54 protein-coding genes and 1 riboswitch (1 of these 55 running past the window's edge) are annotated in these 57,671 nt (G+C 46.8%); all 54 genes read right to left on the minus strand.

The annotated features are described in order from the left end of the window. The coding region (locus tag G519_RS0116315; RefSeq protein ID WP_029195628.1) for an S-layer homology domain-containing protein at positions 1-1,681 on the minus strand (1,681 nt) is incomplete at its 3' end. A gap of 246 nt (positions 1,682-1,927) precedes the next feature. After that, positions 1,928-5,830, minus strand: coding sequence for an S-layer homology domain-containing protein (locus G519_RS0116320; RefSeq protein WP_029195629.1), 3,903 nt, complete (start codon positions 5,828-5,830; stop codon positions 1,928-1,930). A gap of 252 nt (positions 5,831-6,082) precedes the next feature. After that, positions 6,083-7,192 (minus strand): glycosyltransferase family 4 protein, encoded by a 1,110-nt coding sequence (locus tag G519_RS0116325; RefSeq protein WP_029195630.1) that lies wholly within the window; start codon positions 7,190-7,192, stop codon positions 6,083-6,085. A 132-nt stretch (positions 7,193-7,324) separates the two neighbouring features. Further along, positions 7,325-8,113, minus strand: coding sequence for a WecB/TagA/CpsF family glycosyltransferase (locus G519_RS0116330; RefSeq protein WP_051253439.1), 789 nt, complete (start codon positions 8,111-8,113; stop codon positions 7,325-7,327). Between the two features lie 54 nt (positions 8,114-8,167). Further along, positions 8,168-9,301 carry a polysaccharide pyruvyl transferase CsaB gene (gene csaB / locus G519_RS0116335; protein WP_029195632.1) on the minus strand — a complete coding sequence of 378 codons (1,134 nt, stop codon included), beginning with the start codon at positions 9,299-9,301 and terminating at the stop codon, positions 8,168-8,170. Further along, the gene (locus G519_RS0116340) at positions 9,277-11,328 is read right to left on the minus strand and encodes a DUF5693 family protein (RefSeq protein WP_029195633.1); all 2,052 of its coding nucleotides are present in this window, start codon (positions 11,326-11,328) and stop codon (positions 9,277-9,279) included. Before G519_RS0116340 ends, csaB begins: the two co-directional genes overlap by 25 nt. 184 nt (positions 11,329-11,512) lie before the next feature. After that, entirely contained in the window at positions 11,513-13,216 is a 1,704-nt protein-coding gene (locus G519_RS0116345; protein WP_029195634.1) for a phospho-sugar mutase, read from the minus strand. Between the two features lie 24 nt (positions 13,217-13,240). After that, entirely contained in the window at positions 13,241-13,669 is a 429-nt protein-coding gene (gene fabZ / locus G519_RS0116350; protein ID WP_029195635.1) for a 3-hydroxyacyl-ACP dehydratase FabZ, read from the minus strand. 165 nt (positions 13,670-13,834) lie between these two features. Beyond that, complete coding sequence (locus tag G519_RS0116355) at positions 13,835-14,356, minus strand: CDP-alcohol phosphatidyltransferase family protein (protein WP_029195636.1); 522 nt, start codon at positions 14,354-14,356, stop codon at positions 13,835-13,837. A 102-nt stretch (positions 14,357-14,458) separates the two neighbouring features. Continuing rightward, positions 14,459-14,677, minus strand: coding sequence for a DNA-directed RNA polymerase subunit beta (locus tag G519_RS43270; protein ID WP_036633168.1), 219 nt, complete (start codon positions 14,675-14,677; stop codon positions 14,459-14,461). Positions 14,678-14,703: 26 nt separating this feature from the next. Then, complete coding sequence (locus G519_RS0116365) at positions 14,704-15,579, minus strand: flagellar hook-basal body protein (RefSeq protein ID WP_029195637.1); 876 nt, start codon at positions 15,577-15,579, stop codon at positions 14,704-14,706. A gap of 24 nt (positions 15,580-15,603) precedes the next feature. After that, a complete protein-coding gene (locus tag G519_RS0116370; protein ID WP_029195638.1) occupies positions 15,604-16,497 on the minus strand; it encodes a flagellar hook-basal body protein in 894 nt (297 codons plus the stop codon). A gap of 28 nt (positions 16,498-16,525) precedes the next feature. Further along, positions 16,526-17,524, minus strand: a complete 999-nt coding sequence (gene mreB, locus G519_RS0116375; protein ID WP_029195639.1) for a rod shape-determining protein — start codon at positions 17,522-17,524, stop codon at positions 16,526-16,528. Between the two features lie 165 nt (positions 17,525-17,689). Beyond that, positions 17,690-17,980 carry a sporulation transcriptional regulator SpoIIID gene (spoIIID, locus tag G519_RS0116380; RefSeq protein WP_029195640.1) on the minus strand — a complete coding sequence of 97 codons (291 nt, stop codon included), beginning with the start codon at positions 17,978-17,980 and terminating at the stop codon, positions 17,690-17,692. Between the two features lie 268 nt (positions 17,981-18,248). After that, positions 18,249-18,983 carry a M23 family metallopeptidase gene (locus tag G519_RS0116385; RefSeq protein ID WP_029195641.1) on the minus strand — a complete coding sequence of 245 codons (735 nt, stop codon included), beginning with the start codon at positions 18,981-18,983 and terminating at the stop codon, positions 18,249-18,251. 82 nt (positions 18,984-19,065) lie between these two features. Next, on the minus strand, positions 19,066-20,118 hold the full coding sequence (gene spoIID, locus G519_RS0116390; protein ID WP_029195642.1) for a stage II sporulation protein D: 1,053 nt from the start codon (positions 20,116-20,118) through the stop codon (positions 19,066-19,068). A gap of 549 nt (positions 20,119-20,667) precedes the next feature. After that, positions 20,668-21,987, minus strand: a complete 1,320-nt coding sequence (gene murA / locus G519_RS0116395; protein WP_029195643.1) for a UDP-N-acetylglucosamine 1-carboxyvinyltransferase — start codon at positions 21,985-21,987, stop codon at positions 20,668-20,670. A gap of 198 nt (positions 21,988-22,185) precedes the next feature. Next, positions 22,186-22,446 (minus strand): DUF1146 family protein, encoded by a 261-nt coding sequence (locus tag G519_RS0116400; protein ID WP_244280137.1) that lies wholly within the window; start codon positions 22,444-22,446, stop codon positions 22,186-22,188. A 19-nt stretch (positions 22,447-22,465) separates the two neighbouring features. Next, positions 22,466-24,994, minus strand: a complete 2,529-nt coding sequence (locus G519_RS0116405; protein WP_029195645.1) for a S8 family peptidase — start codon at positions 24,992-24,994, stop codon at positions 22,466-22,468. Between the two features lie 729 nt (positions 24,995-25,723). Next, positions 25,724-27,235, minus strand: a complete 1,512-nt coding sequence (locus G519_RS0116410) for an NADH-quinone oxidoreductase subunit N (protein WP_029195646.1) — start codon at positions 27,233-27,235, stop codon at positions 25,724-25,726. Between the two features lie 4 nt (positions 27,236-27,239). Further along, on the minus strand, positions 27,240-28,862 hold the full coding sequence (locus G519_RS0116415) for a complex I subunit 4 family protein (protein ID WP_029195647.1): 1,623 nt from the start codon (positions 28,860-28,862) through the stop codon (positions 27,240-27,242). Beyond that, the gene (gene nuoL, locus G519_RS0116420; RefSeq protein ID WP_029195648.1) at positions 28,852-30,771 is read right to left on the minus strand and encodes an NADH-quinone oxidoreductase subunit L; all 1,920 of its coding nucleotides are present in this window, start codon (positions 30,769-30,771) and stop codon (positions 28,852-28,854) included. The genes G519_RS0116415 and nuoL overlap by 11 nt, the downstream gene beginning before the upstream one ends. A 15-nt stretch (positions 30,772-30,786) precedes the next feature. After that, positions 30,787-31,098, minus strand: coding sequence for an NADH-quinone oxidoreductase subunit NuoK (gene nuoK / locus G519_RS0116425; RefSeq protein WP_029195649.1), 312 nt, complete (start codon positions 31,096-31,098; stop codon positions 30,787-30,789). 2 nt (positions 31,099-31,100) lie between these two features. Next, positions 31,101-31,631 (minus strand): NADH-quinone oxidoreductase subunit J, encoded by a 531-nt coding sequence (locus G519_RS0116430; protein WP_029195650.1) that lies wholly within the window; start codon positions 31,629-31,631, stop codon positions 31,101-31,103. Continuing rightward, entirely contained in the window at positions 31,624-32,076 is a 453-nt protein-coding gene (nuoI, locus tag G519_RS0116435) for an NADH-quinone oxidoreductase subunit NuoI (protein ID WP_029195651.1), read from the minus strand. Before nuoI ends, G519_RS0116430 begins: the two co-directional genes overlap by 8 nt. Before the next feature lie 126 nt (positions 32,077-32,202). Continuing rightward, positions 32,203-33,207: an NADH-quinone oxidoreductase subunit NuoH gene (gene nuoH / locus G519_RS0116440; protein ID WP_029195652.1), complete on the minus strand. Its 1,005-nt coding sequence runs from the start codon at positions 33,205-33,207 to the stop codon at positions 32,203-32,205. Beyond that, positions 33,207-34,307: an NADH-quinone oxidoreductase subunit D gene (locus tag G519_RS0116445; protein WP_029195653.1), complete on the minus strand. Its 1,101-nt coding sequence runs from the start codon at positions 34,305-34,307 to the stop codon at positions 33,207-33,209. The genes nuoH and G519_RS0116445 overlap by 1 nt, the downstream gene beginning before the upstream one ends. A 3-nt stretch (positions 34,308-34,310) precedes the next feature. Beyond that, positions 34,311-35,354: an NADH-quinone oxidoreductase subunit C gene (locus G519_RS0116450; protein ID WP_029195654.1), complete on the minus strand. Its 1,044-nt coding sequence runs from the start codon at positions 35,352-35,354 to the stop codon at positions 34,311-34,313. Beyond that, a complete protein-coding gene (locus G519_RS0116455) occupies positions 35,351-35,869 on the minus strand; it encodes a NuoB/complex I 20 kDa subunit family protein (protein ID WP_029195655.1) in 519 nt (172 codons plus the stop codon). The genes G519_RS0116450 and G519_RS0116455 overlap by 4 nt, the downstream gene beginning before the upstream one ends. Next, complete coding sequence (locus G519_RS0116460) at positions 35,854-36,219, minus strand: NADH-quinone oxidoreductase subunit A (RefSeq protein WP_029195656.1); 366 nt, start codon at positions 36,217-36,219, stop codon at positions 35,854-35,856. Before G519_RS0116460 ends, G519_RS0116455 begins: the two co-directional genes overlap by 16 nt. Before the next feature lie 548 nt (positions 36,220-36,767). After that, positions 36,768-37,172, minus strand: a complete 405-nt coding sequence (locus tag G519_RS0116465) for a F0F1 ATP synthase subunit epsilon (protein ID WP_029195657.1) — start codon at positions 37,170-37,172, stop codon at positions 36,768-36,770. A 115-nt stretch (positions 37,173-37,287) separates the two neighbouring features. Beyond that, on the minus strand, positions 37,288-38,685 hold the full coding sequence (gene atpD / locus G519_RS0116470; protein ID WP_029195658.1) for a F0F1 ATP synthase subunit beta: 1,398 nt from the start codon (positions 38,683-38,685) through the stop codon (positions 37,288-37,290). 48 nt (positions 38,686-38,733) lie between these two features. Further along, positions 38,734-39,591, minus strand: coding sequence for an ATP synthase F1 subunit gamma (gene atpG, locus G519_RS0116475; protein ID WP_029195659.1), 858 nt, complete (start codon positions 39,589-39,591; stop codon positions 38,734-38,736). Positions 39,592-39,717: 126 nt separating this feature from the next. Beyond that, complete coding sequence (atpA, locus tag G519_RS0116480) at positions 39,718-41,232, minus strand: F0F1 ATP synthase subunit alpha (protein WP_029195660.1); 1,515 nt, start codon at positions 41,230-41,232, stop codon at positions 39,718-39,720. Positions 41,233-41,264: 32 nt separating this feature from the next. Beyond that, positions 41,265-41,798, minus strand: a complete 534-nt coding sequence (locus G519_RS0116485; RefSeq protein WP_029195661.1) for a F0F1 ATP synthase subunit delta — start codon at positions 41,796-41,798, stop codon at positions 41,265-41,267. Next, the gene (atpF, locus tag G519_RS0116490; RefSeq protein ID WP_029195662.1) at positions 41,795-42,280 is read right to left on the minus strand and encodes a F0F1 ATP synthase subunit B; all 486 of its coding nucleotides are present in this window, start codon (positions 42,278-42,280) and stop codon (positions 41,795-41,797) included. The genes G519_RS0116485 and atpF overlap by 4 nt, the downstream gene beginning before the upstream one ends. 78 nt (positions 42,281-42,358) lie before the next feature. Continuing rightward, entirely contained in the window at positions 42,359-42,583 is a 225-nt protein-coding gene (gene atpE, locus G519_RS0116495; RefSeq protein ID WP_028556930.1) for a F0F1 ATP synthase subunit C, read from the minus strand. Positions 42,584-42,661: 78 nt separating this feature from the next. After that, positions 42,662-43,369, minus strand: coding sequence for a F0F1 ATP synthase subunit A (gene atpB, locus G519_RS0116500; RefSeq protein WP_307720119.1), 708 nt, complete (start codon positions 43,367-43,369; stop codon positions 42,662-42,664). A gap of 24 nt (positions 43,370-43,393) precedes the next feature. Continuing rightward, positions 43,394-43,774 (minus strand): ATP synthase subunit I, encoded by a 381-nt coding sequence (locus G519_RS0116505; protein ID WP_029195664.1) that lies wholly within the window; start codon positions 43,772-43,774, stop codon positions 43,394-43,396. Further along, entirely contained in the window at positions 43,774-43,995 is a 222-nt protein-coding gene (locus tag G519_RS0116510) for an AtpZ/AtpI family protein (protein WP_029195665.1), read from the minus strand. The genes G519_RS0116505 and G519_RS0116510 overlap by 1 nt, the downstream gene beginning before the upstream one ends. A gap of 222 nt (positions 43,996-44,217) precedes the next feature. Next, positions 44,218-45,354, minus strand: a complete 1,137-nt coding sequence (gene wecB / locus G519_RS0116515; RefSeq protein ID WP_029195666.1) for a non-hydrolyzing UDP-N-acetylglucosamine 2-epimerase — start codon at positions 45,352-45,354, stop codon at positions 44,218-44,220. Positions 45,355-45,379: 25 nt separating this feature from the next. Then, positions 45,380-46,009 (minus strand): uracil phosphoribosyltransferase, encoded by a 630-nt coding sequence (gene upp, locus G519_RS0116520; RefSeq protein ID WP_029195667.1) that lies wholly within the window; start codon positions 46,007-46,009, stop codon positions 45,380-45,382. 289 nt (positions 46,010-46,298) lie between these two features. Further along, positions 46,299-48,122 carry an ABC transporter substrate-binding protein gene (locus tag G519_RS0116525; RefSeq protein ID WP_029195668.1) on the minus strand — a complete coding sequence of 608 codons (1,824 nt, stop codon included), beginning with the start codon at positions 48,120-48,122 and terminating at the stop codon, positions 46,299-46,301. Between the two features lie 139 nt (positions 48,123-48,261). Then, positions 48,262-49,512, minus strand: a complete 1,251-nt coding sequence (locus G519_RS0116530; RefSeq protein ID WP_029195669.1) for a serine hydroxymethyltransferase — start codon at positions 49,510-49,512, stop codon at positions 48,262-48,264. Positions 49,513-49,571: 59 nt separating this feature from the next. Further along, the gene (locus G519_RS0116535; RefSeq protein ID WP_029195670.1) at positions 49,572-50,177 is read right to left on the minus strand and encodes a TIGR01440 family protein; all 606 of its coding nucleotides are present in this window, start codon (positions 50,175-50,177) and stop codon (positions 49,572-49,574) included. Between the two features lie 40 nt (positions 50,178-50,217). After that, positions 50,218-50,676 (minus strand): ribose 5-phosphate isomerase B, encoded by a 459-nt coding sequence (gene rpiB, locus G519_RS0116540; protein WP_029195671.1) that lies wholly within the window; start codon positions 50,674-50,676, stop codon positions 50,218-50,220. Between the two features lie 103 nt (positions 50,677-50,779). Further along, a riboswitch (ZMP/ZTP riboswitch) is annotated at positions 50,780-50,860 on the minus strand. A gap of 76 nt (positions 50,861-50,936) precedes the next feature. Further along, complete coding sequence (locus tag G519_RS0116545) at positions 50,937-51,530, minus strand: low molecular weight protein arginine phosphatase (RefSeq protein ID WP_029195672.1); 594 nt, start codon at positions 51,528-51,530, stop codon at positions 50,937-50,939. Between the two features lie 120 nt (positions 51,531-51,650). After that, a complete protein-coding gene (locus G519_RS0116550; protein ID WP_029195673.1) occupies positions 51,651-52,211 on the minus strand; it encodes a manganese efflux pump MntP in 561 nt (186 codons plus the stop codon). Between the two features lie 64 nt (positions 52,212-52,275). Beyond that, on the minus strand, positions 52,276-53,349 hold the full coding sequence (locus G519_RS0116555) for an L-threonylcarbamoyladenylate synthase (RefSeq protein ID WP_029195674.1): 1,074 nt from the start codon (positions 53,347-53,349) through the stop codon (positions 52,276-52,278). A gap of 57 nt (positions 53,350-53,406) precedes the next feature. Then, positions 53,407-54,129, minus strand: coding sequence for a stage II sporulation protein R (gene spoIIR / locus G519_RS0116560; protein WP_029195675.1), 723 nt, complete (start codon positions 54,127-54,129; stop codon positions 53,407-53,409). A 316-nt stretch (positions 54,130-54,445) separates the two neighbouring features. Further along, positions 54,446-55,330, minus strand: coding sequence for a peptide chain release factor N(5)-glutamine methyltransferase (prmC, locus tag G519_RS0116570; protein WP_036633176.1), 885 nt, complete (start codon positions 55,328-55,330; stop codon positions 54,446-54,448). Beyond that, on the minus strand, positions 55,330-56,406 hold the full coding sequence (gene prfA, locus G519_RS0116575) for a peptide chain release factor 1 (protein WP_029195677.1): 1,077 nt from the start codon (positions 56,404-56,406) through the stop codon (positions 55,330-55,332). Before prfA ends, prmC begins: the two co-directional genes overlap by 1 nt. A 34-nt stretch (positions 56,407-56,440) precedes the next feature. Next, a complete protein-coding gene (ychF, locus tag G519_RS0116580) occupies positions 56,441-57,541 on the minus strand; it encodes a redox-regulated ATPase YchF (RefSeq protein ID WP_029195678.1) in 1,101 nt (366 codons plus the stop codon). Positions 57,542-57,619: 78 nt separating this feature from the next. Beyond that, positions 57,620-57,671, minus strand: partial view of a PilZ domain-containing protein gene (locus tag G519_RS0116585; protein WP_051253440.1) — the 3' end only. 683 nt of this gene lie beyond the right edge of the window; 52 of the gene's 735 nt are visible here — the last part of the coding sequence; its start codon lies off the right edge, out of view; it ends in the stop codon at positions 57,620-57,622.

Genomic DNA, 57,671 nt, shown 5'->3' on the forward strand with positions numbered 1-57,671 from the left:
TTACGACTTCATCTGCTGTCAATTGTTTGCCGTCTGCATCATAAGCGTTAACCGGGATATACTGATCTTTCGTTTCACCAGCGGCTAGTGTTCCTCCGAAAGAACCGAACTCCAATTTCGCTGGAACTGCGGATGCTTTCAAAGAGATTTTTGCCGTTGCAGATGCGCCACCTTCATAGTAAGTTACTGTGTATTCAGCGGACTTCTCTACTTTTTTGTTAGCATCTACTGTTATTGTGAGTTTTTTGTTAGTAAGATCAAAATCTTTTTTCAAGATGCTCATGTCATTAGGTGTAATAACCGGAGCAGGCAGTGTGCTAGGAAGATCGGTTGTGATTACATCACCGTACTGGTCATATCTTGTAATTTCAAACTCAACTGAATCTCCATCTTTAGATAAAGCTGTTTTACCTGCAGCATACTTAGGCGCGCCTAGCTCTACCTTCGATACCACTTGGGTGTAGCCTACTTTAAATGTTTTTTGTACATAAACTGAAGATTGGTTCAAGCTCACTGTGATTGGCAAAACGCCGATTTCAGTTGGGTATTTTGTGTTGTCGGATGTATCTACTTCGATTTCTAGCAAACCAGTATCCGCATTACGCTTAGGTGTCACTGCATCGCCTGCTACATTTGCCGAATATTCAGTTCCGTTTAGAGTAGCAACTTCACCATATTGGTTCTCTGCTTTTACTTTAACCGTAATTTTCTTACCAGCTTCGCTTTTTGCTACTTTATCGCCAGCGTTAACGAAGCTAAGCTTTGTTACTTTTTCATTTTCAGCTGTAAATGTTGCTGTTGTTTTATCAACACCAGCTGCATCTAAACCAGAAATTGTTGCTGTGTAGCTGCCTTCGCTTACTTTAACATCAGTTAAAGTCAGTACAGCGGATTTTTTATCATCTGAGAATTTAACAGTAGTTGCAATATTAGCTGTTCCTTTTGTTAAAGCAACTGTAGCCTTAGTTGTATCTACTGGTTTGTTAAAGCTTACTGTTACTTGTTGTACGCCAGTTGCTTTCGCGCCAGTGACAGATACTTTACCAGCTGGTACGTACTGTTGTTTTGCTTCGTATGCGCCGCTCACTAGAAGATCGCGAGTTGCGTTAGCCATACCGCCGAATGTACCGTCTGTGCCGTTAGAAAGAAGTTTCAATTCAAGTGCAAGTGCTACATAACCTTGTGCCCAATCAGAAACGGTTGTGTCTGTACCCGTTTTACCTTTTGCTGCTGCGTCTTGACCAAGAACACGAACCAAGAAAGTAGCCAGTTGTTCTTTTGTTACTTTACCAGCCGGGTTGTACTGACCTTCCGCATAGCCATCAGTAACGCCTGCAGTTTTCAAAGCTTCAATGTATGGAAGTGCATAACCATTCGCCGCGTCGGTCACACTAACATCAGAGAAAGTGGAAGTTTGCAAGTCTTTGTTGACATCAAGGCCCATGATCAATGCTGCTACTTTGGCGAATTGTGCGCGGTTCATTTCGTCTTTAAGACCGAAAGTTGTGTCAGTCACGCCGTCAAAAATACCAGCAGAGATCATCGCATCGAACTTTGCTTTTGTTGCTGCATCCAGGTCTTTCAAGTCTGTAAAGTCAGCAGACGTTTTAGCGAATGCTAGGGATGAGAACATGGAAAGAGCCATAGCGGATGTAAGAACTACGGATAATGTTTTCTTCATAAAGGGTTGTTTCCTCCTAATATTATGAAAGTTTTTTTGTTATAAAAACTTATAACCAACGGGACGACTAATAAATCATGACATGACTCTATGTAGCTTCGCTTCTATCACCTTGGCTACATGAATTAGTATACGTGACTGTATGCATAATTTCATTGATAAGTATTTTCCAGTAAGATCGATAGCCACAGTAAAAACAAAAGACTGCATCCGATAAATCGGACACAGTCTTTATTTCCTTATTAATTATTTAGGTATTTTCTTTTGCTGTTTAAGCACTCGAATCACAATTGCTGCAGCTTGAGCTCTAGTCAGATTACCTTTCGGATCGAAGCTAAATGTAGGTTTCTTTTGCCCTTCTACAAGAGCGTTTTCGATACCGTCGATAAAACCTGCTTTCATGACTGCCTCTACAGAAGGTTGTGCATAAATGCTGATATTACCAGCATCTGTAAAATTTTTTTTCAACGTAAGCAAACTTTTTGCAGGGTCTGAATTAACTTTCATATTGGCTGCTCGCTCGATCATGACAGAAGCGTCTTCGCGGCTAATAGAGTTACCTGGAGCGAACAGTCCAGCCGAGTTACCTCTGACGATACCCGCTCTAGCTCCTGCCTCAATATGCATAAAGTCATACAAACTGCTGCTGTTGGATAAGCCCAATCCTCTTCTAACATCTGCAAAGGTTCCTTGGAAGTTAGGGTCTGTTGGATCATTGGTATGATGCGTTGTATCTTCATTAATTAAAGGAATTTCAAAGATTTTTACTAGTAGGGTAACGAATTCACCACGAGTGATTGCATCATTCGGTAAAAATTGCCCAGCAGACTTATTATTCATAATGCCTTTGGAATAAAGGATATCGAGATAATCCCGCGCCCAATCATGTAGGGTAACATCGTTAAAGCTGTTATCCATGTACATGACTTGGAAATACCCAAAGGTATCTACAGGCACTTCAATAGTATGAGCCTTAGGATCTACAACTCCGCCGATGTTTTTCCAACCAACAAACTGGTTACCAGTTCCACTAGGATCAAGGAAAGTTCCGAATTGATAAACCGATAAGTATTTCCATGAGTCATTACGAATTTCTGCATCATATTTCATCGTTAGTGTCCCACGTTGAGTAGGAACAACCAAACTTTTAATATTACGTGTATAGAATGCCGTTTCTCCTGGTCCTAGCAAGGTTGGAGATGGTAGGTTACCACTTCCTTGTAATGCAGCTTTCAGAGAGTCTGGTGTACTCGCCGCGCTCATGTCTATCGTACCTGCATCTACCCAGAATCGTTTACTTGCTGGTCTGAAACGTCCAGTAGGCTCAATCAGGAATCTAGTTCCTGCAGGAGTTTCAGATGCCTTTTCTACACGACCATCATCTTGGTTCGCGATGCCGAATACGATTTTACGATCGACTGTGATGAATTGTTCCGTCTGTGTTCGGTCATTCCTCATCAGTTTCGTATCTTTAGGAAAGTTTAATAGGAAGTCTCCATTAAAAATACTCATTTTCGAAGCAAGCGTCGTTTTATACTGTGCACCCTCTATTGGGGTATTAACGTTGAAAAGAACAAGAGATCCAGTCGATTTAGCCTTTCCACGATTGACCGTAAACGTAATTGCGTTCTTTCCAGCCTTAAGATTCGCAACTTCATAACGGAAAATTCCAGGAGCGGTTTGTGTAGCTTCACTTTTACCGAATAAAACACTATCTGCACCATCTGCTTGAAGAACTATTGTCTCAGAGTTGGTATTCACATTAGCTTGGTCTACTTTATCGACATTCTTCACAAAGTTTGTGGGTTGAAGCAATACGTAAGAAACCGGTTGCTTAGTAATAGTAATCATTTTAGTTGTTGTACGACCGGATGTATTGGTAGCAACCAACTCGAAAATGTAATCACCGTACGCATCCATATTAAGCACACTGCTTAAATTAAAAGTCGTTGTTGATCGTTTATTATCTAGTGGATCAATTGTTGCGCTGATTGGATTCAAAGTAAGCGGGCCTATTGGAACCGCCGAACCTACAGGAGGCTTTCTCAAGTAAAGAATAGCTTGTGTGTTTAAAGTCGCATTCAGTACTGTACCTGTAAGTTGTATCTTATTAGATGTTGTCTGATAAACACCCGGCAAAGTACCAACCGTATATGGTGTTACAGCAACATCTGGAATTAAGCTTTCAACTAGAGGCGCATAATCACTGAGCACGAATACTTCATAGTTCGTTTGTGTTACGAGCACTTTCGGTTGCGCAGGGTCAGGTTTAATAAATAAAGAGAAGCGAATTGCTTTTTTACCATCCGTGTCAAAAAGTGTGCTGTAAGCAGTTCCCGAAGTTGCATTAACCGCATTAAGTGTATCGAGAGAGATTGTGAAATTCCCGGTATTCGGGTCAATCACAGATGTGTTTGGTGTTACCGTTGTATTTGAAAGTGGAACGTTATTATCATTAATCGATAATTCTACTAAGTTATAGTTTGCTTTTGGCAAGTTAATGATTTTACCTGTGATACAAGGTGCAGTTACAGCTCCACAAGTAAATTGGGCTTTGTTCGTAACCACTTTACCATTGTACAAGTTAGTCACAATTACATATGGTGCACTTGATATATTCAAGTTATAAACCTTTTTGCCCGCAGGGTTTGAGGTTAATGGAGTACCACTTGCCGGTGTAACCGTTAAAGTTGTCGGTCCATCTGGGATATCGTGTAAGGAAATAGTTGCTTTGTTAAGTGTCGAGGTTCCCCCTACTGGTGTAGTAGCATAAGAACCATTCCCTGCAAAACCAGGAATGAGAACATCCACTGAAGTAGTCAAAGCATTCGTATAAATATCAATTGCCGCAGGGAAATCATTAATTTGATTAGACCCTTGCTCTGTTAAGACAATTGGAGAGCCTGATAAATCTTGCGCAACATGGTCTAAATAAGGCAAGGATGGATCTGTAAAGTTAAACGTATATTTAGTAGGCTGAGTAGGAGCCCCAAGTGAACTCGAAAGTGTGACATCAATTTCTTGCGCAGTTGTAGTAGCACTCAAAGGTAAGCTAGCGCTAATATGATGCGTCTCGTACTTCGTTCCTACTGTTGACGACGTAGCTCCAGTAGTAAGCGCTGGCGCCCCCCCTCCCCATAGTGTTCCAGTCACATTGCTGATTGCTTTGGTCGCGAAGGTATACCGGAAGCCTGCTCCACTACCTACTACTTTTATGTCTGCATATACATAGTCTGTAACACCAGGGGTGATGTTTCCGATACTATTTTTAATGTCAGTGGTGAAGATTACATCCTTAGAAGTACTGCTGGATAATGTCGGTACAGTAACGAGAGGATAAACAGGCGGTGTGCCGCTGGATTCTTTCATTGCAATGGTACCGTTGTAACCAAAACCTAAGCCGTTGTCGTACTTGAACGTTCTAGTGGTAGTGTAATAGTTCGTCGGATTCTTGGCGATAAACTGAATTTTATTATCCCCAGGATTCAAAACCATATCTGAGACCCGATTTGTGTTCGTCAAGAACGTAAAAACACCGTTAGCGAAGTTGGATGCTTCAAATGTAGTCCCATTCACAATAGCATCAACTTTCAATGCATTATTTGCAGAACCCGTGATCGTCGCATTCGTATAAGGACCTTGGGATGGCAGCATCGCGCCGTCAGCAAAGGCATCATCATTAAACTTTAAACCCGTAATATTCGAAACAGGTGTAAAGTAAGCCCAACCCGGTATGGAATCCACATTGGATGTACTGTTGAACTTAACAGTAAACCGATTAAGCCCTTCGGTTAATTGGACATTTTCAAAAGTAATTTGGTTCGTACTATTTGCTACTCTTGTTGGACGATTTGTTTTATTTGTAGAGGATAGTCCCGTATTAACATTATAAATCTCATAGTAAATATCCGATATTTGTTCTTCAGCAATACCACCGATATCTACGCTAACTGTAATCGGGTTTGCTGTAAAACGTTGAATGGATGCGTCAACTAATGGGTCTACAGCCGTAGGAATCGTATGTACATATAGATTAGTGATATTCAAAACAGGCGCAGCTGAAGCTGTCATTGGTGGCAGCAGAGCGAGCAGCATAGTGATCATGAGGCTTATGCTAATCCACTTATTTCTTTTTTGCTTGGTTTTCAAAACTAGTTCCTCCTTATGTAATCTAAATGTTGTTAGTTTCGCCATGGTATAAGTATTATCTTCAATTTACTTACTAGATTTCGACAATCCCTCCCATATTCTTCTATCATTCCACATGATTAGACGCTGCAAAGAGCCAAAAGTTCTTGTACTCTACTTATCGGTCATAACGAAGGAAATGTTTAGAGAAAGAAAAAAATTCATAAAATGCAAAAAAAATCCAACCCGAAGGTTGGATTCCGATTTTGTAGCTTATTTGCCCATACGATCACTCTGAACTTGCTTGCCTACAAGCCTCTGCAGGAAGTTCAGGACCGGTTTCCGGCTCTTACTGATGATACCAATAGCTTCAGCTCCAACTAGCATAACTAGGAAGAGAGCCACGATGATCATGATAAGTCCCCAAGTGGAATCTTGGGAGATAAAGACTGAGCACACCACCGCGCTGCCGCCGAAGATGGAGGCAATTCCGTAGATGATCAGTACGCTTGTACGATGACTGAACCCAAGCTGCAGCAAGCAATGGTGCAAATGGCTTTTATCCGGTGCAGAGATCGGTAATTTATTGACGTAGCGGCGCATGATCGCAAAGAAGGTATCGGATAATGGCACGCCTAGAATCATAATAGGGATTAATAGCGAAACAACGGCCGCTTGCTTAAAGCCGAGAATCGATAGTGTTGCTAAGGCAAAGCCTAGGAACAAGGCGCCGGAGTCGCCCATGAAGATTTTGGCCGGATGGAAGTTATAGAACATGAAGCCTATGATACTGCCTAGTAAAATAACGCAAAGTAAAATAACGGTAACATTGCCCATCATCAAGGCAAGAATTAGTATTGTAGTGGTAGCAATACCCGATACACCAGCTGACAAGCCATCTAGGCCGTCAATTAAGTTAATCGCGTTGGAAACACCGACGATCCATAATATCGTAATCGGAATACTTAACCAACCAATTGGCAGGTTGGTCGTTCCGAAAGGAATGTTAACGAGGTCGATCTTAAGACCAAAGGAAACAACGATGCAAGCGGCAATCAGTTGCCCGAGCAGCTTCCATTTGGGAGATAGCTGAAAACGATCATCCAAGGCACCCGTGACGACAATCACAAAGCCTCCGATTAGCAACCCAAATGCAGCATTGGAGTTAACGGCATCAAGTGCTGGAGAGACGACAAAATAAGCTCCGACGAATGCAAGGAATATCGCTAATCCTCCGAGACGCGGCATTATTCGGGTATGTACCTTACGATGGTTAGGGGCATCAACGGCTCCAACCCAGAAGGCAAATTTTTTGACTAGGGGTGTCAGCAGCAGCGCCATTAAGCAAGCAGCGATAAACCCAATCGCATATAATCCATACATGTCTTCTTCACAGCTCCTCTTGTCTTGGGTGGCAAGTAATCCGCCGAAATGAATTATACTCCCATTTGCCCACAAATACCACTGCTAAATTCATCTGAAATGACCGTTTTCAGCCAATTTTCATAAATATTTTCATGGTTTGGTGACTTTCTCTTTGTCCCGCATCACTTTCAATGCGAATTTTGGGAGTAGAAGCATTCGTTTGTAGCGCCAAGGCTCCTGCATTAGGCGGTAGAACCACTCAAGACGTAGTTTTTGAAATAATACGGGTGCTCTTTTTAGCTTGCCCGAAAGAACATCAAAACTTCCCCCAACACCCATCATAACAGGGACACCAATCTGTTGTTTGTATTTCCCAATCCACGGCTCTTGATTAGCAGCGGATCTTCCTACGAGAAGAATATCCGGAGCTGCATCTAAGATATCTTGAATCACTTCAGCATCCTGCTCGTCTTTAAAATATCCATCACGTACGCCAACAAGCTTTATCCCCGGATAAGTAGTACGAAGCTTCTCAGCTGCAGCTTGAATAACCTCATTGGAAGCACCAAGTAAATAAACTTTCCAACCTTTTGACTCTCCGACTTTCATCAGCTCATGGATCAAATCATAGCCTGGAACCCGTTCTACAACAGGCTCGCCTACGTATTTAGCCGCCCAGACGACACCGGTTCCATCAGGAACGATGAGTTCAGCGCGCTGCATCATGCTCAGATAAGCAGGATCCTCTTGCGCGGCCATGACCATAATGGGATTGGCGGTAATGACCTGATGGGGTTGTCTTTGTTCAATAACGTTCGTAAGGTAAGCTACGGTTTGGTCCATGCTCATTTTGGAGACGGGCACTCCGTAGATGCGAACTTTGGGTACAGCATTCGCAGATGCGACCTTAGATTGGATCGTTGTTGATGTTGAACTCATAGATATCTCTTCCTTTAATTGACGTTGGAAATCGGATTTCGGTTGATTTTTTTATTATTTTTTGTTAGTTCTTTGTTTATAAAAAGAAATGATGCGCTGCGCAGGAAGCTGAGCCTGCGCTTTGAGCTCTTCGATGGCGGCGCGGCAGGACGCCGTCCAAGCCTCTCGGCCGGCCAGCAGGCGCTGCGCCTCGGCCGCGAAAGCATCCGCATCGAAGCGAGCTGTCGATGCGGCGGCTTTCATGCCAAGCCTATGGAGGAACTGGTCGATCTTCGGATCGTACGAGATACCTACCATAGGCACGAACTGCGAGGCTGCATAAATCAAAGAATGCAGCCTCATCCCGATCAGCAGGTCGCATTCCGCGACCTGCGCGAGCATATCCTGCGGATGGGTGATGCCTCGCACCATCTCCACCCGGGACCCGTGATCGCCGAGCCGATCGATCACGAACTGCGACGCCACCTCGTCCGAAGGGAGGTGGAAGGGCAAGAACCGCAGCCGCACGTTCGCATCGGCTGCGAGCAGCACTTGCAGGGACCGCGAGAGAGCTTCCAGCTCTGAGCGGTCCTCATTCCAGAAGCGGACGGACACGCCAACCGTCCTCACGAACGGCGCGTTGTCTGCCGCGCCGCCAACAGCCCCGGTCCCGCGCAGCGGTAAGCCCATGACCGGGTCAGGCACTACCGTGATGCGCTCCCGCGGGAGCCGCATCTTCCCTAGTAAGTCCGCGGACTCCGTATCGCGGACCGACACGTACGCGCAGCGCTGGAATACGCTGCTGATCCAGCCATAAAACATAGGGCGACTAACCGGCCCGATGCCCTGCGAGTAAATAAAAGTGGGCTTGCCCAGCCACTGCGCTATTTTCAAGACAGCCAAGTAATACGGGATCGTCTTTGAGCTTGTAGCATCCTGCAATAAACTGCCACCGCCGCTTATCAAACCATCGGTTTCACGTAATGCACGAATCAGCGAACCAGGCTTCATGCGATGATAAGCTTTCACTCCGTACATCGCTGACGTTTTCTCAGGATTAGCAGAAAGGACGATAGGCTCTATCTGTATGCCTTGCTCTCGACTTTGCTCCTGCAAAGCAATCAAAATCGATTGCAGCACAGCCTCATCGCCGCTGTTATCGAAGCCATAGTAGCCAGATAGCGCTATTTTGACAACTGTGGCACCCATCGTTTCCAACTCCTTGTGATTATTTCCCAAGCTGCAATCAGAACGAGGCCAATCAATGTACCAAACATAAGACCGTAGGTTATACGGATCAAAGAGATATGAAGCGGTGTATGCAAGTGAGCGAATGTATCTACAATAGAAAGCTGCCCAATAACACCTATGAAGATCAAATAGACGGCATGTCTATAACGAACTGACAAATATGCGCCTAGCAGGAACAACGGATGTGCGAACAAAAATTCTTTGGTTCGAGGGCGCACGCCCAATGTATTTTCCAAGAAGGAGCGGAATAATTTTTCAAGAGTAGAGGCCTGTCCTTCATTTCCTGTACGTGACAAGTAATAATAAACGGCGGCTAGAGCTACACCAGCGACTACAATCCATAGCACACTAATGTAGGAAGAAAGGATACTGCGAATATTCGCAAGCTTATCTCTGTACGTGTTATTTTCGCTAAAGAATAGTAAATACACACCTGCGATTGCAATTGGAAGCAAATGCAGTACGCCAACGCCGCGGAACTGCTGCAGCACGAGTGAATACGTAATGTGATTGAGAAGTGCTACTTCGTAAACGACACCAATCAGCGAAATCGCAGATGCTTTGATTAGTGTCCATAACGCGTAAGCAAGACCTGACTTCCATTTCGCAGCAGCTCCTGAACGAACGGAACGAATGGCCAGCATGATCGCTATGCTCGGTGCGCTAATGGCTGCACTTAAGGCAAGACCTTGCTCGTAAAGATTAGCGGAAAGTGTATGCAGAGCAATAAGTCCAAGTATACCTAAGACGAAGAGGAGCAGCATGGCTTCCGGTACGAAGAAGGACACCATCAGCACGATTAAACTAGCACCGCCAATCAGCATGAAGATGCGGGCGATCTTCTGCCAGCCTGTCGTTTTTACGTCAAATGGCTCAGCTGGTCCAAGCGTAAACCCGCCTTGTTGTATGCGAGGAATAGCGCCGTCTTTTCCTTGCAAACTTTCGTAGTAAGCTGCTAACGGATCGACGATTTTGCCTTTATCCAAGCTTTTGACTGGCCTTGCATTCAAGAACACCATGCGGATATTGCGGTCTTTCACTGCAAGGACAAAACGATCCGCTACGCCTTGAATGCGATCCTGCAGTTCCGATTTTTTGAGCGGCTCTGTTAACTTTTCTCCGTCTTTCTCTGTGAACGAATGCAATCGAACGACGTTATAATTCGTTTGCTTAGATAGCGTACTAAACCCTTTTTGCGGCTCTTTTAATAGCTCAATAGCAGCTAGGCCAATGCCGTTTTTATTAAGAAGATCTGCCATTCTATTGAGATTAATTTCAGTATTTTCCTCCGTGTAGCCCGGAACTTCATTGCCATCGACAATGATGCGCTTCACGCCGAAATCATGCAGTTGTTTCAGCAGGCGATCCATTTCATTGGTTACAAATGGTCTGCGATTCGATAGGCGAACCACGATTTGGAACCCTTGATTTTTCAGCATTTGTAAGGTCATCGGGTCTGGGTCCATCCCCTTGATCGATGCATCGTCCATGCTCATTTGGATGATGAGTCCGTTTCTATTTTTGAAACTCCACGGCTTCGTAGCAACCTTCAGATCCGCGAACGTTTTCTGAATCAAAGGCTCCAGCTTCTGCTGTGTGGCACTGTCTGCGTAAAGCACGTAGGTAAAATTCTCGTTAGGATCACCCAAGGTCTGGGTAAGTGCAGCAGCGTCTCGTGAGTTATATACCTCGATGCGGCGGCTCTCTTTAAGCTCCGCTAGTGTACTCTCATACACAGCCATTGAGCCAATGCCCGCTGCTTTCATATTCTTCAACTGCTCAGCGACAAAAGCTTGCGGATTCGTCTGAATATCCGAAATATCCAGTAAATCGCGATAATCGAAAACAAACTCGACTTGGTTGGCCGAAGTTTCCGTTTGGTGACGCGTGTAGGCTAGTGGCAGGGAGACTACCATTCCAATAATGACGAGCCACCATAGGATTTTTTTGAGAGGTTTATTCCATGTTTGATACCGTTGTGCCAAGTTGTCCACTCCTTAGATCTTTCCGATAGAAAGCTAACTTCGTAAAGCATGTACTTACATTCGAAAACCCCTTCAGTTCCTGCCCCGGGTAATAGGCCAAATGAATGCGGATTTAATTTCCATCTATTCATTAGACGACCTATCCCTGACTTAGGTTCTGAAGAGGTTCAGTTTTCCTATTTCATTATCCGTCTACACGGTTAAGCACATATTGAATAATGCCATCCAGTTGCTGTGCGGCTGCTGGACCTGTAGATCCTTGTACCGCAAAATAAAACTTAATTTTCGGTTCCGTTCCTGAAGGACGCAAGCAGAACCATGAACCATCATCCAGCTTAAATTTCAGCACATTTTCACGAGGAAGGCCATTTATGCCCTCTGCGTAATCTTCCACTTGGCTTACACGAGTGCCACTGATCTCCGTTGGCGGATTCGTTCTCCAAGCTTCCATGATGCGCCCGATTTGTTCCACGCCGTCTTTCCCTTTCAGCGTCCTTGATTCCAGTTTTTCCAAAAAGTAACCAAAGGATTCGTACAGCTCTTGAAGTACTTCATATAAAGTCTTGCCTTGCTTCTTATAATAAGCTGCCGCTTCAGCAATCAGCATCGCTGCGATAACAGCATCCTTATCCCGGGCATAGTCCCCGGCCAAGTAGCCATAACTTTCTTCGTATCCGAATAAGAACGTATACTCACCATTTTGCTCGAACTGGGACATTTTCTCCCCAATATATTTAAAGCCAGTTAGCGTATTTAATGTAGGAATCCCATAATGATTCGCGATAACTGCGCCCATTTCACTTGTAACGATCGTTTTGACGACGACGCCGTTCGCAGGCAGTGTTCCACGCTCTTTCAAGCTTGATAATAAATAATTTACTATGATAGCACCAGACTGATTACCTGACAAAACGACATACTCGCCGTTCGGATCCTTCACAACAGCACCCATGCGATCAGCATCAGGGTCGGTTCCGATGATGATATCGGCGTCCCACTCTTTCGCTTGTGCAATAGCGAGTGTGAAAGCTTCCCGTTCCTCTGGATTCGGAGACTTAACCGTCGAGAATTGGGCATCCGGAAGTTCTTGCTCGGCTACAACACGTACTTGTCCGAAGCCAACTGCTTTCAGCACTTCGCGTACAGGCACATTGCCCGCTCCATGCAAAGGAGTGAAAATGATGCGGAAATCGCCTTCGATCTGCTTAATCACATCCGGGTTCTGGCTGATCGCCGTTACGGCTTGGATGTAAGCTTGGTCGACCTCTTCCCCTATCCAGGAAAGCAGCCCTTGCGCTTCCGCTTCTTGTTGCGTAACTTTCTTGACCTTGTCGAAGGAATCGATGCTCTGTACTTGTGCAATGACCTGCTCCGCAAACTCAGGAACGAGTTGTCCCCCGTCTGCTCCATATACTTTATACCCATTATATTCAGGTGGGTTGTGACTAGCTGTAACGACAACCCCTGCGGACGCACCTAAGTATCTCACGGCAAAGGATAGCTGAGGTGTCGCGTGCAGTGTTTGAAAGAGATAAGCCTTAATGCCATTCCCTGCGAACACGAGAGCAGATTCTAAAGCGAACTCCGGCGACATATGACGTGAATCATAAGCTAGAACAATGGAAGGACTTGTAACGCCTGTCCCATTCACATATTGTGCCAAGCCTTGGCTTGCGCGTCCAACGGTATACACGTTGATTCGATTCGTTCCAGCGCCAATCACGCCGCGAAGTCCTCCTGTGCCAAATTCAAGGTCTTTATAAAAGCGATCCTCAATTTCTCTCTCATCTTCCCGAATAGCACGCAGTTCTTTCTTCGTTTCGGCATCCACTGCTGGATCCTCTAACCATAATTGATACTCTGTTTGTACACGCGTCATAGTAGTCAGGTTCATCTCCTTTTTATCTATGGGTTATTTATTAGCAAGGGCGAACATAAGCTCGCCTTCGACTACCACTTTGTCGCCTACCTTAGCCACAGCTTGGCCTTTGACAATGGTTCCTTTTACACGTGTAATCGTCATTTCTAAAGTTAGTGTATCACCAGGTACGACCTGTTGTCGCCAGCGAATACCATCTGCACCCGCAAATAAACCAATTTTACCTTTATATTCAGGCATCGACAGAACAGCCACAGCACCTACTTGTGCCAAAGCTTCAACAATCAGCACACCGGGCATAACCGGATAGCCAGGAAAGTGTCCTGCGAAGAACGGTTCATTAATCGTAACATTCTTTATACCTACAGCTCTAACCCCTTCTTCGACCTCCAAAATACGGTCAACAAGCAGGAAGGGAGGGCGATGAGGAATGATCTCTTGAATCTGGTTAATATCTAGCATAACGGTTTAAAAACTCCTTTCAAAATACTTGTATAAAATACAAGGTAATGACTTACAATAGGGGTGTCCCTTCATTAACTGCAGAAGTGAAGGTTCATATAGGGAGAGCTTATGTACAGGGCTGTGTAACAGACTTATGCATAGGCTCTTTTTTCGTAGCATACATTAATTTTTCATTTTAGCTCTTCGATTTAATACAAGGAACTGAAGAATATAAATGAAGGAAGTTAAGAATGAGACCCCGATTACAAACCATAAATAGGTCATTGCAAAGGTTAAATGAAAAACGATGAAGAGAATAGCAAAATAATAGAGAACCGTCGTTAACTTTCCCATCACATTGGCGGGAACCGTTAATTTGCCCCTGAAATGAAAGAAGGCAGATCCCACAATCATACCTAAATCACGAATGAACATCGCCGCAGCTGCCTGCCAAGGAATCAAGCCCGATATGAGCAGGGATAGAACCACGGCAATCATCATGCTTTTATCAGCGAGTGGGTCCAGCATGACACCAACAGGTGTAATAAGTCCGCGAGTTCTTGCGATATAGCCATCGAGGATATCCGTAAGTCCGGCTGCCAGTAAAATAATAAAGGCAACTTGGATATGACCACTAAAAAAAATCACGAGGTACACAGGGATTAGAACAAACCTGCTGATAGTGAGCATGTTCGGTATATTCAAAGTACCCCTCCTGCGCGTTAGTATCCGATATCTGGGACATTTAGCCTTCATTCATTATACCGCTGCTTAGACAAAAATAAAACTCCCACGAGGGAGTTAGAGTTAATTCGCAAATACCAGATCGTATAAATGCCGCCAAGTACTCATATGAAAAATTTCCCCAGCAGGCTGATGACCAAGCTTGGAGTAACCTACCCATAGGCCAATAAAAACGGCCAGCACGCATAGCACAGGAATACGAATGATTTTGAAAATAAGCCATATAATATGGAGCCATTTCGGCCTTGGTTTCTTCTTCGGTGGAGCAGGCTTGTCTGACATCGAGCCCTATCCCTCCCTTTCTAAGATCAGGCGCGCAAATTATTCGCGATATTCATCATCTGATCCGAAGATGTAATAGCTCGGGAATTGAGTTGAAGCGCTCTTTGCACGATAACCAGATCTGTCATTTCATCCGAAAGCGTAACGTTAGATTGCTCCAGAAAACCCTGCATGAGACTAACACGGTTAGCCGGGTTATCAACCAAAGGGTTCACATCTTGTAAGATATTTGCCTTCTCAGCAGCCGTTATGCCATTAGGAATAGCATAAAGGTTGTCTCCAACGTCTTGGAGCAGTTGTGGACGTACAACGCGAACTAGCTTGATCCGGCCCAAATTGATTGGCGCAGCACTAGGATCCTGTTCGCTGTAGCCATTAATCGTCCCATTTTTTTCAACGACTGGACGAATGCCCGCGGGTATGAGGATCGGGCTAACATCAGCGCCTGTACCATCCACACCCGTAACAAAGTGACCGTCTTTCGTTGTCAGCACGCTTCCGCCATTAGCATTAGGACTTAAACTGAATGCCCCGTTGCGAGTCCAAGCCGTTTGCCTTTGACCGTTAGCATCCAGTTCGCCTGTCTGTACTTCAAATAGTCCGTCTCCCTGAATCGCAAAGTCCGTCACATTCCCCGTAGACTGAATGGGTCCTTGGGACAAATTTGTCTGGATTTGCACAAGCTTCGAGCCCCACCCTTGGTTAAAACCAAGCGGCGAGAACCGGCCTAACTGACGGAATCCTTCTGGCTGCGACTTGACGTTAGTCAGAACGTCCTCGAAGGAGGCTTCCTTCTTCTTAAACCCGTTCGTATTCACATTCGCGATATTATTGGAGAGAATATCCAGCTTTTGCTGTAAGCTATGCATGGATACCGATGAGTTAATCATGGAATTGTTCATGGTCCTGCCCCTTCGCCAGCTAGATTAGACGCGCCCAACTTCATTCGCGGCTTTTTCCATACTTTTATCATAAGATTGGATCACTTTTTGGTTTGCTTCATAAGCGCGAAGCGCTGACATCATATCGACCATCGATTGCGCGGAATCAACATTAGAGCGTTCTATGAAGCCTTGACGAACTTGTACTTGGTCACCTGCAGCAACCTGCGTTACAGTTGCTTCATCGCCAGGATTAATGCGCAGCAGCCCGTTACCTTCACGCAGCAATAGATTCGGATTCTCAGCTCGCGAGAGCATCAATCCTACGGGTTGGCCCGTCGGCCCCAGAAGCGGAAGACCATTCGCATCAATGAACTCACCCTTGTCTGTCACCTTGAAGGAGTGAATCGGCTGACCCGCTCCATCAATCAGCAGCAGGGGTTGTCCATCTCTGCCTAGCACAAGGTTCCCGTTGGCATTAACTAGCTGGCCTGCCGTATCAACGGTGAACTTCCCGTTCAAGGAATAACGCTGCTCACCATTCGCGTTCAACACCGTAAACAGTGCCTGCGGCTGAAACGTGCGTTGTCCGTTCGCGTCCACGAACTTACCTGAAGCATCAAAGGACATACCAGGCACTTGTATTTTGGAAACAAGGGCAAAATCGAAAGGGTTTTGCGTTTCTTGCAAATCACCCTGTGCATGGAGGGAGATGCTCTCCTCGGAAAATACACCTAGACTCATCTTCCCAATGGGAGCTGTCGAGGCACCTTGTCCACCGCGAATCGTCGATATCAGCATCTCCGGGAACGATCGAGACAAAGCATTGCCTTGTTTAAAACCCGGGGAATTAATGTTGGCAATATTATTCGTAATGGTATCGTGTCTGCGCTGTTCGGAGATCATGCCTGCCGCCGCGGTATACAGTCCTCTTAACATCTCTTCACCTCTTGGGTAGTATGTCTAATTAAAATTTACGTTTGGTAACCTTATCTAAGTTATCGAGCATAATGCCTGTTCCTTTAACGACACAGGACATCGGATCTTCGGCAATTAATACAGGTACTTTCAGCTCGTCCGCCAGCAGTTGATCAAGCCCGTGAAGCAATGCTCCGCCGCCTGTCAGAATAACACCACGGTCAATAATGTCTGCCGATAGCTCTGGAGGTGTTCGCTCCAATACACTTTTGGCCGCCGTCACGATGGAGGAAACCGGATCCCACAGCGCTTCTTGTACTTCACTGGAGTGAATCGTGATCGTCAGTGGCAAACCGGATACCATATCTCTACCGCGAATATCCATCTCTTGATCTCTACCGTGTGGATATACCGTTCCGATTTTCAGCTTGATATCTTCGCTCGTCCGTTCACCAATCAGCAGCTTGTACTTATTTTTGATATATTTCGTGATCGCAATATCGAACTTGTCGCCTGCAATCTTAATGGAGGAGGAGGTGACGATGTCACCCATGGATAACACGGCCACATCCGTCGTCCCTCCGCCGATATCTACAACCATATTGCCGCTAGGCTGGAAGATGTCCATACCGGCACCAATTGCTGCTGCCTTCGGTTCTTCTTCCATGAATACCTCTCGGGCACCGCTGCGCTCAGCCGCTTCGCGGATCGCCTTCTGCTCAACCGAGGTGATGTTGGTAGGGGCGCAGATCAGTATTCTCGGATGAGAATACCAATTCTTGCCCCCTACTTTCGCGATAAAATGCTTCAACATCATTTCCGTAATATCAAAGTCCGCAATAACGCCATCTTTCAATGGACGAATCGCGATAATGTTGCCGGGAGTTCTTCCCACCATGCGGAAAGCTTCTTCTCCTACAGCCAGCACGCGTTTCGTATCGCTTTCAATCGCTACAACGGAAGGCTCATCGAGCACAACACCGCGTCCTTTTACATGAATAAGCACATTCGCCGTGCCGAGATCTATTCCAATATCCTTGCTTAACATTTCTAATTAATCCTCCCTAAACCTACCGTCCATCCCGTGAAGAATCGGCGCTCTTGTATATAATTCTAATTATAAGCTAAATTCGTTATAAATGCATTAATTCCTCTTTTGCGTGAAATTTCGACAAGTCCAGTTATAGGAAACCTATCGGGATGAAGGGTACTTTTAGGACTTGACCGTGACCAGGTTTTCGGAATGCTTCGGATTTCGAGTTTTTCGGTACTTAATTTTCGTCGCTTCTCCTCCTCTTAGGTGCCTGATGGACTTGTGATACTCCAGAATGTGCTTCACCTGGTTGGCCAGGTCCGGGTTGATTTCCGGTAGTCTTTCCGTCAAATCCTTGTGCACCGTGCTTTTGGAAACGCCGAATTCCTTAGCAATGGTGCGAACCGTATTCTTGGTCTCGACGATACAGGTACCAATCTTAATGGTTCGCTCTTTGATGTAATCGTGCACTCCCCTCGCCTCCCTACTCGAGATAGTTTGGTAAAGTATATGAGGGGCATGACTAGATATTCTACGTAGCCAAGCCTGACAAGCCCATTTCCCATATTTATTTTCAAAATAATCAGGAATAATCGATTCTGGCGTCCTTCGGACAAGCGTTTTTGGCAAAATGGATGCGAAGCAAAGTAAAAACGAATCCATATCTTCATGCAAAAAAGCAGCAGGATATACCCGCTGCCTTAATTTATGTAGGCTGTCGCCTATGCGTCGAACCGAATTACTGCTTAGCGTTTAAAAGCGTTTCTGGATTAACCGCTGCATTATCACTAACTTGGCGGACTTCAAAGTGCAGATGCACGCCGTCCTCTTTCTCGAACTCGTTGCGTCCTGCTTTCGCGATGATATCGCCTTTTTTCACTTCAGCGCCTTTGACTACTTTCACATCGGACAAACTTTGGTAAATGCTGGTCAAACCGTTGCTGTGTGTAATTTCAACGAGACTGCCAACAACCGGATTCTGCTCAACCGCAGTCACCTTGCCGCTCAGAGCAGCTAATACATCAAATGCTGCACCATCTTTGGCTTTCAAGTCAATTGCAGTATGCGGCGTCAATTGATCGTTATATTGAATCATTGCCGCCTGCTTTACTTCATTCGTTGCATTCGTGTCATAGAAGGGGATGGAGACTTCGACTAGTGTTCTGTCTTTAACAGGCCACTGTATCGTTTCGGTTTGTGCGTTGACCGCGACGGCCCCGTCCGGTGCTTTGGAAGTGTCTGTCGCTTTGTCGCTGCTAACCTTAATGCCCAGATCTTCTTGGCTGACTGTCTTCTTCCCGGCGTCCTGGTACACCCACATTAAGGTTAAGATAATTGCTGCTGCTGCCATATACGTTGCTGGGAATACCCACTTCTTAGCAAGCAACCTCTTCCATGTGGATGTCGTACTTTGTGCTCCTTGTGCAGTTTTAGGAGCTTCTTCTTTTTGAAAACCTTTGTTTTGATCATTCATGGTTATCACCTCATCAACCATTCTTGACACATTTAAAGGTTTTATACTTGAAGAAAGATATTTTTATAGAAACGGTAAAGGATTACGATTTTGGGATAAAAGGTGTCGCTTTTTCGATAGAGATGCCTGTGTAATAGTAGGTTACAATTTGCTCCGCGGTTTTACCTTCCTTCGCCATACCATTGGCGCCCCATTGACTTAGGCCAACACCGTGGCCATATCCGTAGGTGGTAAACGTGATTTTGGAGCCTGACCATGTCCACGTAAATTGAGAGGATGCTAGTCCTAGCTTCTCTCGTACTTCACGGCCTGAGAATATTTTACCGCCTATCGTTATAGCTTTAATCCGGTGGCCGGCCGACCACGCTAGTACTTTCATATTTTTGGTGCTTGTACCTGTTGTTGCAATACTCGTAACGCCTAGCTTCTGAAGCATACTCTTGTAACTGAAATCAACCGTTTCCTGATAGCGAGAAGATAGCTTAATATCCCAAGGGCTTGGTACACTGCGCAGGTAAGGACTCTTGAACGGCCAGTAATCTTCCGAGTTTTCAGTATATCCATTACTAGTCGAGAAAAAGGTGGCGTTGATAGGTTTATGCTCATAAGTGAGGATTAGATCTTTGGTTTCATTCACGGCTCTATCGATTTTGGCCATATTCGTCTCGTAATGCTTGTCCCATCTGTCTCTTAGCTCTTGATCCGTGATATAAGCTTGATGCGCAGTTGTGTCTGTCACAAGTGCATCGTTAACCGGCATATTGCTGTAATCCTTCTCTAGCACTCTACGCACAACATAAGTCCTGGCTGCCATAGCCTGCGCTTTGAGCGCCTCTAGCTCGAATTCAACCGGCATTTCGGCGGCGAGCACACCTTTCACATACTGTTCCAGCGGTACCGTCTCAATCGTCGCTTTCTTGGTCAGATACACGGGAATCATTAGGCCTTGTTCAGTGATTGTTTCCTTGAGCAGTCCGTCTTTCGCAATTTGGATAGGAGGTTGCCCGCCGCCATCCGGAATCTTCTTAACTAGCAATCCTGGAACGATAATAGTTACACATAGCATGGAAGATAAGCAAACAGCCATCCATAGGATGACCCTGTGGTTAATCACGCGTTTCTTCTTCAACTTCATCTAAGCAGCCTCCATAAGCGCGTTTACGAGCAGGTAGTTGATATGACTTAGCTTATGAGAGGGATTGCTAGAATAGAACAATGGACTATCTTGTAAAATGCGTGAGAATGTGGATTCTAGAGCATCCGGGGAACCTCAACTGTTGCTTGTAATTGTGCAGCTACTGCTTATCCAATACTTACGAGATGCTTAAAAGCAGTATTATACTTCGTCTCATTAATGCAGAAGCTTCCATGACAGATCATCTAACCGCAGAACTCATAAGGCACTGTTCAAGTTACATTAGTTGTAAAACATGCAGTTAAATTAGACTCAGCAACCCTATTTTTATGAATTACCTGCATTTCCTACATCAAATTCACCCGATATGCTCCGATTGAACCTTTGAGGTACTATTTGCTGCACATTTTGCAGGTAATTACCTCCATACAAGAATATTTTTGATGCACTAAATGCATCTTTGTTTCGCACTTACTCTCACAAAACGAGGGGGCATAAGGGCACACAACAAAAAAGAGCCATTGGAGTTACCCCCAAAGGCTCTTCAAACTAGGCAAGCGTCGGCTGAATGTTGAAAAAACCCAACTCCGCAACTTCTTGCTCCACTTCTTGCGGCACGGATCTTTGAATATCGGCACCTAGCTCACGCAGAACGTCAGTAATATCGACATACCCGCGATCTATATGGTGAACGCCTGTAATCTCGGTTTCACCTTCTGCAGCTAGCGCCGCTAGAATAAGGGCTGCTCCTGCCCGAAGGTCTGTTGCGCATACCTTCGCACCCTGCAGCTTGGCATTGCCGCTCACGATAGCTGTGCGGCCATCGACTTTGATATGAGCGTTCATGTTCGAGAACTCCTCGACATGCATGAAGCGATTCTCGAACACAGTCTCGGTCACGAGACTCGTGCCGTCCGCCACCATTAGCAGCGCCATCATTTGCGACTGCATATCGGTTGGAAAGCCCGGATACGGCAGCGTCTTCACGTCAACGGCGCGAAGCGGCCCCGAAGCGCAGACACGAATACCGTTCTCATCTTCTTCGATGATAACGCCCATTTCTTGCATTTTAGAAATAACAGGTCGGAGATGGTCACCAATAGCACCCTCCATATACAGTTCACTACCAGTAATAGCTGCGGCAATCATATATGTACCCGCTTCTACGCGATCCGGAATAACCGTATGTACAACCCCACGAAGTTTCTCTACGCCTTCTATGCGAATAACACCTGTTCCTGCCCCGCGAATCGTCGCGCCCATGGCATTCAAGTAATTCGCCAAATCGACAATTTCCGGCTCTTTAGCAGCATTCTCAATGATGGTTGTGCCCTCAGCGAGCGTAGCAGCCATCATGATGTTCTCGGTTGCGCCTACACTGGCTACATCGAGATAAATTTTGGCACCCTTCAGGCGCCCTTTCACTTTAGCTTCGATATACCCTTGACCCAGTTCAATATCGGCACCCATCGCTTCAAAGCCTTTGAGATGCTGATCAATTGGCCTTGTGCCAATCGCACAGCCGCCTGGAAGCGAAATTCTCGCTTGACCCAGCCTTGCTAACAAAGGACCCATCACGAGGAAAGAGGCTCTCATTTTACGGACTAGATCATAAGATGCTTCACATGTGGTAATGTTGTGAGCACGAACACGAATAACCTGACGGTTATATTCAACTTCAATACCCAAGCTTTGTAATACTTTATTAATGACTAGTACATCGTCAAGGGGAGGCGCATCATGGATGACGCTTTCACCTTCCGAACCCAGAATGGAAGCTGCAATAATCGGTAGAACCGCATTCTTTGCTCCGTTGATTTTCACATTGCCAGCTAACTTTCGGCCACCGCGGACGATAATTTTGCTCATCATGGTCCCTCCGCGCACTTATTTTAAATTACAAGGTTTTGCACATTTCCTAAGTTTATCATTTCAACCCATACAGTTACAACTGTGTTCTTTTGGTATTCCAACTGCCCTAAATAGAGTTCGGAGAAGGTTTCGTTTTTCGCTCCGTTCTATTATCCATTGTTGACAACAAACTTGTTCATTATTCGAAAAATGTGATTAAAACATCTTTCCGAAGCCCATGGAGAGGCCTAAATACTGAATAAAAAAACTCGCAACCAAGTGTCCGAGGGCAATAGAAAGCAAAATTTGCAGCATAATCGCTTGAGCAGCCTTAGGCCTTTTGAGCAGGACATCGAAGCGGAACGCTTGCAGCGCCCACCACGATAGGCCAATACACATGATGTAGACAGCAATATCCACCATATTCATCATCGAAGCATATTTCGCCGCTTCATTCCATTTACCTGTATCTGCCATAAGTCACTCCTCTTCGGTTTTACCGATTGATTACTTTTGCGAGCAGTGTTACGAACTCAGCTCGTGTGGCTTGCTCATCAGGCCGGAAGGTGCCGTCCGAATAGCCGCTAATCCAACCATCCGCCGACATTTGTTTCAGGATCCCTACACCCCAATACGAATCATTTACATCGCTAAAAGGAGAGTTGCCCCGTCGTTTCCCTGTCATATTCATGCTGCGGGCAAGCATCTGTGTCATCTCCATACGTGTAAGTGTACGATCTGGCCCGAATGTTCGGTCCGGGTAGCCGTCCACAATATTCGCTTGAACCGCTTTGGCTACGTAATCGTATGCCCAATGCGAAGCATCCATATCGCTGAAACGCAGCTCCTGACGCTTAGACAGCTTCAAAGCTCGCGTCAATACCGTTGCTGCCTCCGCACGAGTAATGGGCTGATTTGGAGCAAAACGGTAGTTTCCATATCCGCTAATCACACCTTGTTCCGTAAGCTGGCTAATGGCATCCTTTGCCCAGTGCCCCTCAATATCAGCAAATCCGCTCACCAGCGCATAACTGCCTATTTTTAACCGATACATTTGACTCATAAACCATTGGTTGGCTTGAAGCTTGATATAATAGGTGCCTGCAGGCAAGGTTTTCTCAATAAAGAATTGATCCGACCCATAATCATTTCGATAAAAGCCTTGTTCCTTCAAAGAACTATCATATAGTGTTGCATATAAAATGCGTGATGTCGGTATGTTCGTTAAACGCACTTGGGCGAGGCCGTCTTTGCTCATGCGGAATTCGAACCAATCCACATCATCATTATTGTTAAATACACCCTCATACACGGAATTCATCGCTGCAAAAGTAGCTTGATACGATTTATCATTCGGCTCATTCGGATCGATTAACTTCGGCGTGTACTCAATATCTAACGTGTACTCACCCGTAATAGGCTCGGAGTAGTCCTTCACATTGCTGACACGAATGTAATACTGACCAGGGAGCAGATCCATTAGATTGCTGACCTCGGTACCTCCATCTCCAGCTTGGTCGATCGTAATCGCCTTCTCCCCTTCCTTCTGAAAAAGGATCATGGGGTCTATACGCCCTGTATCTACGGATAGTCTGATACGCATTGTACCTGAGTTTTCTAGGGGTATGGCAAACCAATCCAGATCTCCTTTTTGATGAAAAGTGCCTCGTATCGTTTGACTCCGAGCAGGTAATACGAAAGCTTTATACTGCTTATCATTATCCTCAAATGGATCCTTATAAATAATAAAATCCGTTCGCATCGAATAATTTAAGGCTGTCTTTCGGGAACGATCCACCGTCTGAAGCTGCACGTACGTGCGCCCTTTGGTCACAGGGACCGTGAAAGGCTGACTTCCATCTGAGGTACTGTTCGCGATAAACGTTTCTCCGGAATCGAATCGCACTCGGATACCCGAGCTATCTGCGTTAGTCAGCCATAATTTAATAAAACCATCATAGGGCGCATCAATGGCGTACCAATCTTGGTCTTGTGCCGAGCTAAGATCAGCTCTAGTAGTTGTATGAATCGACAATACGGCAGCCTGATTCTTAGTATCGTTAGGCTCAAAGCGATCCTCTTTGTACGGCTTCGTCAGTGCCATATCCACTCTTAACAAGCCATAGCCCGTTTTGGGATCCCATCCCCCTGGCGTCAAGTCTTCTGCCGTCTGCTCGAGCTGCGCACGAACTTGATACACGTTCATACTCGGGTATTTGCCCCATACCAAAGCAGCGGCTGCGGCAACCTGGGGTGCAGACATGGAGCTTCCATCTTGGTACTGATAACCGCCACCCAGTGCTGTTGTATATACATCCCAAGGCGCTACAAGATCCAATTCCGGTCCAAAATTCGAACGAGGGTCAGCAAGCTTTTCCGAATTAACGCCCCCTACAGCTAGAACAGTTGGATAGGCCGCAGGGTATTTCACACTCGTACTTTCATTGCCAACAGCGGCAACGAGAAGAACATTGTGATCCTCTGCGTACTGCACAATGCCTTCCATATACTCGGAATATTTGTTCAACCCTAGGGAAAGCACGACTATTTTCGCACCGTGATCCACGGCGTATTTAATGCCTTCGCCAAGCTTGGCTTCGCCGCCTGTTCCGTCGGCCTCCAATGCTTTGATTGGCATAATCTTCGCATTAGGGGCAATGCCTGCAATACCTTTATCGTTATTGATCGAAGCAGCAATGACACCTGCTACGTTCGTGCCATGTCCATTATCATCTTGAGGCTTTTTCGAAGACTGAAGCAGGTTCACACCCTCGACCAAATTGCCAACTAAATCAGGATGTACAAGATCAACGCCCGTATCGACGACCGCTACGACTATAGGCGTCCGGGAATCTCCTGCCGCAGCCCATGCTTGATCGATGTGGATCATGTCCAGATAGGTTTGTTTCACCCTCATAGGATCCGTCGACACCGGGTAGGCTGCTTCTACTTTCGTTATCATCCCTGTAAGTCCCACAACAAGCATCATTAGTACAATGAGCCAAAGGTGTCGAGTATATTTCATGACATCACAAGTCCTTTTTGTTGGTTGATCTTTTTTCCTTCTCTATCTATACCACATTACCCGTCTTCTCGATACATATAACGGTTTTTCGTCGCAAAAAGTTCAGAACTTGAGCAAAAATATTTGTGCGTGTATGTATGGGATGGCGGCGGTTTATCATTCTCATGTATATTGTACATCGAAATGACAAGCCGTGAAGCCTTTGGAATAATTTGCTGCAAAAGCGCTTAAACCATAATAAGAAAAGCCTCAGGCTGTGCCTTTGGTCTTCGTATAAACGCCTATTTTTGTGCATAAGGAGAAATGGATGTTGGGTATAAAAGGACAACTTACTGTTCGTCAGTGTAGTATGAGCTTTTAGCGTTTTACAGCTGAATCCCTATAGCTTCACCAATGTTCAAGGAGAACTATTACCAACAGCCTAAAATAACTGCGAAAGTGCAGGTATTTTGCTAAAATCATTTTTAGAAGTGGAAAAGCCTGCTAATATGCAGGAATTTTTAGTTTTTCCATTTCGAAATTAAAAAAAGACCGAAAAGGCCTGCACGATTGCAGGAATTTACGAATATGCGCTATTTAAAGAAAAAAAGAATGTACAATTGCAGGTTTACCAAACCCACAGTCGCGCCTTCTCGTTAAAGTTCCCTCCAGCCCAAAACACTGATTCTTTTTTATATGTTAAAAAAGCCTTCCCCCACATCATAAGCGGGGAAAGGCTCATTCATTAAGTTACATAATCAGAAAATCTTTCGTCAAGGTGAAAATGGCCTCAATGCCTTTCAGTACAAGGTGTGGGACAACGCCCAACGCCACGCTGATGAGGGCACATAACCAAACCGTTATCCCTAACGGAATTGATACCTTAATCTCGGCAGGCTCGTAATCGCTGCGCATAAACATTTGGCGTACGATGCCGAAGTAGTAATAAAAGGATACTACGCTAGTAGCGATCATCAGTGACCCTAGCCAATAATGCTGGGTCTGCATCGTTCCTAGGATGATGTAAAGCTTCCCGAAAAACCCGCCAGATAAAGGAATACCAGCCAATGAAAGCACGATGAGCACCATAGCTACGGCTGTAATTGGGGCCCTGTAATAGAGACCGCCGAAACCTTTTGCCTCGGTATGTCCTTCTGCTTGCTCAATAATCATCAGCACAGCGAAAGCCCCGATGTTCATAAACAAGTACGCGATCAGATAGAAAATAAATTCAGAGAAGTTCGCGTAGTGAGTACCGGAAAAGTAAGTTCCGATCGGAATGAGTAGGTAACCTGCATTGGCAATTCCTGAGTAGGCCAAAAGCCTTTTCATATTCGTTTGCTTCAGCGCAATGAAATTACCGGTTACCATCGCAATGGCAGCCATCACGGATATGGCAAGGAACACGTCCGATTGAAAGCTGCTGTTTTCGAAGCTGCTAAATCCAAACAACACGTAGAATACGCGGAATAGGATGGCGAAGCCGGCGCCTTTGGATACGACAGCCAAAAATGCCGTCACTGGCGTCGGTGCGCCTTGGTACACATCCGGTGCCCAGCTATGGAACGGGGCAGCGGCGATTTTGAAGCCGAAGCCAGCCAGCAGCATGAAGAATGCTACATAAAGCAGCGGTTCGTAAGCCGTTACGAGCGTTGGAAGAGCAGCACCAATTTGTGATAAATTGCTGGAACCGACCATTCCGTATAAGAAGGACATGCCGTACAAGATGATCGCAGATGAGATACCGCCCATGACCAAATACTTGAAGGCACCCTCGTTCGATTTGTTATCTTTCTTCTTCATAGCTACGAGCAAGTACGAAGTAATGCTCAATAGCTCCAACCCAACGTACAGCGTGATAAGGTCACCCGAGGATGACATAATCATGGCACCGAGTGCGGCTGGCAGATAGAAGTAGTAATACTCCCCGACATGTGGGATGGCATCTTCTTTGATGAAGCCTACGCTCATCAAGACAACGAAGCCCGTACCTATTAAAGTGAACAATTTGAGCAGGTTCGAGAAATCATCCACTCTGTAGCTATTGTTGAGCAGCCCAATAGCCTCTTCCGGATTCAACTGCAGAACAACGAATATCGCGGAAATAGCGATGCCAACCAACGTCAGCCATCCAATGATCGAGCGACTAAGTCTGTTTGGGAGGACTAAATCCAAGAGAGATAGGATGATCGCGGTGGCAACCAGCGAAAGCTCAGGGAGCAGATGCACTAAATCAGCAACATGGAGTCTTATCTGTTCCACCGGTCTAACCTCCTATCTTCCCGGCTACGCTGTGGATCAATTGATCCAAGCTGCCTATCGTTTGCTGTAGCGGCTGACTCAGCACGTCTGGGTAAACACCGAGCAAGAGAATGAACGCCACCAATGTAATCATCGGCACCGCCTCGATTAATCTGGCGTCGCGCATGCCTTGCAGCTGCAGGTTCGGCTGTTTAGGGCCGAACGTGATGTTCAGAACCCCGCGCAGCACGTAAACCGCGGTAAAAATGATCCCCAGCGTACCGACGATCGCGTACAATCTGTGCGTTTCAAAGAGTCCGAGAAATGCGAGGAACTCACTGATGAAGCCGGATAAGCCTGGCAATCCGAGCGATGCCATACCAGCGACCAGCAGAATGCCGCTGATGAAAGGTACCGAGCTGGCTAGACCGCCTAACTGGTCGAGCTGCGTCGTTTGGGTCCGCTCGTAGATGCTGCCTACGAGCAAGAACATCAGGGCCGAGATGAGGCCGTGTGAGATTAGTTGGAACACGGCGCCCTGCAGGCCCGACACGTTGAACGCAGCGAGACCGAGCAGGACGATGCCCATGTGGCTAATACTCGAGTAGGCCAGCACGAGCTTGAAGTCCTTTTGGACCATGGCGAGAATCGCGCCGTACACGATGTTGATGACGCCGAGGAGCGCCAGCATCCAGGCCCACTGCTTGGCTTCCCCCGGGAAGAACAGGATGCCGAATCGGATGAGGCCGTAGGCCCCCATTTTCAGCAAAATCCCGGAGTGAATCATAACAACAGCAGGCGGAGCCTCCGTATGTACTTTGAGCATCCATGTATGGAACGGGAAGATCGGCAGCTTAATGCCAAAGGCGACCAGCAGCATAATGAACACAGTCCACTTCATAGTCGGACTAAGGTAGAACGGTGAACCTTCCTGATTTACATAATCGGAGGGATCTTGCAGCAAATTATGTGCAATTGTATGAATGTCACCGCTGTAGTAAATAACAGCTTCTGTCTGCGAAGGCACCTGGTTGAATCCAGCCGTGCTAACGAGAATTAAGAACGCGATCAACATGATCGCCGAGCCAAGTCCATTGTAAAGCAGGAAGCGGTTGGCAGCTTGCTCCCGGTTCATATACCCCCAAATACCAATCAAGAAGAACATCGGTACGAGCGTAATTTCGAAGAACAAGAAGAACAAGAACAGATCCTGTGCCATGAAGACACCGAACATACCGGTTTCCAGCAGCAAGAACAGAATGAAGTACGTTTTCCAGCGTTTCTTGATATACACCGAAGCTAAAGCAGCCATTGACGAGACCAGTGCGGTTAGAAACACGAGAGGCAAGGAAATGCCGTCTACCGCGAGCGAATACTTAAACTCGAAGAAATACGAAGTAATTTGCTGAATTCCCTCATGATTAAGCGGAACTTTGATCCAATCCAGCTGTTCTTTATACTGAATCGGATCACCCTGATAGTTGTAATCACTATACAACCACGCTGCCAAAATAAGCGGGATCAGTGTCGTGACAATCCCTATTGTTTTAATCAAACGGCCTCGATCACCACGAATGAAGAGCAAGACCAGGACGCCAAGCAGCGGCGAGAAGGCGATCATACTTAGGATGGGTATACTAGCCAGCATGGATGAACCTCCTTCCTGCGATGGCGAGTACCAAAATCAGCATCCCCAAAATCATGATGACACCATAGGTTTGTAGTTGACCATTTTGGAGGCGTGAGCCTAATCGCCCTAGTCCGACCACAGTAAAGGCGACCAAACGCACAATACCGTCAACGATATACACATCAAACAGTTCGAGTATCCAGCCTAAACCGCGAAGCGGTTTTACAATGACACCGTCATAAATTTCATCAATAAAATATTTACGATTCAACAGCGTATACAGCCACGGCATTTTACTGGAAATCACATCGCGCGGAATCGTACGTTTGAGGTAGATCAAGTAACCGAGTCCAATTCCAAGCACACCAGCCAGTGTGGACAAAATAATAACAGTCCAATTGGCTTTTTCATCATGATCATGCCCTGTCAGCCATTGACTGAGCCATTCGTTAAACGGCGTATTCACAAAGCCCGCAACAACAGCAAGCACAGCAAGAATAATCAATGGTGTGGTCATTGTAGCCGGAGATTCATGGGGTTCATGAGCGGTATGCGCTGCATGACCATGATCATCATCTGTCTTTGCTTTGCCTCTAGGAGATCCCATAAACACGAGGAAGAACAAACGCGACATATAGAACGCTGTGAAGAAGGCAGCAATGACACCGACCCAGAACAAGAGTTGGTTATGCTCGTATGCTTCCGTCAGGATCATATCTTTCGACCAGAACCCTGCGAAAGGGAAAATACCTGACAGTGCCAGCGTGCCTATCGCGAATGTCCAGGTCGTGATTTTCATTTTGCGGGATAAACCGCCCATTTCGTTAATGTCTTGCGTATGTACAGCGTGAATCACACTGCCTGCGCCCAAGAAGAGCAGCGCTTTGAAGAAGGCGTGCGTGAATAAATGGAACATACCTGACGTGTAGGAGACACCTATCCCTAGCGCCATCATCATATAACCGAGTTGACTCACGGTCGAGTAGGCGAGAATGCGTTTGATATCGTTCTGAGCGATACCAATTGTGGCCGCAAAGATTGCCGTGAAACCACCCACATAAGCGACAACAAGCAAAGCATCCGGCGATGCGTGGAAAATATCAAAGGTTCGCGAAACGAGATACACCCCAGCGGCAACCATCGTTGCAGCGTGGATTAGCGCACTTATCGGCGTTGGACCTTCCATTGCATCTGGCAACCATGTATGCAGCGGAAATTGACCAGACTTACCCATCGCCCCGATGAAGATTAGTATAGCAATCCATGTAATGATCGTTGGGTCGATTTTGCCCGTAGTAAAAGCATTATGAATAGATGTGAAATCAAGCGCATGCCCTGGCATATACCAGAACAGCAGCAGAATGGCAATAAACAGGCCCACGTCCCCGATGCGGGTAACGATGAATGCCTTTTTCGCAGCAGCCTTTGCCTCGGGTTTGAAGTACCAGAATCCGACGAGCAGGAAGGAACATACCCCTACAAGCTCCCAGAAAATGTACAGCTCCAGCATATTTTCCGAGATGACAAGGCCAAGCATGGAGAAGGAGAACAAAGCGATGTAGCCAAAAAACACATGAATTCGCTCGTCGCCTTTCATATAGCCTTTAGAATAAATATTCACCAGCAAAGACACCAATGTTACAATCACGAGCATCAAGGCGTTCAGATTGTTAACCTCGAAGCCCATATTCAGCGTGAAATCGCCCACTTGCAGCCAGTGCAGCTTATTCCACGTGTAATCCTCCACTTTACCGCCAATTCGTTCAACGAAAATCAGCAAAGCCACGATAAATGAGGCCAGCATCGCGAAAATGCTGATGTAAATACCTAGATCTTTTAATTGACGTCCCATAGCCGTAAGCGCTAGAAAAGCAAGCAGCGGAAACAACGGAATGAGCCAGGCGTACTGTGAATAGTCCGATACCATATCCTTGTTAGCCTCCTAGCGCTTCATAGAATCCAAATCCGTAACTTCTACTGTCCCTTTATTTCTGTAAATGGTAATTAGAATCGCGATCCCTACAGCCGCCTCAGCAGCTGCAATGGTGATGTTGAAAAGCGAGAAAATCTGTCCGGTAAGAGCCGGATGGTCACCAAGCTTCGAAAAAGCAATCAAATTCAAGTTCACCGCATTCAGCATAAGCTCAATCGAAAGCAGGACGATAACCCCGTTCTTCTTCGTTAACGCACCGTATAAACCGATGCAGAACAGGATTGCCGCCAGCGTAAGATAGGGAGTAATAATATTGCCCACAGCTAATCCTCCTCTCTCTTCGCGACCACGATGGCACCGATGAAGGCTACCGTCAGAAGCACCGACATGATTTCGAAAGGAATAACGTGCTCGTTATAGAGCAGCTTTCCGATCTCTAATGTGTTATCCTTACCTGCATCCAGGGTACCCGAAGCGACGAAGGTCGTTTTTTGTATGGCATAAAATAACACCCCGAACAGTCCCAAAGCACCAATAATCGCCAGGCCTTCATGCCAAGGGCGCTTAGGCTCCTCTTCTTCCCCTTGCCTGTGCCTCGTCATCATAATGCCGAAAATCATCAGAATCGAGATTGCACCTGCGTAGATCAACACTTGCACGAAAGCTACAAACTCAGCCTCCAGAATGACATACAGCCCAGCCAAACTAATGAATGTAAGGGCAACAGCAACGACCATATGAACGACTTTGGTAAAAGAAATCATAAAGATGGCTCCGCCAATAGCAAGAAGAGCGAAGACGAAGAAAGCCCAGCTTGAACCGTTGGATAAAAAATCGCCAATTCCGCTAAACATCTTTCTTGGCCCCCCCTTTTGGCAAGGCTGAATTGTTCTCTTGACGGATATTTTGCGTGTTCTCGCTTAACCACTGCATATTTTTGAACAGATCATCACGACTGTAGGTACTCAGCTCAAAATTGTTCGTCATGACGATTGCTTCTGTCGGACATACCTCCGTGCAGAGATCGCACAGAATACAAATTTCGAAGTTGATATCGTAGGTATCGATAACCTTGCCCTTTTTCTCTGGGTCGGGGTTCGCTTTACCGGTTAGCGTAATACACTCCGTCGGACAAACGCGTGCACATTGATTACACACAATGCATTTCTCTGGATCAAAATATTGAATACCGCGAAAGCGGTCCGGCATTTTAATCGGGACGTCAGGATACGCGTACGTTATTTTTTTCTGTGTCATACTTTTAAACGTTACGCCTAAACCTTTCATTATGCCCTTCATTCGTTTCCCTCCTTAGAGTTTCCGTAGGAAACTTGCATCGTAAGCTTAATCTTAGAGTTTTGCTTTAGCAAAACTGACTTCGAAAGCATGGGCCTTAGAGTTTCCGTAGGAAACTTGATTCGTAAGCTATGTGATGGTCATTATGATCGCCGTAATCAGCATATTAGCCAGTGCCAGTGGAAGCAGCACTTTCCAGCCGAATCCCATGAGTTGGTCTACCCGTACCCGAGGCAGCGTCGCGCGCAGCCAGAATAGGAAGAACACAACCGAAGAGAATTTCAGCAGGAACCAGATAATACCCGGAATGAAATCAAGGAATGGGAACGGCGAATGCCATCCACCCAGGAAAATCAAGCTCGTAAGGGAAGCAATGACGAACACGTAAACATACTCTGATAGCATGAAAAAAGCGAAGCGGAAACCGCTGTATTCCACATGATAACCAGCAACTAGCTCAGACTCCGCTTCCGGTAGGTCAAACGGCGTTCGATTGAGCTCCGAGACCCCGGCTATAACGAAAATGATAAAGCCTAGAATCTGGGGAATGAAATTCCAATGCCAGAAACCGCCTGTTTGATGATCAACAATGGTATGTAGATTTAAACTACCCGTCATCATGATGACACCAATAACAGAGATAACGAGCGGTACCTCGTAACTAATCATTTGTGCCGCAGAACGCATACCGCCTAGCAGCGCATATTTGTTATTAGATGCCCATCCGCCGAGGATAATACCAATCGTAGAAATCCCCGTTAAGGCTACATAAAAGAGCAGTCCGACATTCAAATTGGCATTAAACATCCGATCCGAAAATGGAATCGTCGCAATGATTGTGAACGAAGGGATAAACGTAATGATAGGTGCCAGAATGAAAAGCTCGCGCTCCGCTTTTTTAGGAATCGTATCCTCTTTGATTAGAAGCTTGAAGACGTCCGCAACACTTTGCAGAAGCCCAAAAGGTCCTGTTCGGTTCGGTCCGATCCGCATCTGCATCCAGCCGATAACCTTGCGCTCGAAATAGATCGCATAGGTTACGAAGCCTAGAACCAACATCAGCATAACGATGCCCCAGAATAGGAAAACGAAGAAGTTCGTCCACGTTAGACTCTCCTCCAATAAATTCACCATTAGGCATCCACCTCCCCAACGACAATATCGATGCCGCCTAGAATCGTAATCAAGTTCGTCATCGACTCACCGACCAGCAGCTTGGGCAAAATTTGCAAATTCACGAAGGAAGGTCTGCGGAATTTCAGACGGAAAGGCTCTTGTTTGCCTCTGGAAATAATATAGCAGCCAATTTCCCCGCGCGGAGATTCAATAGCTGAATACACTTCCCCTTCTGGAGGACGAATGACTCTAGGCACCTTGCCCATGGTTTCGCCTTGCTCAGGAAACTGCTCCACAGCTTGCTCCAAGATACGAAGCGATTGCTTGACTTCCTCCATACGAAGCAAGTAACGATCATAACAATCACCGCCGCTGCGAACAGGCACGTCGAACTGAAAGCGGCTGTACAGGCTGTACGGCTGCGTTTTGCGGATATCCCAGTCTACACCCGTACATCTTAAGTTAGCGCCGCTAAGGCCATACGCAATGGCTGTCTCTGCATCATACTTACCTACTCCCTTGATACGGGATAGGAAGATTTCATTTCCCGTTACTAACGTGTGATACTCTTCCAATTTCCCGTACATATAAGGAATAAATTTCTTAACCTTATCGATCCAACCCTCTGGAGCGTCCCACTTCACCCCACCTACACGCATATAGTTGTAGGTTAGACGAGCGCCGCATAATTCGTTAAACAGATCGATAATAATTTCCCGGTCGCGGAAAGCGTATAAGAACGGGCTCATAGCGCCAATGTCTAGCAAGTAGGTTCCCCACCACACCATGTGAGAGGCAATGCGTTGAAGCTCCATCACGATTAAGCGAAGGAACTCCGCTCGCTCTGGTACTTCCAGCTGCATCATTTTCTCCACGGCATTCACAAGCACGTAATTGGTCGTCATCGCCGATACGTAATCCATACGGTCCGTGTAAGGAATAATTTGTGTATAGCTAAGGTTCTCAGCTAGTTTCTCAGTTCCTCTATGTAGATAGCCCATCACGGGTATTGCTTCTTTAATAACTTCCCCATCCAGCTTGACGATCACGCGGAAAACCCCGTGCGTACTAGGATGCTGAGGACCAACGTTTAACAGGAGTTCTTCTGTCCGTAACACGAGCTACACCTCCGGGTCAAGCGGTTCGTAATCTTTGCGCAGTGGATGGCCGACCCAATCGTCAGGCATCATAATTCTTACTAAGTTAGGGTGACCTGGGAAATCGATACCCAGTAGGTCATACACTTCCCGCTCATTCCAATTCGCGGTAGCCCATACTGGAGTCACAGAAGGAATGCTTGGCAGCTCTCGATCTGTTTTCACTTTCACGCAATACTCATTCTTATGTGTGAGGGAAAGCAGATGATACGCCACCTCTAGGTGCGTCTCTTGGTCCACGCCCGAGAGATTGCGCAAGTAATCGCAGCGCAGCTCTTCATGATCCCTAAACGTTAGCGCGGCTTGCTCCCAGCGTGAGCTGTGAATAACTACGTAAGGGCGATGCGCGTCCCTTTCGTTGATGAATGCGTCGACGACGGCGTCTTCGCCTACGTCGGCTTTAAGGATGCTAACCAGCCGATCAAGCAGCGGCTGGTTCGGTGAAGGCTCCTTCGGCGCTTCAGGCTCCGCCGACTCGGGCTTCGCCCCGCGCGCGCTAGCTCGCGCAGCGCGTGCTTCAGCGGCGGCTTGGGCTTTGGCCGCCTTCTCTTCGTCCCCAGCGTCCGCAGACGCTGGGGCTTCGGCTCCAGCCGACGCGGGCTCGCCCGCCGGCTCAGCGGCCGCCCGCGCAGCGAGGCGGGCGGCTCTCGCCGCGGCGCGCTCCGCTGCCGCGTCACTCGCTGCTGGCGCGCTTGCGCTCACACCCGCGTCACTGCCCTTCGCTGCGCTAGCGTCGCCGCTGCTTGCAGCACGCTCCGCAAGCTCAGCCGCAGGCACGTCGCTCGGCTCGCTCGTCGTCTGCGCAGCCGGATCAGCCGCTTGTATCTCCGCTGCGCGATCTACCGCAGCCTGCACGTCAGCGCTAAGCGGCGTCTTGCTCGCGCGCGCCTCCGGCGTAAGCTCGCCCACTTCAGCGATCGCTTCCTCTAACGGCGACTCATTCACTTTCTTACTATCAGCAGTCGGAGACGGGGCTACCTTCTCCTCCGGCTTCTTCTCATCACTCATCGATTGGTCACCTGCTTCCCAGTCTTCGCTTCATAGCGAATCTTCTCCTGAAGCTTGTTTATCCCATAAATGAGTGCAGCCGGGTTCGGTGGACAACCCGGAATATAAACATCAACCGGAACAATTTGGTCAACTCCCTTAACAACGGAGTACGACTTCACATAAGGTCCACCTGCCGTAGCGCAGGACCCCATCGCAATGACCCATTTCGGTTCAGGCATTTGTTCGTAAAGACGGCGCAGCAAAGGAGCCATTTTCTTCGTCACTGTCCCGGCCACAATCATGACATCAGATTGTCTAGGAGACGTACGGAAGATGACTCCGAAACGGTCTAAATCATAGTGAGATCCGCCAGTACCCATCATTTCGATGGCACAACAGGCCAGACCAAACGTTAACGGCCAAAGCGAATTACTGCGAGCCCAAGCTTTCACTTGCTCCAGTGTCGTCATAAAGACATTACGGTTTAACTCTTCCCGCTCTTCGGGAGATATCGACTCTAGACTGAAGTCCATTGCAGCACCTTCTTCTTCCAAGCGTATATTAATCCAATGGCAAGCAAGGCTACAAAAATACACATTTCCACTAAGGCAAAAAGTCCGAGCTGATTAAAAGCAACAGCCCACGGATACAGGAACACGGTTTCCACATCAAAGATGACAAACATCAAAGCAAATAAATAATAACGAATGTTAAAACGGATTTGTCCCTCACCTACAGGCTCATTACCACTCTCATACGTCGTATACTTCTCATCGACGGGTTTACTCGGTCTTAACCATTTGCCAGCCGTTAGCGCTACAATAGGGAGAAGAATACCTAACCCTAGAAAAATCGCTACGATTACATAGTTATTTGTATACATCATGTGAATGTAACCGCCTCCATTCGTATTTGCTTTTCTTATGCGTGCTACTAGTTTTGGTAATATTCACCTTCAATATTATAACAAAAAGCCTTTTGGGCGTCGATGACTAATTCCAAGCCCCACTTTTCATCAGTCCTAGTGAGTAGATTTCCCAAATGTATCCTAATCTAATCATGCAATTAATATAGTGAATAGTCATTTATCGATTGGGGTAATAAGTGAGGAAGGCACGTATATTTGCGCGGCAGGAAAATCGGTTTAGCACTTCCTGTCCGAAATCGGGACAATCTACAGCTTGGCATCACGTTCTTAGCTAAGCAAAACACCGTCCTTGGAGCAAATAAGAGTCTCTAGAAGCTTCTATTTACCGAGAATTTAGCTGATATCGCGAAATAGGAGTCTCCACCAGAGACTCTTATTTTCTGAGATACAGCACAAACACCACTTTTGGAGCAAATAATCTGGACTGTGTAGACAGCCTCAACTTTCTATTCGAAAAAAAAAGCGGAGGAACCAAAGTTCCCCCGCTTTTCACCAAACATCTATTATTTCCCGGACACACTGATACGATTTAATGCTCTTTGAAGAGCCGCTTCCGCACGTTTGAAGTCAACGTTGTCTTGCTTTGTTTCAACAAGTCGCTTCTCCGCACGTTCTTTCGCTGCTTTCGCACGATCGATATCAATTTGTTCTGGTAGCTCGGCGCTTTCCGCCAATATAACCACCTTATCCTTGCGCACTTCCATGAAACCGCCGTTTACCGCGATGATTTCGTCTTTAGAGCCCTGTTTCTTCACAGAAATAGGCGCAATTTTCAATGGAGTGACCAACGGAATGTGATTCGGCAGAATTCCAAGCTCCCCTCCGACACCCTTTACACTAACCATGTTCACTTGTTCAGCGTACACTTTGCGCTCAGGGGTAACAATTTCCAGTAGGAATGTACTCACTTGGATTCTCCTTCCTAAACTTTACCGTAGGTAAACTATCTTCGTAAGCATTACTTTAGCGTTCTGCCAGGCAAAACTGGCTGCTCAGCATGATCTGCGCTGGGTTAGACCCAACTTACAGCGTTTTAGCTTTCTCGATAGCGTCCTCGATCGTGCCCACGTTGTGGAAGGCAACTTCAGGAAGATTGTCGTGCTTACCTTCAAGAACTTCTTTGAAGCTGCGCACGGTATCCTTCATTGGTACATACAAGCCTGGGAATCCGTTGAACGGTTCAGCAACATGAAGCGGCTGAGACAAGAACAGACGAAGACGACGCGCACGAGTTACGACCAATTTGTCCTCATCAGACAACTCATCCATACCCAAGATCGCGATAATATCCAAAAGCTCTTTGTAACGTTGAAGAATTTGTTTAACGCCTTGTGCTACTTTATAGTGCTCTTCGCCAACGATTTCTGGCGTCAAAACACGGGAAGATGAAGCAAGTGGATCTACCGCAGGGAAAATACCTGCAGCCGCGATGCTACGCTCCAAGTTCGTTGTTGCGTCCAAGTGAGCGAAAGCCGTTGCTGGAGCCGGATCCGTATAGTCATCGGCAGGAACGTAAATCGCTTGAATGGAAGTAACGGAACCTTTTTTCGTGGAGGTAATACGCTCTTGCAATTGACCCATTTCTGTAGCTAGGGTTGGTTGGTAACCTACCGCGGAAGGCATACGGCCTAACAAAGCGGAAACCTCGGAACCTGCTTGTGTGAAACGGAAGATGTTGTCGATGAAAAGAAGAACGTCTCTTCCTTCTTCGTCACGGAAATACTCAGCCATTGTCAAACCGGACAATGCAACACGAAGACGTGCGCCTGGAGGCTCATTCATTTGACCGAATACCATCGCTGTTTTTGCAATAACGCCGGAGTCTTTCATCTCGTGGTAAAGGTCATTACCTTCACGAGTACGCTCACCAACGCCCGCAAATACGGAGATACCCCCGTGCTCTTGTGCAATGTTGTGAATTAGCTCTTGCATTGTTACCGTTTTACCTACGCCGGCACCACCGAAGAGACCAATTTTACCACCTTTTGCATAAGGAGCCATCAAGTCAATAACTTTGATACCTGTTTCAAGAATCTCTGATTTTGTCGACAAGTTGTCGAAAGCAGGAGCTTCTTTGTGAATTGGGCTGCTTAATGTACGATCAACGTTCTCGTCACCATCAATTGGATCACCCAATACGTTAAATACACGCCCCAGTGTTGCTGCACCAACAGGTACAGTAATTGCTGCGCCAGTATCTGTTGCTACTGCGCCACGAACAAGTCCATCAGTCGAGGACATTGCTACGCAACGTACGAGGTTGTCACCAAGGTGAACAGCCGCTTCAACCGTCATAGTGGAAGTTTTTCCACTATCGGTTCTTTCAATTTTGATTGCATTCAGAATTTCAGGGAGTTGTCCGCGTTCGAACTCAATGTCGACGACAGGCCCTGTAATATTCACAACGCGCCCTTTGCTCATGGTTTCCCTCCTAAGTAAAGCTTGTGTCTCTCTAGAGACCGTTTATCGTTATGCGTTTGCGTTCGCTCCAGCGACGATTTCCGAAATTTCTTGCGTAATCGAAGCTTGACGCGCACGGTTGTACGCTAATGTGTAGCTGCTGATCATCTTCGTTGCATTCTTCGTTGCTGAGTTCATCGCTGTCATTCTCGCGCCAAACTCACTTGCTTTACCTTCCAGAACAGCACTGTAAATAAGCGTCTCAGCATATTTAGGGAGCAGTACTTCCAGAACGCCTTCCGGTGATGGTTCATACTCATAGCTAGCTGCAGCTACGCCGGATACATCTTCCATAGGAAGCAGACGAATCATGGTTGGAATTTGGGTAATCGCGTTTTGGAACTTATTGTAAATCAAGAACAGTTGGTCATACGTACCGTTAACGAAATTAGCGACCGCTGCAGTTGCAACAGGCTTAATATCCGAGAACTTCGGCGTATCCGGAACTCCGGTTACTTCCTCAACAATCGGAATATTGCGTTTCGAGAAGAAATTGCTTCCCTTACGTCCAATTACGAAGACGGAGTATTCAGCTGTTGATTTATGATTCTCACGAATCTCAGTCATTGCTTTACGCAACACGTTAGCGTTGTAACCGCCAGCGAGACCACGATCGGAAGTAATAACCAAATATGCTGTTTTCTTCACTTCACGTGATTGTAGCATAGGGTGCTTCACGCCTTTAGTGCCAGCTGCAATGCTTGCAACCACTTCCTTCAATTTCTCGGAGTACGGACGTGCCGCTTCCGCTGATTGCTGCGCTCTACGTAAGTTCGCTGCTGCAACCATTTCCATTGCTCTTGTGATTTGCTTCGTGCTTTGTGTGGATTTGATTTGGCGCTTAATCTCGCGCATTCCTTTTGCCATACCTGCTCACCTCTCTTTTGAGGCTTAGAAAAGCCTTCATTCGAAGACCTGAATTCAGGCGTCCGCCTGCCCAGGAGTCACATGGTAGCGAGAGCTTCATTTAACATGAAGCTCTGCCCTCATGATTTATTCAGAAACTGCAAAGCTCTTTTTAAATGTATTGATTGCATCAACCAATGCTTTATCGTTATCCGCAGTAATATCTTTCGTGTCACGAATGCTATGCAGAACTTCAGGACGGTTGGATTCCAAGAAAGCAATGAACTGAGCTTCAAAACGCGTTACATCTTGAACTGGAATATCATCCACATGACCTTTTACAACTGTGTAAAGGGAAGCAACTTGCTTTTCCAATGACATCGGTTGGTGAACGCCTTGTTTCAAGATTTCAAGCGTACGAACCCCACGATCCAAACGTGCTTTAGTCGCTCTATCAAGATCGGATCCGAATGCGGCAAACGCTGCAAGCTCACGATATTGAGCCAAGTCTACACGCAGTGTACCGGCAACTTTTTTCATCGCTTTCGTTTGAGCGGAGCCACCTACACGGGATACAGAGTTACCAACGTTAACCGCTGGACGCTGACCGGAGTAGAATAGGTCGGACTCAAGGAAGATTTGACCGTCCGTAATGGAAATTACGTTCGTTGGAATGTATGCGGAGATATCGCCCGCTTGTGTCTCGATGAATGGAAGTGCAGTAATCGAACCGCCGCCAAGCTCATCGTTCAATTTCGCAGCGCGCTCCAGCAAACGGGAGTGCAAGTAGAATACGTCCCCTGGGTAAGCTTCACGACCTGGTGGACGACGAAGCAAGAGGGACAACTCACGGTATGCGGCAGCTTGTTTGGACAAGTCATCGTATACGATAAGAACGTGCTCGCCTTTGTACATGAAGTACTCGGCCATAGCACAACCGGAGTATGGTGCTAACCATAGCATCGGTGAAGGCTCGGAAGCGGAAGCTGTTACAACGATTGTATAGTCAAGCGCGCCAGCAGCACGAAGGGTTTCAACAACACCTACGACTGTGGATTGTTTTTGACCGATAGCAACGTAGATACATTTCACGCCATTGCCTTTTTGGTTGATGATCGCATCGATCGCAATTGCTGTTTTACCTGTTTGACGGTCACCAATGATCAACTCACGTTGTCCACGGCCTACTGGTACCATTGCGTCAATCGCTTTAATTCCCGTTTGCATAGGCTCATGAACGGATTTACGCGCCATAACCCCTGGTGCCATGTTCTCTACAGGACGGAAAGCTGTTGTATTGATAGGACCTCTACCATCAACTGGTTGACCAAGTGCGTTTACTACACGGCCCAGAAGTTCTTCACCTACAGGAACCTCCATGATACGTCCAGTACGTTTAACTTGGTCGCCTTCACGGATATCTTTGTAAGGTCCAAGAATAACGATACCTACGTTGCTTTCCTCAAGGTTAAAGGCATAGCCAAGAACGCCGCTTGGGAACTCAAGCAGCTCGCCTGCCATAACGTTTTCCAAGCCGTGAGCACGAGCAATACCGTCACCTACTTGAATGACTGTACCTACATCAACTACTTGGATATCGGAACTATAGTTTTCAATCTGTTGTTTAATCAATGAGCTGATTTCTTCAGGTTTGATACTCAACGAACTTCACCCCTATTCTTACAGTGCTTATATTAAACTAACGCTTTGGCCAAACGATCAAGTTTGCCTGCCAAGCTTCCATCATATAAACGATCACCGATACGCACTTGAATGCCGCCGAGCAGCTTAGGCTCAACCACAGACGAAACACGGATCGTTTTACCTGTTACTTTACTGAAATGTGAAGCAATCTCAGCTTGCTGTGCATCCGAAAGTACGAATGCCGAGTATACCGTGGCACTCGCTTGACCGAGCGCTTCATTCGCAACCTTAGCATAGTCACTCGCCAAAGCGGAAAGAATCGACTGTCTACCTTTATCAATCAAGACAAGCAGTGTGTTCCACACCGGTTCGGAAACTTTGCCTTCGAAAATCTGCTTCAGCAGGTCCGTCTTAGCGGAATTCCCGATGTTCGGATGGTTCAGGAACTTCTGCAAGTCTGCATTGTCCCTAATCGCACTAGCTACAGATTTAAGCTCTTCTTCAACTAGGGAAATGATATTCTTTTCCTTCGCTACTTCGAATAAAGCTTTGGCATAACGCTTCGCTACGACGATGTCACTCATACGTTGCCTCCTACCTCTTTGAGGTAATGCTCAACAAGTTCTTCTTGTGACTTTTCATCGATTTGTTTCTCGATAATTTTGGATGCGATCAGAACGGACATCGCGCCTACTTGGCTGCGAAGAGCGGCAACCGCTTTATTCTTCTCATTTTCGATATCTTTCAGTGCTTCTTCTTTCAGGCGTGTTGCTTCTGCACTAGCTGCATGAATAATATCATCTGCTTGCTTGGAACCAGTATGCTTTGCTTGCTCAATAATATCGTAAGCTTCCTTACGAGTTTGTTGCAGCGCTTGCTTTTGTTCCTCTAACAGTTGTTCAGCTTGCTTACGGCTTGCTTCAGCTGTTTGTATTTGATCTTTAACCAATTGTCTGCGTTTTTCCATCATGCCAAACAGAGGACCGAACGCAAATTTGGAAAGCAACACATACAGAATCAAAAACGCGATAAGTTGTATAAAAAATGTGGACCATTCAATATGCAAGTAACGTCACTCCCTTCTGATAACGTGGGCAAAACGAAGGCGTGGTGGCGACTAAGGCCATCAACGCCAAACGATTTCTTAAGCTTTTCCCATAAAGATGAACGCAAGAACCAAAGCAACGACCGGCATTGCCTCTACTAGACCTACCCCGATAAACATTGTTGTTTGAAGCGTACCACGAAGTTCTGGTTGACGGGAAATACCTTCCAAAGCGCGACCTACGATCAAACCGTTACCAATACCTGCACCTAGTGCTCCCAAACCAAATACGATACCTGCTGCTACTAATGCTATTGCTCCCATTGATAAAATCCTCCCTTAAACTCTTAAGTTTGTTGTTTTTTATAAGTGACTCGAGACTTCCCGAGGTAAGTCTTACTCTTAATGCTGTTCTTCGTGAATTAACGTTTGCGAGATGTAAACCATTGTTAGCATTGTGAATACGAAGGCTTGAATTGCACCTACGAACACACTGAAGCCCTGCCATACGAAGAGAGGCGCAATTCCAAACCAACCAGCTCCTACAATGACAGATATCATAATTTCACCTGCATAAATATTACCGTAAAGACGGAAAGCGAGCGTAAGCGGCTTTGATACAACTTCAATCAAATGAAGGATCAACATTGCCCCTTTGAACTCAAAATAATGCGCGAAGTAATGCTTCGTATTACGTGTTATACCTAAGTAGTGACTCAGTACGATAACAATAACCGTAAGTGCTCCTGTTACAGCGATATCAGCGGTCGGTGATTTCCACCATGATACATGATCTTCAGTCACGATCGAGAACGGAAGGCCAAGCATGTTGCCGATAAAGATGTACATAATGAGCGTAAGACCAAGCGCGATAAAGCCTTTGCCATGCTTAGAACCAATCGTGCTTCCAATAATGCCTTCTACAAACTCAATCGTCCATTCCATAAAGTTTTGCAATTTCGAAGGATTCGTTACAGATGCTCGGCTGGCCCCTGCGATTGCAAGGATAAGCACGATTATGGTGGTAATTCCGATCATCATGAGTGCAGATGCGTCGAAGTGAATACCTAACCACTCAAATTCTGGTGCGTGATGTTCCATGTTTTCCATTTTCACCCCTTTCATCGAATGGAATTACTTCTTAGACTTCCTAATAGAAAGAATACCCAGTACGAGTGTTGCCAATTGAGCAAAAAAGTATCCAACGATCGTCGTGGGTAGCGCGATGTGTTCTGGATACCGGACGGCAACCAATCCTGCGAAACCAGCGATTGCTGCTCTTGTCAGAAAACCAAGGGTCACTTTGCGGCCCTTCTGCTCTATCGCAGCTGCTGCCAACTTGTTAATCTTCCAAGCTAGAAACCTTGCGTTCACCATACTCGCTAAAGAACCAAGCATGATCCCGGCAATGTAAACTCGGTAATCGACAAGTAGCGCCCATGCAGCCAAACAAAAGGATAAGAAAAAAAGAAACACATTTTGAACCGTTTTCAGAGTGGCTGAAAAGTCATCCATCAGAGCCCTCCGTACTGCTTTATCATGAAGTAAATGCTAATGATTCCGGTTACAAGCCCAAGCAAGAACCCGCCTAACAACCAGAACTGTCCTCCTAGTGTGTGACTCAACCAGTCGCCGAAGAAATAACCGGCTCCTAAACAAATTACGAGGTCAATACCAATTGCACTAGTTAGCGCTACTGCCCGCCAAGGATTATCATTGGGATTTGGCCGTTTCATCGCATCCTCCTGAGAGTTTTCCACATGGGAAAACCCGTCTCGCAGCATAGTGCTACGAATCCTCATTCATTGTATCGAAGCCATGCAAGGTTTGTCAATTGACATAACTTCACATGTCCCTTCGCGCAAAACCTGTCAGAGCCTTGCGGCTCTAAGGTTTGCGAGTTTCCAAACCGAACAGTGGAACTGTACGCTGTAGCGTTTGTCATGATTTTGTCACGGTTAGAAAGCTTCCGGACGCTCAGAGGTCCTGCCGAAGTGATAAAGTATCGCTTGCACGATGCGTTCAGACGATTTTCCATCCCCATAAGGGTTGGCGGCTTGACTCATTTTGTTGTATAAATCTGGATCGGTTAGAAGCGCGCGAGCACGCTCATAGACCACTTCTTCATCCGTTCCAACGAGTTCAAGCGTACCTGCCTGGATACCCTCAGGACGTTCTGTCGTATCGCGTAGAACTAGAACCGGCACACCAAATGAAGGCGCTTCTTCCTGAAGACCACCAGAGTCTGTCAGGATCATATGGGCATGCGGATAGAAGTTGTGGAACTCGAATACGTCAAAGGGGTCTACCAGCTTGATGCGTGGATGATTGCCCAGGATCTCATGTGCAGGTTCCTTGACTGCAGGACTTAGATGCACGGGATAAACGATCGCAATATCTTCAAACTCATCAGCAATACGTTTCACAGCACGGAAGATTTGACGGTGAGGCTCGCCTTGCGATTCACGGCGATGCGCCGTCATCAAGATCAGCTTACGGCCCGCTGCCCATTCCAATACAGGGTGTTCAAATTTCTCTTGTACCGTGTACTTAAACACATCCGTAACCGTATTCCCCGTCACATAAATCTGGGATTCAGATTTATTTTCTTTGCGCAGATTGTCGGCCGATTGCTGCGTTGGCGCAAAGTGTAAATCCGCTAGCACGCCCGTTAATTGACGGTTCATTTCCTCCGGGTAAGGAGACATTTTGTTCCACGTACGAAGACCTGCCTCGACATGTCCCACTTGAATTTGCTGCATGAATGCCGCATAGCTTGCAAGGAATGTTGTCAACGTATCGCCGTGCACGAGAATCAGGTCAGGCTTAGCTTCTTGGAAGACAGGCTCCAAGCCTTGCAGTACACGCATTGTAATCTCATTCAGCGTTTGACGGTCTTTCATGACATTTAAATCGAAATCCGGTTTAATTTTGAAAATGTCGAGCACCTGATCCAGCATTTGTCGATGCTGAGCTGTCACACAGACAAGGGACTCAATATGTTCAGGATGTTTCTCCAGCTCCAAAATAAGCGGAGCCATCTTAATCGCTTCGGGTCTTGTTCCGAAGATCGTAATGACTTTTAAACGTTTCATCGGTTTCTTCTCCCTTTAGAGCCAATTATTTAGTGCCGAACAGACGATCTCCCGCGTCACCAAGTCCCGGAACGATATAGCCGTGATCGTTCAGGTAGTCGTCAACGGCAGCTACGTAAATATCAACATCAGGATGCTCTTGTTGAACAGCTTTGATCCCTTCTGGCGCTGCAATTAAACACATCAGTTTCATTTGCGTACAGCCTCTGCGTTTCAGTACTTCAATCGCCATATTCGCGGATCCGCCTGTGGCCAGCATCGGGTCAATAACAATTAACTCCCGCTCCAGAACATCTGTAGGCAGCTTTACATAGTACTCGACAGGCTGAAGCGTGTCAGGATCACGGTAGAGACCAACATGTCCAACTTTGGCAGCCGGAATCAGCTTAAGAATCCCATCTACCATACCCAGACCAGCACGCAGGATTGGAATGAGTCCCAGCATTCTGCCCGAAATAATACGGCAATCTGCCGTAGTCACAGGCGTTTTCACCTGAACATGCTCAAGCGGAATATCTCGCGTAATCTCGTAGGCCATTAATGTCGCAACCTCGTCCACGAGATCTCGAAAATCCTTCGTTTTCGTATTCTCGTCCCGAATATAAGTTAGCTTATGTTGAATTAGCGGATGATCACAAATAAATAACTTCCCCATAATTTCCTCCTAAAAAGCTGCATTTTATATGTATTTCACAAAAAAATATCGTCATGGTACGACAAACCTCGTCCATTATATCATATGTTATCCAACTTATCCTCTGTAAAACCAAAGCTTCCGTGAAATTCCATTTCACACAAGGATAAACGACTTCGTCGTCCTTCAGGGACGAACGCGTTTGTCAAGGTAGATGCGAAGCAAAAGTATAAAACTTATACTTTCTTATCTACAGAAAAAACCACTAGGATTTTTCATCCGAGCGGTTTTCACCGTACATGATATCAGCTCAATCTACGATTTCGGGGCAGTACCAGATGCTCTTGAAATCAAACCAACCAATCGTGTTGAAAGAAATACCTTGAAGGTGCGGGCTGTAAACTAATTGTTGGGTTGTATGAACAAGAAATAAGACCGATTGGTTTTGCGATAATAATCCTTGCATGGAGCGGATTCGTTGTAAACGTATCTGACTGTCAGGCTCATCTTCGATTGAGGCAATTGTTTCATCGAACGTTCTGCGCTGCTCATCGGTCGCGTATACGCGCAGCGGCAAGTTGCCTATTTTGTACATCTCTATCAGACAACGGGCTTCATCGTCATCTGCGACAACCCCGCCGATAATGATATCTGCACACTGCATCCTATGCACCTTGGACATTTCTTCAAATGAATATTCCTGAAAAGCAACCTGAATTCCGATGTCTAGGCAGCGAGCATGAACCCATTCAGCTAAGGCACGGTTTTTTGGGGTGAAAATCATCGTTATCGGCTGGCCTTCATATCCGCATTGCCTTAATAATTCTCTAGCTCGTTCAGGCTGGTCATCTTCCGGCTGTTCGACTGGCGAATCGGACGGCAAGAAATCCGCGGCAGGTATTGCATTATATAGCCCCAGTTCCTTAATCATGCCGCTGCGGTTAAGAACTAATTGAAGCGCTTGGCGGAAATGGAGATCCTGCTGAGGCCCTTCCTTTCGTAAATTAAAGACCAGCATGTTTGAACCTAGCATCATGACTTCTTTTTTACACCAATGCGCCGGTGCCGGCTGTTTAGAGTGACTCAGCTTGCCCATTTGGAAATTCAGCTGCTGCCACCTTCGCTCACTCACCATTTCCGGAACGCAAAGCAGTTCAATACGATCCAGGTGGGCGGACTCCCGGTAATAATCCTCGAACGCTTCGAAAGTTACGCCTCCTTCATCATACCTCGTAATCCGGAACGGCCCCGTCCCGACAGGCAGCATGCCTGGATCGCTCACTTTCTGAGCGCTGTACACATCTGCCGGTACGATCGCGGCCTGATAGGAACTTACGTAATGTGGAAACATATAATTCGGCGCATTCAACTCGACTCTAACGGTCAGCCGATCCACTGCGCGAATTTCTTTTACGGATTCCAACAGCCATCGGTTTGGAGAATCTTCCGTGCCCAGCGTACGCACCCGATTAAGCGAAAAGACCGCATCTGCCGATGTCATCTCACGACCATGATGGAACCGCACACGCTTACGCAAATAAAACGTCCAGACCGTTGCATTCTCGTTGCATTCCCAGTCATGCGCTAAACCTGGCTCTAGGCAGCCGCATTCAGGACTAAAATACAGCAGCGTATCGAAAGCCTGTTTCACGAAATGTAGATCGCCAGAGAAGAGCACATCCACAGGGTCTAGGGTCAGAACTCTCATCTGCATCGGCAGTCGAAGAGTTTCAGGATCGCCGGACTCAAGGGTTCCTTTATACCCAAAATAACTCCCAAGCCAAGCTAAGAATCGATCCATGACTCCTGAATCCAATCCTTCTATTTGAAACAAACTCATCGCACTGTTCAAATTCCCCTGTTCAACAAGCATTTTCGCTTCCGTAAACAAAAGATCTTCGACGGAGGCTAGAAACCGGATTGTAGATCGATTTCCGCGCCCGCGACCCGGTGTCCAGGAAATCCACACCATCTCAATCATCTTGCGAATCAATATTTTCACATTGCGTTCCGTACAATACAGGTAACCGGCTATTTCTTCAACGGACACGGGCACATCCATATCGGTTTGTTGAAAATTGTGTACTCGCATGATTGCTGATTTCAACTGCACGTACTGTAAAACAAGCTGCATGGATGCAACCTCCTTTTACACGAATTACCAAGAAGTATAGGTCTGCCTCCCTGCTTTCGTCAACAGCCTTTAGACGGATAAAAGGGTAAAAAAAAGCCGACTCCAGAGAGCCGGCCTGAACTTTTATTTGAACAAGAAATTAATAAGTTAAACCAGGGTAAAGCGGATACTGCGCTGTCAGGTCTTTCACTAAACCGCGTGCTTTCTCAAGAACAGCTTCGTCTTTCGGATTTTTCAAGGTAAGCCCAATCACTTTCGCGATTGTTTTCATCGCTTCTTCATTCATACCACGGGATGTTACAGCCGGTGTACCTAGACGGATACCGCTAGTAATGAACGGACTTGTTGGGTCAAAAGGAATCGCGTTTTTGTTTGCTGTGATACCAATTTCGTCTAGAACGTGTTCAGCGTCTTTACCCGAAATGTTCAAGTTACGCAAATCGATCAGCATCAAGTGGTTATCTGTACCGCCGGAAACTAGGTTAATTCCTTCAGCTGTTAAAGCAGTCGCCAATGCTTGTGCATTGTTGATCACGTTTTGTCCGTATGTTTTGAAATCTGGTTGCAGAGCTTCACCGAAGGAAACCGCTTTTGCTGCGATCGTGTGCATCAAAGGACCGCCTTGGGTACCAGGGAAAACGGCTTTATCGATTGCTGCTGCCCAAGATTTGCGTGTAAGAATCATACCGCCGCGAGGACCGCGAAGCGTTTTGTGCGTTGTTGTCGTTACGAAATGTGCGTGCGGCACTGGGTTCGGATGCAGACCAGCAGCAACAAGACCTGCGATATGAGCCATATCAACGAAGAACAACGCGCCTACATCATTAGCTATGGAAGCCAATGCTTCGAAATCAATCGTGCGCGGGTAAGCACTTGCGCCAGCTACGAGCATGCGAGGCTTGTGTTTGAATGCAGCTTTACGAACATCGTCGTAATCAATGCGGAAATCTTTCTCGCTTACACCGTAAGCTACGAAGTTGTAGAGAATACCGGACGCATTCACGGGGCTACCGTGCGTTAAGTGACCACCATGTGCCAGGTTCATACCCAGTACCGTATCACCAGGGTTTAGAGCTGCCAAATACACTGCCATGTTGGCTTGTGCGCCGGAATGCGGTTGAACGTTCGCGTGCTCAGCACCGAAAAGTTCATTTGCACGATCCCGAGCGATATCTTCTACGATGTCTACGTGCTCGCAGCCGCCATAGTATCTTTTGCCTGGGTAGCCTTCTGCATATTTGTTCGTTAACACTGTACCCATAGCTTCAAGAACAGCTTGGCTAACGATGTTTTCAGATGCGATAAGCTCAATTTTGTCGCGTTGACGGGCAAGCTCAAGGTTCATAGCTGCTACAATTTTAGGATCTTGTTTACTCAAAAAGTTTGTCATATTAAAATTCCTCCTACAGGGTAGTCTTATCTGTTAAGTCTTATTCATTGAGGTAATGGCTAGCAATCCGCATCAGGTGCGGCTGTTTGATAGAGTTGTTCCGCTTCATCAGGCAGGTATACAGCTCTTGTACCGCCAATCAGCTTAGGCCGGGTAAAAGCCATCGTTACATAGGCATGGCCAATGTTACGTACTGGCGGCCTTGCTGGTACAGCAACTGGGCGCAAATGCATCCCAATGAGCGTGCTGCCAATATCGATTCCGGCATGTGCCTGAATCTTCTCGACAACGACCGGCTTCGCGAAATGGCGATACGCATAGGAGGCCATCGAGCCTCCGGCTCTTGGCACCGGAATGACAGAGACAGGCTCAAGCTGAGGCATACTCGCTAGCAGCTCTTCCTCAATAACGATCGCACGGTTCAAATGCTCGCAGCATTGAAAGGCTAAATGCAGTCCGAACTCGCGGCTTATTCCTTGCGCCGTTTCAAAAATCGGCTTGGCCGCATCCAGCGTCCCCGATGTACCGATCCTATGCCCGAGAATTTCACTCGTGCTCGTTCCGATAATCAGAATGTGACCTGATCTGAGATTGCCGACTTTGACCAATTCCCGAAGATTCGTTTCCATAGCCTCGGCAACATTAGATAGAATGGAATCTGTCATCGTGATCCCTCGTTTCTGGAATTTTCCGTTAGGAAATATTCTATGGGTGCAGTGTGAAACGATCTTCGATACTTTGCACTTTGTTAATGCGATTTTGGTGTCGAACACCTTGAGAAAATTCAGTTTCGAGCCAGATTTTCACGATTTCCTCAGCTACACCCGGTCCAATAACACGTTCCCCTAAGGCAAGTACGTTCGTATCATTGTGCTCACGCGTCGCTTTCGCTGAAAAAAGATCATGTACGAGTGCACAGCGGATGCCCGGAACCTTATTCGCGGCAATCGACATTCCGATACCCGTTCCGCAAATCAAAATACCTTTGTCCGCATCGCCGGATACCACTTGCTCACAAACTTGAAGCGCATAGTCGGGATAATCAACCGAATCTGCACAGCTGCAGCCATAATCGACGACTTGGTGACCTAATGACTCAATAAAAGGAATGATAACATCTTTCAAACGATAGCCTGCATGATCTGCACCTAAGGCAATTTTCATGAATAGAACGCTCCTTTGCTTGTTCGAATTCGACCATCCTATTATATCCCAAAGCTCACCAGAAAACGAAAAAAAGAGCGGACACGCTAGAAAACGCGCGTTGCTCTTTTGCCCAGGCGACCGGCCGTATAGCTCAATGCTCCACTGTGGTTACTCCCACTCGTCGCCAGTTACATTGAGTCTTGATTAGTACCTCTATTTTATCGCATTCTACCCCATGTGTAAAGATGTATCCGCAATTCGTAAATCTCGTACCTGAGTTATTTGGAGCCTTCGTTTCGTGCACGTATTTTCTGAATCAATTTATCTAAACTCCCGCTGATCTCCTCAGCCGTTTGTCGGTAAATCTCTATAGAGCCTCCGAACGGGTCCGAAATGTCAAAGTCAGGAATCGCATGTTCAAGTTTATAAATGCGGCTTCTTTCTTCTACAGATACTGCTTGCGAAAGAGCCTGTTTGAGCTGAAGCTCCGTAACGAGCTGCTCCCTTTCCTCAATCGCCTGTAAAATATGAGCGTCGTCCATGGCGTACTCTTTGAGCGTAAACGTCTTCTCAATCGCCGCCGGAAAACGCTGGATGACCGTACGCTTATGCCCCATCGTCATCGTCAAAATAAGATCAGCCCAATTCACTTCAGACTCTTGGATCGCCAAAGAACTTATGGGCTCCTTGAAACCCGCTTCCTGTAAAAGTGATGCACTATTTCTGGAGATTGGACCGCCCGTCACCGCGGAAACGCCTGCTGAACGAACCTCCGCCGCAAGCCCTTCTTGGTGCACCCTGATACGCAGCAAACCTTCTGCTAATGGACTGCGGCACGTATTTCCTGTACAAACAAATAGAATTCGCAACATGATTCCCTCCTAAGAGCTTTCCGTAGGAAAGCTAACTTCGTAAGCATAAGCTGAGTTTTGCATAGCAAAACTCTAATCATAAGCATAAGCTAAGACGAAAACTTTTACACCCCTATTGTATCATAGTAAAAACTTGATCCCAAAAGTGAGTAAAATAAGCCCGCCAAACGCCTCGCCATACTCACCTACCCAGCCGCTTACCCGCCTGCCAACCAACAAACCGGCAATGGATAACAAACCCCCAAACAGACCAAATATCAGCACGGTCAACACAATATCCGTAGCAAACATACCAAGGGATACACCAACAGAGAATGAATCAATACTGACACTAAGTGAAAAGATCGTCAGGCCCCAAGCTGACCGATGATCAAAAGAAGTCGCTTCTTCTCCACGAATCGAACTATACACCATATGCGATCCCAAAAGTATGAGCAAACATCCCCCAGCCGCTGTAGCGACATTCCCGAGCAGCAATGACACATATTGCCCCATAAACATCCCCATCAAAGGCATGAGAACGTGAAATATACCAATCACGAAGCTAATTTTCATAATATCAATCAAACGAATACCCTTCATCCCTATGCCAATCCCTAAGGAAAAAGCATCCAGGCCCAAAGCAATCGCCATAATAATAATTGTTACCAGCTGCCCAAATTCTACCCCAGATGCGAGCATAGCGCTATCCCCCTTGTCCACGTTTCTCTCTCAAGATATGCGGACAAACAGGGAATCATGCTAGCTAAACACGTACAAGCCGATGACCGGCTGCTTTACGAAGTCGATTCATAATCGCAAGGCCAATCCCCGTTTCTGGACAACCCTCTGCAGCAATATATTGAATGCCTTCTTGATCAAACTGCCTTAACGCAGCGTAAAGATCTTGAGCAATTGTTTCCGGTTGTGATAACAATCCGCAGGCAATTACCAAATCAGCATGGTAACGTGAGGCTCTCTCCTCAAAAGTAAGAATACCCGTTGACTCACCTCGTGTTTTGGCGGCATCAATATCGTGTTGGATCCATTCAGCAACAGCTTCTGCATCTTCGCCTTGAACGATATGCATAAATCCTTTTGGTGCGTAATGTGTATATTTCATCCCAGGAGCACGCGGTGTTTCGGCACCCTGTACCTCTCCCCGCTCTGGCTCATGAATCCGAATAGCAGGCAGTGCCGATTGCAGCTGCTCCGCCGTAACACCGCCAGGACGCAGAATGTAAAGCTCACCGCCAACTAGCTCAATAACGGTCGACTCGACCCCAACCCCAGTTGCACCACCATCCACGATCCCGCCAATCCGGCCATCTAAATCATCTCTGACATGAGAGGCGAGTGTTGGACTAGGTCTGCCTGAGCTATTGGCACTCGGCGCGGCTATGGGTAGCCCCGCTTCACGAAGAAGCTGCAAAGCCACGGGATGATCCGGTATTCGCACACCCACAGTTTTAAGACCAGCGGTTACTAACGGCGAAATGCCACCTGTTTTCACAGGCAGCACTATCGTAAGAGGACCCGGCCAGAAAACCTCCATAAGCTGGCGATGATCTGCCGAAACACGATCCGACAGAATTAAACTTGATAGCTGCTCAACATTCGCAATGTGGACAATAAGCGGGTTATCCGAAGGCCGACCTTTCGCTGTGAAAATCCCTTCAACCGCTGCCGTATTCGTCGCGTCTGCCCCAAGTCCATACACCGTCTCTGTTGGAAAGGCGACTGTTTCACCGCTTCGTAGAAGCTGGGCAGCTTCAGCTAATTCCATGCCTATTTCGGTGCCAATTCCCTGATCCACTTTCCAGTATTTTGTCACGATCATCTATCATCCTAACTTCAAATATAATTCTGATCCTTACATGGGAATGGGCAACTTTCCTTAGCTGAACCACGATACGATCTTCTTTACCATTTCCCAGATAAAAAACTTAACTTGTGGCTGCTTAGCATCACTGTCTTTAACGACAGGGTTAGACTTGTCGGGTTTAACTATTGAAGCAGCTTTACTGACTTTCGTTGCAGGTGTAGGAGAGGATTGCACCTTCCCATCACCCTCTGTTTTCGCTACAACAGCAGCCGATGCTACCGCTTCTCCGGATAAGGAATCCACGAAACATAATGGCGGAAACAACACACACCACCAGTTCTGACCTTCCCCCGTTCCAATTGTCACGCGCAGCGCTTCATATTCTCCCGCCGGGTACACTTCATTTCCGTACATTTTTGTTGGAAAAGGGACTTTACCTAGCTCAACTGTATGTGAATAGCTATAGCCACGTGCTTCAATCATTTGTCCAACAAGAACATCAAACTCGGACAAATGGGCTCTAACCACGGCTCTTGCGTCATCCAACGTTTGCGGCCCAACGACCCACTCCTGCATACGAGCAATAATAGCATCACGAATCTCGCGTTTCAACGCCTGATCCTGCGGCGAATCCGAGTTTGCTAGAATACGTAAGCGAATAGATTCTTCCGGTATCGTAGGCGAAATAACCGCCGCATTCGTACGATTCGATTCCCAACAAGTTATCATAACAATAAGTGCAAAAGCTACTAATAATAAAGATTTATAAGAATGACGATTAGTTCTCTTAACCATGAGGAAAAGCCCCTTTCCCTTCGCTTCTACTAGCCAGTATGGGCAATAAGAGGAGGAGCTAAACCTAGTAATCTATTTAATTTTGTGAAAAATGATAGAGTTGGGTGAGATGGGATCGTTGGGTGGCGTTCAGGCTGAGGAAGGTGGGTTTAGCAGTGAAAAATGCCATGATAGCTCGTCTGTAAGAGTGAAAAACATCGTTAAAGTGACTCTCTTGCTCATATAAGCGACTTTAGCGATGAAAAACACTCTTAGCAGATACCAATACCTAGCTACCATCTAAAATATCACGTTCTTTCCAAAGCTACGAACCCCTCTAGTCTTGCGAACGGATCGCGATCACGTGGCGATCAATGCCCTGCAGATCCGGCACGAATCGGATCTCGTCCCAGTCTGCGGCGGCGCGCAGCATCGCCGCCACAGCCTCCGCCTGCCGAATGCCCACCTCGAACCCGACCACGGTCGGAATTCGCGGGAGCTGCGGCAGCTGCGAGATCATCCGGCGGTACAGGTCGAGTCCCTCGACACCGCCGAACAGAGCCGTGTGCGGCTCGAACAGCCGCACCTCGGGCATCAGCGCCGGAAGGTCGCCATCAGGGATATACGGTGGGTTAGACACCAGTATATCCGGCGCGATCCGGCGCGCAATGAAGGGCTCGAGAAGATCGCCCTCGAGCCACTCCACCCGCGCAGCCACGCCGTGGCGCTGCGCATTCAAGCGAGCCATCTCCAGCGCTGCCGCGGAGATGTCGCTGGCCGCCACGCGCCACGCAGGGCGCGCGTGCGCCACAGTCACCGGGATCGCTCCGCTCCCGGTGCCCACATCCGCAAGCAGCGGAGTGCCTTGCGGGAACAAACGCGAACCCTCGTGGAGCAAAGCTTCCACGAGCAGCTCCGTCTCCGGCCGCGGAATCAGCACGGCCGGGCTAACCGCAAAAGGAAGGCCGAAGAAATCCTGCTCACCGGTAATATACTGCACCGGCTCACCCGCGGCCTTCCGTTCCACGAGCTGGCTCCATTTCTCCGCCAGCTCCACAGGAAACTGTTCCGGAAAACGGAACAGCAGCTCCGTCCGACTGCAGCTGAGCAGGTGCTGCAGCAGCAGTTCCACACAGGAAGCAGCCTCGGCCACACCGAGCTTCCCTAAAAAAGAAGAAGCCTCAACAAAGGCTTCTCTTATACTCTTAGCAGCAGTCGACATCACATTGCCTGCTCCCCGTTATCTAAAGCATCGGACTGCGCTGCAATCGTGAGCGCCGAAACGATCTCTGCCATGTCACCATTAAGCACAGTTTCTAAGCGATGCAAAGTCAAGCCAATACGGTGATCGGTAATGCGGCTTTGCGGGAAGTTATACGTACGAATCCGTTCGGAACGGTCACCCGTACCCACTTTGCTTTTACGCTCGCCCGCATATTTCGCTTCCTCTTCCTCACGCATTTTATCGGAAATACGTGTACGAAGCACGCGCAGTGCTGACTCTTTATTCGAGTTCTGCGATTTACCATCCTGACAAGTCGCTACGATACCCGTAGGTACGTGCGTCACACGCACAGCGGATTTCGTCGTATTAACCGACTGACCGCCCGCTCCACTGGAACAGAATGTATCCACTCGAATATCCGCGTCATGGATGACAATCTCAACATCTTCCGCTTCCGGCATAACCACTACCGTCGACGTTGAGGTATGGATACGTCCGCCTGATTCCGTAACAGGAATTCGTTGTACACGATGCGCGCCACTCTCATACTTCAACTTACTATAAGCGCCTTTACCGGTGATCATGAAAATAATCTCTTTAAACCCGCCCAAATCGTTCACAGAAGCATCGAGAATCTCCGTTCTCCATCCTTGCGCGTCCGCATAGCGTGTATACATACGATACAAATCGCCCGCGAACAAAGCAGCTTCGTCGCCGCCTGCCGCACCGCGAATTTCGACGATTACGTTCTTATCATCATTAGGGTCTTTAGGCATCATGAGCATTCTAAGTTGTTCTTCCAACTTGGCGGACTGCTCGCTAAGCTCTTCAATCTCCATTTTGACCATTTCACGCATTTCATCATCCAGCTTTTCGTTCTGCATCACTTTAGCATCGGCCAGCTGTTCGCTCACACTCTTATATTCGTTATAAGCATCATATGCTTCTTGAAGATCAGATTGCTCTTTCGAGTATTCTCTAAGCTTTTTCGTATCACTCGTAACATCCGGGTCACACAACAGTTCGCTTAATTTATCATAGCGGTCCACAATGGACTGAAGTCGATCCAACATATAGGATCACTCCTTTCTTTACTTTTTTTATGAATTACACATTAAATCTGAAATGCATGACGTCCCCGTCATTCACCACATACTCTTTACCTTCGAGACGCACTTGGCCTTTTTCTTTCGCACCATTCATCGACCCTGCAGTTGCCAAATCATTATAAGAGACGACTTCAGCACGAATAAAACCACGTTCGAAATCGGTATGAATAACTCCAGCCGCCTGAGGAGCTTTCGTTCCTTTGCGGATTGTCCATGCTCTTACTTCCTGCACCCCAGCTGTGAAATACGTGTACAAGCCAAGTTTTCTATACGCTGCTTTAATCAATCTATTCAAGCCGGACTCTTGAAGTCCCAACTCTTCGAGGAACATCGCTTTTTCTTCGTCTTCCAGCTCGGCGATTTCGGATTCAACCTTCGCACTGATCGACACCACTTCGTTGTTTTCGCCCTCAGCAAACTCTTTCACAATTTTCACAAAAGGATTTTCGTCTGCTGTTGCTACTTCATCTTCACTCACGTTTGCCGCATAAAGCACCGGTTTCATGGTCAATAAATGAAGGTCGCGCACGAGAAGCTTCTCATCTTCGCTGAGATCCAGACTGCGTGCCGGTTTATCTGCATAAAGCGCTTCTTTAATACGCTCTAAACACTCCACTTCAGCAACAACCTTCTTGTCGCCGCCTTTGAGGTTTTTGCGCGAACGCTCGATCTTCTTCTCAACCGACTCAATATCGGCCAAAATTAATTCAAGATTAATCGTTTCGATATCGCCGATCGGATCCACTTTACCGGAAACGTGGGTAATATTATCATCTTCAAAACAACGAACAACATGCACAATGGCATCCACTTCACGAATGTGTGCCAAAAATTTATTTCCAAGCCCTTCGCCTTTGCTCGCGCCCTTTACCAAACCCGCAATATCAACGAATTCAAAGGCTGTCGGGACAATGCTCTTAGGCACAACAATCTCTACCAGCTTCTGCAATCTCTCGTCTGGTACTTCAACTACCCCAACATTCGGATCGATCGTACAAAACGGATAATTCGCAGATTCTGCCCCCGCCTGTGTAATTGCATTAAACAATGTCGATTTTCCTACGTTCGGTAGACCGACGATACCTGCTTTCAAAGCCATTGTAGTTACAACTCCTTAATTTTCGAAAATCATCCTTCTTATTATATAGCACTTGGACCTCAAAAAAAAGCCTGAAGGCTATTGATTCGCCGCAGACTTTTTTTCCGTTGCTTTTTTAAATTGCGCTTCC

The sequence above is a fragment of the Paenibacillus alginolyticus DSM 5050 = NBRC 15375 genome (assembly GCF_000422905.1).
GTDB classification, from domain to species: Bacteria; Bacillota; Bacilli; order Paenibacillales; family NBRC-103111; genus Paenibacillus_E; species Paenibacillus_E alginolyticus.

What these genes read in the sequence shown, in the direction of transcription:
- G519_RS0116430 (WP_029195650.1), bottom strand. Translation starts at nt 31,631, where the DNA reads ATGTTTAGCGGAATTGGCGATTTTTTATCCAACGGTTCAAGCTGGGCT.
- nuoI (WP_029195651.1), bottom strand. Translation starts at nt 32,076, where the DNA reads ATGAAGGGCATAATGAAAGGTTTAGGCGTAACGTTTAAAAGTATGACA.
- nuoL (WP_029195648.1), bottom strand. Translation starts at nt 30,771, where the DNA reads ATGGTATCGGACTATTCACAGTACGCCTGGCTCATTCCGTTGTTTCCG.
- G519_RS0116415 (WP_029195647.1), bottom strand. Translation starts at nt 28,862, where the DNA reads ATGCTGGCTAGTATACCCATCCTAAGTATGATCGCCTTCTCGCCGCTG.
- G519_RS0116545 (WP_029195672.1), bottom strand. Translation starts at nt 51,530, where the DNA reads ATGTTGCGAATTCTATTTGTTTGTACAGGAAATACGTGCCGCAGTCCA.
- fabZ (WP_029195635.1), bottom strand. Translation starts at nt 13,669, where the DNA reads ATGCTAGATATTAACCAGATTCAAGAGATCATTCCTCATCGCCCTCCC.
- G519_RS0116550 (WP_029195673.1), bottom strand. Translation starts at nt 52,211, where the DNA reads ATGCTCGCATCTGGGGTAGAATTTGGGCAGCTGGTAACAATTATTATT.
- G519_RS0116370 (WP_029195638.1), bottom strand. Translation starts at nt 16,497, where the DNA reads ATGTTAAGAGGACTGTATACCGCGGCGGCAGGCATGATCTCCGAACAG.
- mreB (WP_029195639.1), bottom strand. Translation starts at nt 17,524, where the DNA reads ATGTTAAGCAAGGATATTGGAATAGATCTCGGCACGGCGAATGTGCTT.
- G519_RS0116510 (WP_029195665.1), bottom strand. Translation starts at nt 43,995, where the DNA reads ATGAAACGGCCAAATCCCAATGATAATCCTTGGCGGGCAGTAGCGCTA.
- G519_RS0116530 (WP_029195669.1), bottom strand. Translation starts at nt 49,512, where the DNA reads ATGACAAACTTTTTGAGTAAACAAGATCCTAAAATTGTAGCAGCTATG.
- G519_RS0116525 (WP_029195668.1), bottom strand. Translation starts at nt 48,122, where the DNA reads ATGCAGCTTGTTTTACAGTACGTGCAGTTGAAATCAGCAATCATGCGA.
- spoIID (WP_029195642.1), bottom strand. Translation starts at nt 20,118, where the DNA reads ATGAAGTTGAAGAAGAAACGCGTGATTAACCACAGGGTCATCCTATGG.
- atpE (WP_028556930.1), bottom strand. Translation starts at nt 42,583, where the DNA reads ATGGGAGCAATAGCATTAGTAGCAGCAGGTATCGTATTTGGTTTGGGA.
- murA (WP_029195643.1), bottom strand. Translation starts at nt 21,987, where the DNA reads ATGAGCAAAATTATCGTCCGCGGTGGCCGAAAGTTAGCTGGCAATGTG.
- G519_RS0116450 (WP_029195654.1), bottom strand. Translation starts at nt 35,354, where the DNA reads ATGAGTGATGAGAAGAAGCCGGAGGAGAAGGTAGCCCCGTCTCCGACT.
- G519_RS0116505 (WP_029195664.1), bottom strand. Translation starts at nt 43,774, where the DNA reads ATGGATGACTTTTCAGCCACTCTGAAAACGGTTCAAAATGTGTTTCTT.
- csaB (WP_029195632.1), bottom strand. Translation starts at nt 9,301, where the DNA reads ATGGGTGCCACAGTTGTCAAAATAGCGCTATCTGGCTACTATGGCTTC.
- spoIIR (WP_029195675.1), bottom strand. Translation starts at nt 54,129, where the DNA reads ATGGTTAAGAGAACTAATCGTCATTCTTATAAATCTTTATTATTAGTA.
- G519_RS0116455 (WP_029195655.1), bottom strand. Translation starts at nt 35,869, where the DNA reads ATGGACTTCAGTCTAGAGTCGATATCTCCCGAAGAGCGGGAAGAGTTA.
- G519_RS0116535 (WP_029195670.1), bottom strand. Translation starts at nt 50,177, where the DNA reads ATGACAGATTCCATTCTATCTAATGTTGCCGAGGCTATGGAAACGAAT.
- G519_RS0116325 (WP_029195630.1), bottom strand. Translation starts at nt 7,192, where the DNA reads ATGTATGGATTATATGCGATTGGGTTTATCGCTGCTTGCTTAATGGCG.
- G519_RS43270 (WP_036633168.1), bottom strand. Translation starts at nt 14,677, where the DNA reads ATGTCAGACAAGCCTGCTCCACCGAAGAAGAAACCAAGGCCGAAATGG.
- G519_RS0116400 (WP_244280137.1), bottom strand. Translation starts at nt 22,446, where the DNA reads ATGGCAGATACAGGTAAATGGAATGAAGCGGCGAAATATGCTTCGATG.
- upp (WP_029195667.1), bottom strand. Translation starts at nt 46,009, where the DNA reads ATGGGGAAGTTATTTATTTGTGATCATCCGCTAATTCAACATAAGCTA.
- G519_RS0116330 (WP_051253439.1), bottom strand. Translation starts at nt 8,113, where the DNA reads ATGAGTTCAACATCAACAACGATCCAATCTAAGGTCGCATCTGCGAAT.
- G519_RS0116385 (WP_029195641.1), bottom strand. Translation starts at nt 18,983, where the DNA reads ATGAATGATCAAAACAAAGGTTTTCAAAAAGAAGAAGCTCCTAAAACT.
- G519_RS0116460 (WP_029195656.1), bottom strand. Translation starts at nt 36,219, where the DNA reads ATGTATACAAATAACTATGTAATCGTAGCGATTTTTCTAGGGTTAGGT.
- atpG (WP_029195659.1), bottom strand. Translation starts at nt 39,591, where the DNA reads ATGGCAAAAGGAATGCGCGAGATTAAGCGCCAAATCAAATCCACACAA.
- wecB (WP_029195666.1), bottom strand. Translation starts at nt 45,354, where the DNA reads ATGAAACGTTTAAAAGTCATTACGATCTTCGGAACAAGACCCGAAGCG.
- ychF (WP_029195678.1), bottom strand. Translation starts at nt 57,541, where the DNA reads ATGGCTTTGAAAGCAGGTATCGTCGGTCTACCGAACGTAGGAAAATCG.
- G519_RS0116485 (WP_029195661.1), bottom strand. Translation starts at nt 41,798, where the DNA reads ATGAGTGACATCGTCGTAGCGAAGCGTTATGCCAAAGCTTTATTCGAA.
- prmC (WP_036633176.1), bottom strand. Translation starts at nt 55,330, where the DNA reads ATGTCGACTGCTGCTAAGAGTATAAGAGAAGCCTTTGTTGAGGCTTCT.
- rpiB (WP_029195671.1), bottom strand. Translation starts at nt 50,676, where the DNA reads ATGAAAATTGCCTTAGGTGCAGATCATGCAGGCTATCGTTTGAAAGAT.
- nuoH (WP_029195652.1), bottom strand. Translation starts at nt 33,207, where the DNA reads ATGGTGAATTTATTGGAGGAGAGTCTAACGTGGACGAACTTCTTCGTT.
- G519_RS0116555 (WP_029195674.1), bottom strand. Translation starts at nt 53,349, where the DNA reads ATGATCGTGACAAAATACTGGAAAGTGGATCAGGGAATTGGCACCGAA.
- prfA (WP_029195677.1), bottom strand. Translation starts at nt 56,406, where the DNA reads ATGTTGGATCGACTTCAGTCCATTGTGGACCGCTATGATAAATTAAGC.
- atpB (WP_307720119.1), bottom strand. Translation starts at nt 43,369, where the DNA reads ATGGAAAACATGGAACATCACGCACCAGAATTTGAGTGGTTAGGTATT.
- G519_RS0116405 (WP_029195645.1), bottom strand. Translation starts at nt 24,994, where the DNA reads ATGAAATATACTCGACACCTTTGGCTCATTGTACTAATGATGCTTGTT.
- G519_RS0116365 (WP_029195637.1), bottom strand. Translation starts at nt 15,579, where the DNA reads ATGAACAATTCCATGATTAACTCATCGGTATCCATGCATAGCTTACAG.
- atpD (WP_029195658.1), bottom strand. Translation starts at nt 38,685, where the DNA reads ATGAGCAAAGGGCGCGTTGTGAATATTACAGGGCCTGTCGTCGACATT.